General features: G+C 62.1%; 52 protein-coding genes (1 of these 52 only partly in view). 29 read left to right on the top strand and 23 right to left on the bottom strand.

Going from position 1 to position 56541, the window contains the following annotated elements:
* The 3 genes in view from O6760_RS00260 to O6760_RS00250 are tightly spaced (each overlapping or abutting the next) and all read left to right on the top strand, a layout consistent with a single transcriptional unit that may run on beyond the window.
* Positions 1 to 518, top strand: partial view of a FecCD family ABC transporter permease gene (locus O6760_RS00260; RefSeq protein ID WP_269583493.1) — the end only. 541 nt of this gene lie to the left of the window's left edge; only the last 518 of its 1059 coding nucleotides appear in the window; the start codon falls outside the window, past its left edge; the stop codon is at positions 516 to 518.
* On the top strand, positions 515 to 1294 hold the full coding sequence (locus O6760_RS00255) for an ABC transporter ATP-binding protein (RefSeq protein WP_269583492.1): 780 nt from the start codon (positions 515 to 517) through the stop codon (positions 1292 to 1294). The genes O6760_RS00260 and O6760_RS00255 overlap by 4 nt, the downstream gene beginning before the upstream one ends.
* Positions 1291 to 2103 carry a class I SAM-dependent methyltransferase gene (locus O6760_RS00250; protein ID WP_269583491.1) on the top strand — a complete coding sequence of 271 codons (813 nt, stop codon included), beginning with the start codon at positions 1291 to 1293 and terminating at the stop codon, positions 2101 to 2103. The genes O6760_RS00255 and O6760_RS00250 overlap by 4 nt, the downstream gene beginning before the upstream one ends.
* A 21-nt stretch (positions 2104 to 2124) precedes the next feature.
* On the opposite strand, the gene O6760_RS00245 is transcribed toward O6760_RS00250, so the two are convergent.
* Complete coding sequence (locus tag O6760_RS00245; RefSeq protein ID WP_269583490.1) at positions 2125 to 2643, bottom strand: TetR/AcrR family transcriptional regulator; 519 nt, start codon at positions 2641 to 2643, stop codon at positions 2125 to 2127.
* A gap of 135 nt (positions 2644 to 2778) precedes the next feature.
* Between O6760_RS00245 and O6760_RS00240 the strand changes: the two genes are divergently transcribed.
* Entirely contained in the window at positions 2779 to 3408 is a 630-nt protein-coding gene (locus O6760_RS00240) for a hypothetical protein (RefSeq protein ID WP_269583489.1), read from the top strand.
* A 12-nt stretch (positions 3409 to 3420) separates the two neighbouring features.
* Here the strand turns inward: O6760_RS00240 and O6760_RS00235 are convergent, their stop codons facing one another.
* Positions 3421 to 4077 carry a GntR family transcriptional regulator gene (locus tag O6760_RS00235; protein WP_269583488.1) on the bottom strand — a complete coding sequence of 219 codons (657 nt, stop codon included), beginning with the start codon at positions 4075 to 4077 and terminating at the stop codon, positions 3421 to 3423.
* Positions 4078 to 4210: 133 nt separating this feature from the next.
* Between O6760_RS00235 and dctP the strand changes: the two genes are divergently transcribed.
* The 6 genes from dctP (at position 4211) to O6760_RS00205 (ending at position 10515) form a co-directional block, all read left to right on the top strand.
* A complete protein-coding gene (gene dctP / locus O6760_RS00230) occupies positions 4211 to 5200 on the top strand; it encodes a TRAP transporter substrate-binding protein DctP (protein ID WP_269583487.1) in 990 nt (329 codons plus the stop codon).
* Between the two features lie 67 nt (positions 5201 to 5267).
* Positions 5268 to 5816 carry a TRAP transporter small permease gene (locus O6760_RS00225; RefSeq protein WP_269583486.1) on the top strand — a complete coding sequence of 183 codons (549 nt, stop codon included), beginning with the start codon at positions 5268 to 5270 and terminating at the stop codon, positions 5814 to 5816.
* Positions 5816 to 7132, top strand: coding sequence for a TRAP transporter large permease (locus O6760_RS00220; RefSeq protein WP_269583485.1), 1317 nt, complete (start codon positions 5816 to 5818; stop codon positions 7130 to 7132). Before O6760_RS00225 ends, O6760_RS00220 begins: the two co-directional genes overlap by 1 nt.
* The gene (locus O6760_RS00215) at positions 7129 to 8388 is read left to right on the top strand and encodes a malonyl-CoA decarboxylase (RefSeq protein ID WP_269583484.1); all 1260 of its coding nucleotides are present in this window, start codon (positions 7129 to 7131) and stop codon (positions 8386 to 8388) included. The genes O6760_RS00220 and O6760_RS00215 overlap by 4 nt, the downstream gene beginning before the upstream one ends.
* Before the next feature lie 3 nt (positions 8389 to 8391).
* Entirely contained in the window at positions 8392 to 9909 is a 1518-nt protein-coding gene (locus O6760_RS00210; protein ID WP_269583483.1) for a malonate--CoA ligase, read from the top strand.
* 102 nt (positions 9910 to 10011) lie between these two features.
* Positions 10012 to 10515: a YqhA family protein gene (locus O6760_RS00205; RefSeq protein WP_269583482.1), complete on the top strand. Its 504-nt coding sequence runs from the start codon at positions 10012 to 10014 to the stop codon at positions 10513 to 10515.
* Between the two features lie 22 nt (positions 10516 to 10537).
* On the opposite strand, the gene O6760_RS00200 is transcribed toward O6760_RS00205, so the two are convergent.
* The 5 genes from O6760_RS00200 to ygfZ form a co-directional block, all read right to left on the bottom strand.
* Positions 10538 to 11707, bottom strand: coding sequence for a cell wall hydrolase (locus tag O6760_RS00200; RefSeq protein WP_269583481.1), 1170 nt, complete (start codon positions 11705 to 11707; stop codon positions 10538 to 10540).
* Between the two features lie 289 nt (positions 11708 to 11996).
* Positions 11997 to 12980 carry an NUDIX hydrolase gene (locus O6760_RS00195; RefSeq protein WP_269583480.1) on the bottom strand — a complete coding sequence of 328 codons (984 nt, stop codon included), beginning with the start codon at positions 12978 to 12980 and terminating at the stop codon, positions 11997 to 11999.
* A 17-nt stretch (positions 12981 to 12997) separates the two neighbouring features.
* On the bottom strand, positions 12998 to 13504 hold the full coding sequence (locus tag O6760_RS00190; RefSeq protein ID WP_269583479.1) for a tyrosine phosphatase family protein: 507 nt from the start codon (positions 13502 to 13504) through the stop codon (positions 12998 to 13000).
* A 53-nt stretch (positions 13505 to 13557) separates the two neighbouring features.
* A complete protein-coding gene (locus tag O6760_RS00185; protein ID WP_269583478.1) occupies positions 13558 to 14220 on the bottom strand; it encodes an HD family hydrolase in 663 nt (220 codons plus the stop codon).
* A 25-nt stretch (positions 14221 to 14245) separates the two neighbouring features.
* Positions 14246 to 15136, bottom strand: a complete 891-nt coding sequence (ygfZ, locus tag O6760_RS00180; RefSeq protein WP_269583477.1) for a CAF17-like 4Fe-4S cluster assembly/insertion protein YgfZ — start codon at positions 15134 to 15136, stop codon at positions 14246 to 14248.
* Positions 15137 to 15320: 184 nt separating this feature from the next.
* On the opposite strand from ygfZ, the gene O6760_RS00175 reads away from it, so the two are divergent.
* From O6760_RS00175 to O6760_RS00160, 4 genes are all read left to right on the top strand, one after another.
* Positions 15321 to 16652 carry a dihydroorotase gene (locus O6760_RS00175; RefSeq protein WP_269583476.1) on the top strand — a complete coding sequence of 444 codons (1332 nt, stop codon included), beginning with the start codon at positions 15321 to 15323 and terminating at the stop codon, positions 16650 to 16652.
* Positions 16653 to 16912: 260 nt separating this feature from the next.
* Positions 16913 to 18073: a L,D-transpeptidase gene (locus O6760_RS00170; protein ID WP_269583475.1), complete on the top strand. Its 1161-nt coding sequence runs from the start codon at positions 16913 to 16915 to the stop codon at positions 18071 to 18073.
* Between the two features lie 180 nt (positions 18074 to 18253).
* Positions 18254 to 19516: a DUF3419 family protein gene (locus O6760_RS00165; RefSeq protein ID WP_269583474.1), complete on the top strand. Its 1263-nt coding sequence runs from the start codon at positions 18254 to 18256 to the stop codon at positions 19514 to 19516.
* Between the two features lie 32 nt (positions 19517 to 19548).
* Positions 19549 to 20232 carry a class I SAM-dependent methyltransferase gene (locus O6760_RS00160; RefSeq protein ID WP_269583473.1) on the top strand — a complete coding sequence of 228 codons (684 nt, stop codon included), beginning with the start codon at positions 19549 to 19551 and terminating at the stop codon, positions 20230 to 20232.
* 19 nt (positions 20233 to 20251) lie between these two features.
* Here O6760_RS00160 and O6760_RS00155 read toward each other — a convergent pair whose 3' ends face one another.
* The 3 genes from O6760_RS00155 to O6760_RS00145 form a co-directional block, all read right to left on the bottom strand.
* Positions 20252 to 21772, bottom strand: a complete 1521-nt coding sequence (locus O6760_RS00155) for a caspase family protein (RefSeq protein ID WP_269583472.1) — start codon at positions 21770 to 21772, stop codon at positions 20252 to 20254.
* Positions 21762 to 22829, bottom strand: coding sequence for an OmpA family protein (locus O6760_RS00150; RefSeq protein ID WP_269583471.1), 1068 nt, complete (start codon positions 22827 to 22829; stop codon positions 21762 to 21764). Before O6760_RS00150 ends, O6760_RS00155 begins: the two co-directional genes overlap by 11 nt.
* A 132-nt stretch (positions 22830 to 22961) precedes the next feature.
* Complete coding sequence (locus O6760_RS00145) at positions 22962 to 23930, bottom strand: LysR family transcriptional regulator (protein WP_269583470.1); 969 nt, start codon at positions 23928 to 23930, stop codon at positions 22962 to 22964.
* Positions 23931 to 24037: 107 nt separating this feature from the next.
* On the opposite strand from O6760_RS00145, the gene O6760_RS00140 reads away from it, so the two are divergent.
* The 10 genes from O6760_RS00140 to O6760_RS00095 all read left to right on the top strand — a co-directional run bounded on the left by O6760_RS00140 (position 24038) and on the right by O6760_RS00095 (position 33448).
* Positions 24038 to 24904, top strand: a complete 867-nt coding sequence (locus O6760_RS00140; RefSeq protein ID WP_269583469.1) for an ABC transporter permease — start codon at positions 24038 to 24040, stop codon at positions 24902 to 24904.
* The gene (locus O6760_RS00135) at positions 24904 to 25689 is read left to right on the top strand and encodes an ABC transporter permease (protein ID WP_269583468.1); all 786 of its coding nucleotides are present in this window, start codon (positions 24904 to 24906) and stop codon (positions 25687 to 25689) included. Before O6760_RS00140 ends, O6760_RS00135 begins: the two co-directional genes overlap by 1 nt.
* Before the next feature lie 52 nt (positions 25690 to 25741).
* Entirely contained in the window at positions 25742 to 26881 is a 1140-nt protein-coding gene (locus O6760_RS00130; RefSeq protein WP_269583467.1) for an extracellular solute-binding protein, read from the top strand.
* A 206-nt stretch (positions 26882 to 27087) separates the two neighbouring features.
* Positions 27088 to 28173, top strand: a complete 1086-nt coding sequence (locus O6760_RS00125; RefSeq protein WP_269583466.1) for an ABC transporter ATP-binding protein — start codon at positions 27088 to 27090, stop codon at positions 28171 to 28173.
* Positions 28170 to 29525, top strand: a complete 1356-nt coding sequence (locus tag O6760_RS00120; protein WP_269583465.1) for an aminotransferase family protein — start codon at positions 28170 to 28172, stop codon at positions 29523 to 29525. The genes O6760_RS00125 and O6760_RS00120 overlap by 4 nt, the downstream gene beginning before the upstream one ends.
* Before the next feature lie 9 nt (positions 29526 to 29534).
* Positions 29535 to 30464: a 3-keto-5-aminohexanoate cleavage protein gene (locus O6760_RS00115; protein WP_269583464.1), complete on the top strand. Its 930-nt coding sequence runs from the start codon at positions 29535 to 29537 to the stop codon at positions 30462 to 30464.
* A gap of 2 nt (positions 30465 to 30466) precedes the next feature.
* Positions 30467 to 30949 (top strand): GNAT family N-acetyltransferase, encoded by a 483-nt coding sequence (locus O6760_RS00110; RefSeq protein WP_269583463.1) that lies wholly within the window; start codon positions 30467 to 30469, stop codon positions 30947 to 30949.
* Entirely contained in the window at positions 30946 to 31968 is a 1023-nt protein-coding gene (locus O6760_RS00105; RefSeq protein WP_269583462.1) for a histone deacetylase family protein, read from the top strand. The genes O6760_RS00110 and O6760_RS00105 overlap by 4 nt, the downstream gene beginning before the upstream one ends.
* Positions 31965 to 33065 carry an NAD(P)/FAD-dependent oxidoreductase gene (locus tag O6760_RS00100; protein ID WP_269583461.1) on the top strand — a complete coding sequence of 367 codons (1101 nt, stop codon included), beginning with the start codon at positions 31965 to 31967 and terminating at the stop codon, positions 33063 to 33065. The genes O6760_RS00105 and O6760_RS00100 overlap by 4 nt, the downstream gene beginning before the upstream one ends.
* A gap of 32 nt (positions 33066 to 33097) precedes the next feature.
* Complete coding sequence (locus tag O6760_RS00095; protein WP_269583460.1) at positions 33098 to 33448, top strand: RidA family protein; 351 nt, start codon at positions 33098 to 33100, stop codon at positions 33446 to 33448.
* 43 nt (positions 33449 to 33491) lie between these two features.
* On the opposite strand, the gene O6760_RS00090 is transcribed toward O6760_RS00095, so the two are convergent.
* Both O6760_RS00090 and O6760_RS00085 read right to left on the bottom strand, forming a co-directional pair.
* Entirely contained in the window at positions 33492 to 33674 is a 183-nt protein-coding gene (locus O6760_RS00090; protein ID WP_269583459.1) for a hypothetical protein, read from the bottom strand.
* Positions 33671 to 35278, bottom strand: a complete 1608-nt coding sequence (locus O6760_RS00085) for an FAD-dependent monooxygenase (RefSeq protein WP_269583458.1) — start codon at positions 35276 to 35278, stop codon at positions 33671 to 33673. The genes O6760_RS00090 and O6760_RS00085 overlap by 4 nt, the downstream gene beginning before the upstream one ends.
* Positions 35279 to 35352: 74 nt before the next feature.
* Here O6760_RS00085 and O6760_RS00080 point away from each other — a divergent pair, with 74 nt between their 5' ends.
* Entirely contained in the window at positions 35353 to 36063 is a 711-nt protein-coding gene (locus tag O6760_RS00080) for a helix-turn-helix transcriptional regulator (RefSeq protein ID WP_269583457.1), read from the top strand.
* A gap of 22 nt (positions 36064 to 36085) precedes the next feature.
* Here O6760_RS00080 and O6760_RS00075 read toward each other — a convergent pair whose 3' ends face one another.
* The 3 genes from O6760_RS00075 to O6760_RS00065 form a co-directional block, all read right to left on the bottom strand.
* Positions 36086 to 38041, bottom strand: coding sequence for a multiheme c-type cytochrome (locus O6760_RS00075; RefSeq protein WP_269583456.1), 1956 nt, complete (start codon positions 38039 to 38041; stop codon positions 36086 to 36088).
* A gap of 50 nt (positions 38042 to 38091) precedes the next feature.
* The gene (locus O6760_RS00070) at positions 38092 to 39081 is read right to left on the bottom strand and encodes an HAD family hydrolase (RefSeq protein WP_269586387.1); all 990 of its coding nucleotides are present in this window, start codon (positions 39079 to 39081) and stop codon (positions 38092 to 38094) included.
* A 213-nt stretch (positions 39082 to 39294) separates the two neighbouring features.
* Positions 39295 to 39510, bottom strand: a complete 216-nt coding sequence (locus O6760_RS00065) for a hypothetical protein (RefSeq protein WP_269583455.1) — start codon at positions 39508 to 39510, stop codon at positions 39295 to 39297.
* 710 nt (positions 39511 to 40220) lie between these two features.
* Between O6760_RS00065 and O6760_RS00060 the strand changes: the two genes are divergently transcribed.
* Positions 40221 to 46589: an SIR2 family protein gene (locus O6760_RS00060; protein ID WP_269583454.1), complete on the top strand. Its 6369-nt coding sequence runs from the start codon at positions 40221 to 40223 to the stop codon at positions 46587 to 46589.
* Between the two features lie 164 nt (positions 46590 to 46753).
* On the opposite strand, the gene O6760_RS00055 is transcribed toward O6760_RS00060, so the two are convergent.
* On the bottom strand, positions 46754 to 47407 hold the full coding sequence (locus O6760_RS00055; RefSeq protein ID WP_269583453.1) for a hypothetical protein: 654 nt from the start codon (positions 47405 to 47407) through the stop codon (positions 46754 to 46756).
* A gap of 209 nt (positions 47408 to 47616) precedes the next feature.
* Between O6760_RS00055 and O6760_RS00050 the strand changes: the two genes are divergently transcribed.
* Positions 47617 to 48255 carry a LysE family translocator gene (locus O6760_RS00050; RefSeq protein WP_269583452.1) on the top strand — a complete coding sequence of 213 codons (639 nt, stop codon included), beginning with the start codon at positions 47617 to 47619 and terminating at the stop codon, positions 48253 to 48255.
* An 85-nt stretch (positions 48256 to 48340) separates the two neighbouring features.
* On the opposite strand, the gene O6760_RS00045 is transcribed toward O6760_RS00050, so the two are convergent.
* The 4 genes from O6760_RS00045 to O6760_RS00030 all read right to left on the bottom strand — a co-directional run bounded on the left by O6760_RS00045 (position 48341) and on the right by O6760_RS00030 (position 50356).
* The gene (locus O6760_RS00045) at positions 48341 to 48613 is read right to left on the bottom strand and encodes a hypothetical protein (RefSeq protein ID WP_006933467.1); all 273 of its coding nucleotides are present in this window, start codon (positions 48611 to 48613) and stop codon (positions 48341 to 48343) included.
* Positions 48614 to 48804: 191 nt separating this feature from the next.
* Positions 48805 to 49257 carry a TIGR02301 family protein gene (locus tag O6760_RS00040; protein WP_269583451.1) on the bottom strand — a complete coding sequence of 151 codons (453 nt, stop codon included), beginning with the start codon at positions 49255 to 49257 and terminating at the stop codon, positions 48805 to 48807.
* 95 nt (positions 49258 to 49352) lie between these two features.
* Positions 49353 to 49784, bottom strand: coding sequence for an NUDIX hydrolase (locus O6760_RS00035; protein ID WP_269583450.1), 432 nt, complete (start codon positions 49782 to 49784; stop codon positions 49353 to 49355).
* 59 nt (positions 49785 to 49843) lie between these two features.
* Positions 49844 to 50356 (bottom strand): hypothetical protein, encoded by a 513-nt coding sequence (locus tag O6760_RS00030; RefSeq protein ID WP_269583449.1) that lies wholly within the window; start codon positions 50354 to 50356, stop codon positions 49844 to 49846.
* Between the two features lie 116 nt (positions 50357 to 50472).
* On the opposite strand from O6760_RS00030, the gene O6760_RS00025 reads away from it, so the two are divergent.
* Both O6760_RS00025 and O6760_RS00020 read left to right on the top strand, forming a co-directional pair.
* On the top strand, positions 50473 to 51231 hold the full coding sequence (locus O6760_RS00025; protein ID WP_269583448.1) for an SOS response-associated peptidase: 759 nt from the start codon (positions 50473 to 50475) through the stop codon (positions 51229 to 51231).
* Between the two features lie 144 nt (positions 51232 to 51375).
* On the top strand, positions 51376 to 52254 hold the full coding sequence (locus tag O6760_RS00020; RefSeq protein ID WP_269583447.1) for a methyltransferase: 879 nt from the start codon (positions 51376 to 51378) through the stop codon (positions 52252 to 52254).
* A gap of 13 nt (positions 52255 to 52267) precedes the next feature.
* On the opposite strand, the gene O6760_RS00015 is transcribed toward O6760_RS00020, so the two are convergent.
* The 3 genes from O6760_RS00015 to dnaA form a co-directional block, all read right to left on the bottom strand.
* A complete protein-coding gene (locus O6760_RS00015; RefSeq protein WP_269583446.1) occupies positions 52268 to 54073 on the bottom strand; it encodes a caspase family protein in 1806 nt (601 codons plus the stop codon).
* 169 nt (positions 54074 to 54242) lie between these two features.
* Positions 54243 to 54674, bottom strand: coding sequence for a glyoxalase superfamily protein (locus tag O6760_RS00010; RefSeq protein WP_269583445.1), 432 nt, complete (start codon positions 54672 to 54674; stop codon positions 54243 to 54245).
* Positions 54675 to 55077: 403 nt separating this feature from the next.
* Positions 55078 to 56541 (bottom strand): chromosomal replication initiator protein DnaA, encoded by a 1464-nt coding sequence (gene dnaA, locus O6760_RS00005; protein WP_269583444.1) that lies wholly within the window; start codon positions 56539 to 56541, stop codon positions 55078 to 55080.

Genomic DNA, 56541 nt, shown 5'->3' with positions numbered 1-56541 from the left:
TGTCGCTGATGCAATACATGGCAAGCGAGGACCAGCTCGCCCGGATCGTTTTCTGGATGATGGGCTCGCTCAGCCGGGCGAGCTGGGAGAAGATCGGCCTGGGCGCGGCGTTGCTCGCCGTTGCCGTCCCCTTCGGGCTGATGCGGACCTGGTCCATGACCGCGTTGCGCATGGGCGAGGCGACGGCCGAGAGCATGGGGGTCGATGTTGCCCGGCTGCGCATCGAGATGCTGATCTCCATCTCCCTTTTGGCAGCCACGGCAGTGTCCTTCGTCGGTGCCGTCGGCTTCGTCGGCCTTGTCGGGCCGCATATTGCCCGGCTTCTGGTTGGCGAGGATCAGCGTTTCTTCCTGCCGCTCTCGGCGCTGGTGGGAGCCCTCGTGCTCTCGCTGACCTCGATCATTTCCAAGTCGATCACGCCCGGTGTCATCTATCCGATCGGCATCATCACGGCGCTGATCGGTGTGCCGGTGTTCATCTCGATCATCCTGACCACCCGCCGGGAGCGGCTGTCATGACGCTTGAAATCAGGAAACTCACGGCCGGATACGGCCGGAAAATCGTCCTTAAAAATGTCTCGGTCCCGGCAATTGCACCCGGATCCTTCGTCGGTGTCATCGGACCGAACGCGGCCGGAAAGTCGACGCTGTTCAGAACCATCGCCGGGTTGATCAAGCCGTTGGCCGGAGCGGTCCATCTCGACAGCGGGCCGCTCACGCATTTGTCGCGCCGGGATCGGGCACGGGCAATTGCCTATATGCCCCAGGCCTATGGCTGCAACGCCTTGCTGACGGTGTTCGAAAGCGTGCTGCTGGCGCTCAAGCAGACTTCGGGCTGGCGGGTCAAGGCGGACAACCTGCACCAGGTGTCGGCCACGCTGTCCGCCCTGCGGCTGTCTCACCTTGCCGACAGGGGGATCTCGGATCTTTCGGGCGGGCAGGCCCAGATGGTGGCCGTCGCCCAGACCCTTGTACGCGCGCCGCGCATGGTGCTGCTCGACGAGCCGACCAGCGCCCTCGACCTGCATCACCAGCTGTCGATCCTGGGGTCGGTGCGCGCGCAGATGAAGGCGCGCGGCACCATTGTCATGGCCGCACTGCACGACCTCAATCTCGCGGCGAAGTTCTGCGACCGGCTGATCCTGATCAATCAGGGTCGCATCCTGGCCGACGGGACACCGGGAGAGGTGCTCGGCCTTCGGGAGATCGGTGAAACCTATCGGGTCAACACCTCGCTGGAGACGACACGCAAGGGCTCCCTTTTCGTAGACGCTACACTGGACACACACGAATGACACTCGACATTGCCGGCGCTTCTTCTCCCGCGCCGAACTACAATCTGAAGGACGAGATCTGCGACTACTGGTCGGGACGGGCCGCCACCTTCGACCAGTCGGTTTCCCATTGGATCGAACCCCGCCATGGCTTGCCCGAATGGCAGCGTCTGGTCCGCGGAGCCTGCGCCTTGCCGCCGGGAGGCGATCTGGCCGGCTGGCAGGTTCTCGACATTGCCTGCGGCACGGGTGAGATCAGCCAGGTCCTGACCAGCCTGGGAGCCAGCGTGACCGGCCTCGACTTTTCAGAAACCATGCTGGGACTGGCGCGCCGGAAACTCGCCGGCAAGGACTGGCGTTATGTGCTGAGTGATGCGGAAGCCATGGTCCTGATCGAAGAGAATACCTTCGACTTCGCGATCACGCGACATCTCGCCTGGACCCTGACGAACCCGCAAACGGCCTACGGCGAATGGTTCCGCGTTCTCAAACCCGGTGGCCGGCTGCTCGTAGTCGACGGTAATTTCCGCGCACCGAAGGGCTTTTATCAACGCTTGCGGAACTGGCTGGCCGATCGGCTTTCGGCTCCGCGGCCGGCGCAGGGCGACCGGGCGCGCCACGAGGCGATCCTGGACCGGCTTCCCTATGGCGACGGTCTGGATGCGGGGCGTCTGGCCTCGGACCTGCAGGCGGCCGGTTTCGATATTGCCGGTCAACTGCCTGTGCGTCCGCTCTATGGCAAGGGCATGCGCGGTCACGGCCTGGCAGACCGCCTGCGCCAGAGCTCTGCCAACCGGTTCGCGCTGGTGGCGGTGAAACCGGCGGCGTGACCGGCGGAAATGATCGCGGTTTTACCGCGCTCCCGTTAGGGCAACTGATATTCGGCACAGGTTCTGCGCCAGGTCCGAAGGCGGGCAGGACGCTTCCGCGCGAAGCCAGGACCGCAAGCTTGAGAAGACGACCGCCGCCACCTGGTTGGCCGTGAAGATCGCCGGAATCTCGGCAGCGGATGTGGTCCCGTTCGTCTGGAAAACGGCGTCGGCAAGAGCGCTTTCAAGTTTCTCGCCCGTCGCGCCGAAAAGGATGTGGCGGGCCTGCGCCCGGTGATCCCAGATGTGATCGAGGACCTCCTGGACGACCGCGTGACCGGCCGGGCCGCGTGTTGCCTGGAGCAGGCCATGCAGGACCCAGTTCATGTTTGCAATGAGGATGGAGTCCTTGTCGGGGTAGTGCTGATAGAGCGTCGAACGCCCGACATTTGCCGCCGACGCGATATCCGTCATGCGGATTTCGTCGTAACGCCTTGAAAACACCAGGCCGTTGAAAGCCTGGCTGATGGCCGCGCGTGTCTTCGCTGTCTGTCGGTTCATGCGCCGCGCCTCCAATGAATTCTTCCGGACAATTGCCCTGTTCTGTCCAGTCCCGGACAACCTTCCCCGGTCGTCCCGGATCTTCGCCGCGCCGATACTGTAGCTTTCCCGCGACACGAACAACAGGAAAGAGCCATGACGACACTCAATGCACGCGTTGGTGCCTGCGCACTGGTTGCCGGACCCCTTGGACAGGTCCTGCTCGGGACAGTCTCAACGGATCTGGCCGCGCTGAACCTCCTGGCGCTTGGAATAACCGCCTTTGGCGCATGGTGCCTGGCGGACGAAATGGGCTCCCGAAAGCCTCTCAACAGGGCCGGACTTCTGGCGTTGGCGCTTGCGGTTTTTGCGAAGTTGCAGGCAAGCCTCGGGCCGGAAGGTGCCAGCCAGTCCGCCTTTGTGCTTCTTTATGTCTTTTCGATCCTTCTGGCGGTTCTGTTCTGGTCGATCGCCTTTCTGCACCGAAACGGCACGGTGCGCAGAATCGGCGCCATCGGGGCCCTGGGGGCTTTTGTGCCCCTCCTCGTGCTGGTTGCCGGCCATGTCTTTGTCGGGCTGGGGGCATTCTTCGGGGTTGCCGTGCTCTACCGCGCATCCGGTGGAGGCGCATCCGCCGATGCCTCGGTTCTCACGGTTCTCCATGTCCTGATAGCGGTCTGGAGCCTGCTGGCGGCCTGGCTTCTCTGGAGCGGGCTGATCGGCAGCAGCGGGACACCTAAAACCGGTGCATCCAGGCCGGAAAGCCTGTCCTTGCAGGCTCGGTAGGACGGGAACAAATTACTCGGCGGCCGGCCGGAGGTTGGCCATCAGGTGGTGGAATTTCTCTCCCTGGACGGAGACATGCTGACGGATGGCGTTGGCGGCCTTGTCGCCGTCGCCTTCCTCGACGGCCGCAACGATGGCCTCGTGTTCGGACATCGACTGTTTCATGCGGCCGCGCACACGCAGCTGAACGCGCCGGAACGGTTGCAGCCGCCGCTGCAGACGCAGGCATTCCTGCTCCAGGAAGCCGTTGCCGGACTGCCGGTACAAAATGGCGTGGAACTGCTCGTTCTCGCGGTAATACCCGTCCGTGTCCAGCGCCTCGACGGCAAGCTTGCAGCGCTCGTTGGCGGCGTGGAGGTCGGCAAGGGCCTTGTCGGAGATACGCGAGGCAGCCAGCCTTGCACTGACGGCCTCCAGTTCGGCCATGACCTCGAACATCTCGATCAGTTCCACCGGCCCCGGCTGGCGGACAAACACGCCCCTGCGCGGGATCTGCTCGACAAGACCGGATTGGGCAAGCCTTTGAAGGGCCTCGCGAACCGGTGTTCTCGAGACTGAAAAACGGCTTGCCAGCTGAACTTCGTCCAGCCTGTCGCCATCGGCGAACGTGCCGTCGAAAATCAAACCTTCAAGGGCATCCGCAATGCGGTCGGAACGTTTTCTCTCCATGTTTCGCCTTTAGCACAAGGGTATTTTGCGCGCAATATTTTCGTTCTTGTATACAAAAACGCTTGACAAAAAAACATATCTTGAGCGTAAGATCGGGTTCCGGGCTCAAACCGGACTTTCCAGGGAGGAAAACATGAACATCAAACAATCCGTTTCCGCCGCGGCCACCGCGCTGCTGCTTGCCGGCACCATGTCTGCGGGCGCCGCCGAACTTCGCCTGTCGCATCAGTGGTCCACCAGCGACGTGCGTCACAAGGTGGCGCAGATGGTCGCCGACGAAGTCGCCGCGGCCGACGTCGACCTCGAAATCAAGATCTTTCCGTCAAAATCCCTGCTGAAGCCGCGGGAGCAGTACAAGCCGCTCAGCCGCGGCCTCTTGGACATGACGGTTCTGCCGCTCAGCTATGCCGGCGGCCAGCAGCCGGCCTACAACCTGACCCTGATGCCGGGCCTGGTGAAGAACCACGATCACGCCGCGCGTCTCAACGAGAGCCCCTTCATGGAGTCGATCGAGGAGATCATGGCCGGTGACGACGTCATGGTGCTGGTGCATGGCTACCTGGCCGGCGGCTTTGCCGGAAAGGACAAGTGCATCACGTCGCCGGACGACATGGAAGGCCTGCAGACGCGCGCCGCCGGCAAGGCGTTTGAGCAGATGCTGGCCGGAGCAGGGGCGTCGATCGCTTCCATGGCGTCTTCCGAAATCTACAATGCGATGCAGTCCGGCGTGCTCGATGCCGCAAACACCTCGTCCTCGTCCTTCGTCAGCTACCGCATCTACGAGCAGGTGTCCTGCTATACACCGGCCGGCGAATACGCGCTCTGGTTCATGTACCAGCCGCTCCTGATGAACAAGTCCACTTTCGAGGGATTGAACGAAGCCCAGCAGCAGGCGTTGCGCGACGGCGCGGCGAAAGCCCAGGCCTACTATCTCGAAGAGGCCAAGAAGCAGGACGCGGCCTCGGCGAAAGTCTTCCGCGAGAACGGCGTAGAGATTGCCGAGATGACCCAGGCCGAATTCGATGCCTGGCGGGAGCTGGCAAAGAAGACGTCCTACAAGGCGTTTGTCGACGAGACCCCCAACGGGCAGGAACTGCTCGACCAGGCCCTGTCGGTCGACTGATCAGCTTGAGTGCGGGGTGGCTTCGGCCGCCCCGGCTTTGTTCCCCAGGTTTTCTAAGGAGTGACCCATGGCGGGCCACAGTTCGGCTGCCGTTGCGCATGCCGGTAACAACCCCTTCTTACGCACCGTCGCGGCGATCTCCACGCTGGCGGGCTGGTGTTCTGCGGCCATGATCGTCATCGCGGTCGCCATTACCTGCCAGATGATCTTCGTCCGGTTCGTGCTCAACGAATCCACCATCTGGCAGACCGAGGCGGTCATCTACCTGGTGATCGCGGCAACGCTGGTCGGACTGCCTTACGTGCAGCGCCTGCGTGGCCATGTGAATGTCGACCTGTTTCCCCTGTCCTTGTCGCCGCGCGCGCGCTGGGGATTGGCAGTCCTGACACTCACCGCCTCGATTGCGATCATCGCGGTGATGCTCTTCTACGGCTTTGAATACTGGCACTTCGCCTTCTCGCGCGGCTGGACCTCGGACACCGTCTGGGGTGTCCGGCTGTGGATCCCCTACCTCTCGATCCCGATCGGCTTCGGATTGCTGCTGCTGCAGCTGGTCGCCGATTTCATCGCGGTCCTGACGGGCGTCGACAAACCCTTTGGCCTGGAGGACCTGTAATGGATCCGCTTCTTCTCGGTCTCCTGGTGGCCGTCGCCACCATCCTGGTCCTGTTTTCCGGCATCTCGGTTGCCATCGGACTGCTGATCGTCTCCGCCGGCTTCCTGATCATCTTCGACGGCGCCCGTTCCCTTGAGCTGATGCCGGAAATCCTGTTCGGCAAGCTCGACAACTTCGCACTTCTGTCGATCCCCATGTTCATCATCATGGGCGCGTCGATTGCCTCGACACGGGCCGGGGCGGACCTTTACGAGGCGCTGGAACGCTGGCTGACCCGGGTGCCCGGCGGTCTGGTGGTTTCCAATCTCGGCGCCTGCGCGCTGTTTGCCGCCATGTCCGGCTCGTCACCCGCGACCTGCGCCGCCATCGGCAAGATGGGCATTCCCGAGATGCGCAAGCGCGGCTATCCGGACGGTGTTGCCGCCGGATCGATCGCCGCCGGCGGAACGCTCGGCATCCTGATCCCGCCCTCCGTCACCATGATCGTCTACGGCATTTCCACTGAGACCTCGATCGGCCGGCTGTTCCTGGCCGGCGTGATCCCGGGCTTCATGCTGATGGGCCTGTTCATGGCCTGGTCGCTCTATTCGACCTGGAAAAGCGGCAATGCCGGCGTTCTGAGCGCGGGCAGCTATTCCTGGGCGGAAAAATTCGAGATCCTGCCGCGGGTGCTTCCGTTCCTGGCGATCATCCTGGGCGTGCTCTACGCCATGTATGGCGGCATCGCGACCCCGTCGGAAACGGCCGCTGTCGGTGCGCTTCTGTGTCTGCTCATCGCCATTGTCATCTACAAGCTGTGGAATCCCTCGGCGCTCTGGGTCGTCCTGCGCGACAGCACCAAGGAAAGCGTGATGATCCTGTTCATCATCGCTGCTGCCGGGGTGTTCTCCTACATGTTGTCGTCGCTGTTCATCACCCAGGCGATTGCCGAATGGATCGGAACGCTCGACGTCAATCGCTGGGTGCTGATGGTGGCCGTGAATGTCTTCCTGCTGATCGCCGGCTTCTTCCTGCCGCCGGTCGCCGTGATCCTGATGGCCGCGCCGATCCTGCTGCCGATCATCACGACCGCGGGTTTCGATCCGATCTGGTTCGCGGTTGTGCTGACCATCAACATGGAAATCGGCCTGATCTCGCCGCCTGTCGGCCTCAACCTCTACGTCATCAACGGCATTGCCCCGGACATTTCGCTGAAGACCATTCTGACAGGGTCGTTGCCGTTCGTTGCCTGCATGGTTTTGGCGATCGTCCTTTTGTGCCTCTTTCCGGAGCTTGCGACCTGGCTGCCGGATGTCGTCATGGGAGAACGCGTGTGATGTTTCTGGCAGACCTGCTGACGACCGTCTTCGAGCGCAGGTACCGTTCGAAAGCTTCAGACAGTGTCGACGGGCGGCCGATCGAGGCCCTCGTCACCGACCTGATCGGGGCAACCGGGGAAGTCTCGGGCGTGACCATGGCACGGCAGATCCTGAGCCGCTACGAGGCGATGACGGATGCGGAGAAACTGGACTTTTTCCGCTATCTGGCCACCGGCCTGGCCGTCTCCGCCAAGGACGTCCGGTCCGCTCTTGAGCTTTACGAACAGGGCCAGTCAAAGGCCAGCTACCGGAGCTTCCTGGCGGCGGTGGAGCCACCTCGCCAGGAACTGATCCGGCGGCTCAACCAGGTGCCCGACGCCACCAGAGTCCTGGTCGGCATGCGGGAGGACCTCCTGCGTCTCAGCGGGGGAGAGGACGCGTTGCAGGCGCTTGACCTGGATTTCCGGCACCTGTTTGCCAGCTGGTTCAACCGCGGTTTTCTTGTGCTCAGGCCAATCAGCTGGGAAAGCCCGGCCCGGCTTCTGGAAAAGATTACCGTCTACGAGGCCGTTCACGCCATCGACAGCTGGGACGACCTCAGGAGACGGCTGGAGCCTGCGGACCGGCGCTGCTTCGCGTTCCTGCATCCGGTCATGCCGGACGAGCCGCTGATCTTTGTCGAAGTCGCCCTGACCAAGGGGGTGCCCGGATCGGTGCAGGCGCTCCTGGCCGAAAACAGGGAGATGATCGAGGCGGAAACCGCCGACACCGCCGTCTTCTATTCCATCTCGAATTGCCAGGCCGGCCTTGCGGGCATTTCCTTCGGCAATTCGCTGATCAAGCAGGTGGCCGCCGATCTCGCCCTCGAGCTGCCGGGCCTGAAGACCTTCGTCACGCTGTCGCCGATCCCCGGACTGACGCGCTGGCTGGCGGCTGAAGGCATCGACTACGACCCGGCCGACAACGACACGATGCGCGGGCTGGCCGCGCGTTACCTGATGACCGCCAAGCGAAGGGACGGCCTGCCCCTTGACCCGGTTGCCCGCTTCCATCTCGGCAATGGTGCCCTGGTCCATCAGGTCCATGCCGGGGCCGACCTTTCCGACAAGGGACAGGAACAGTCCGCGGGCGTGATGGTCAACTACCTCTACGACCTGGAAAAGGTGACGCAGAACCACGAAGGTTTCGCCTCCAACCGGTCCATCGCCTCTTCCCCCGAAATCCGGTCGCTGTCTGCGGCCGTCGCCGACAACGCTCTTGCTGTGGGAGCCTGACTGATGAGCAATCCTCTTTACGACCAGCTGTTCGGACAGCATGCGGGCAAGGACACGCCCTTTCTGATCTTTCAGGATGGGTCGGTCCTCACCCACGCGGCCTTCCTGGAAAGAGCCGCACAGATCGCCCATGTCCTGACACGGAACGGGATGAAGCCGGGTGACCGGCTGGCGGCACAGGTGCAGAAATCTGCGACCGCACTGGCGCTCTACGCGGCCTGCGCGCAGGCCGGCATCGTGTTCCTGCCGCTCAACACGGCCTATACGGTCGACGAGCTGAGCTACTTCATCGAGAACAGCGGCGCGAAGACCGTGGTCTGCGACGCCGGCAGCGAGGCCCTGCTGACACCTGTTGCGGACGCTCTCGGCGCAAGGATCGAGACGCTGAACGCCGATGAAACCGGCAGCTTGACGGAACAGGCGGCGGCCATGCCAACGCAGTATCCGACCGTCGAGCGCGCGCCGGACGATCTCGCCGCGTTTCTCTACACCTCCGGAACGACGGGCCGCTCCAAGGGGGCGATGCTGACCCAGGCGAACCTGCTTTCGAACGCCACAACGCTGGCGGAGCTGTGGCGGTTCACCGACGGCGACGTGCTGCTGCATGCGCTGCCGATCTTCCATACGCACGGGCTGTTCGTCGCCACCAACGTGACGCTCGCGGCGGGCGGAGCGATGCTGTTCCTGCCGAAATTCGACCTGGACGCGATGATCGAACTGATGCCGAAGGCAACGACGATGATGGGCGTGCCGACCTTCTACACACGTCTGCTTTCGGATGACCGGTTCACCGCCGAGCTGACACGCGGCATGCGGCTGTTCATTTCGGGCAGTGCGCCGCTGCTCGCCGACACCCACAAGGAGTTCGAGGCGCGCACCGGCCACCGTATCCTGGAACGCTACGGCATGACCGAAACCAACATGAACACATCCAACCCCTATGAGGGGGAACGCCGCGCCGGGACCGTCGGTTTCCCGCTGCCGGGCGTGGAACTCAAGATCACCGATCCCGATACGGGGGCGGCGCTGCCGGCGGAAACCGTCGGTCAGATCGAGGTCCGCGGCCCGAATGTCTTCACGGGCTACTGGCAGATGCCGGAAAAGACCGCGGCGGAGCTGCGGGAGGACGGATTCTTCATCACCGGTGACCTCGGCAAGATCGATGCGGACGGCTATGTCCATATTGTCGGCCGCAACAAGGACCTGATCATCTCCGGCGGCTACAACATCTATCCGAAGGAAATCGAGCTGGTCCTGGATGCCCAGCCGGGCGTCCGGGAAAGCGCCGTGGTCGGGGTGCCGCATGCCGATTTCGGGGAAACGGTCCTCGGCCTTGTCGTGCCGGAAGCCGGGGAAGAGCCGGATCTTGCAGCGGTTCTTCAGGTTGCGGGGGCGTCGCTCGCCCGCTTCAAGCACCCCAGAAAACTCATCCTGGTCGACAGCCTGCCGCGCAATACCATGGGCAAGGTGCAGAAGAATGTCCTGCGCGAGCAGTTCAAGGATGTGTTTGAAACGGCCTGAGATCCGCCGATCCCTCTCGCGACGCTGCGGCGCGAGAGGTTTCGGTTGGTTTCGGTTCCATGCTCATGCTAGCTCTGGGATATCAGGTTCAGAGGCGGTGTGATGAGCGAACAGCAAAACGGGCCGGACAAGGCCCAGTCGTCCGACATGGTCATCAGGCTGACACGTTATGCGCAGGTGCCGATGCTGGTCGGCCTTGCCATCGCGATGGTGCTGTTCCTCTTCACTTTCTTTCTGGACATTTTTGATGCCATGCGGACCTTCGAGTTCCTGGACCGCAAGAAAACCATCCTGCTGATCCTCAACCTGCTCGACATGGTCTTTATCGCCAACCTGCTGATCATGGTGGCGACCAACACCTACAACACATTCCTTCTGAAGAAATCGGTGCATGGGGACGACTATATCCAGCAGGGGGAACAGGCCTACCGGCGGATGAAACACAGGATCGTGTCGACGATCATCATCATCTCGTCGATCCATGTGCTGAGCGAGCTTCTGGAATTTTCGCAGACGTCGCCGCTTCAGGTCGCGGCGCTCTTCGGTTTTCACCTGATCCTCTTGGCGACCTACGTGGTCACCAACGTGTTCAGGTCCAGCGATTGACCGGGAGACCAGGGCGTCCCGGTCAGTTCCAGCCGCCCGCATAGGTCTTGTAGAAGATGTGCAGCCCGACCTGGCCACGCTTGGCCATGGCCTTTGCCCACCGCGGATTGACATAGGTCGCGTGGTAGTGGGTCGAGGCGTCGACCATCTTGGAGAAACGCTTGCCGTCGGTGACGTCCTTTGCAAGACGCTGAGCGGTTTTCCAGGCGGCGGGGCTGGAAATCCGGTCCTTGATACCGTCACAGGCGAAGGAGAACTGGCACCGGTTGCGCCGGTGCTTGTTCTGGTAGACGACGCCACAGATCGAATCCGGATAGGACGGGTTCTTGACCCGGTTCAGTACCACCTGGGCAACGGCAACCTGGCCGTCCTCGCTTTCTCCGCGGGCTTCGAAATAGATCGCCTCGGCAAGACAGCGCTGTTCCTTCTTGGTGCCGACGGAGAGCGGCAGGGGCACCTGCGCCCACCAGTGCGGGTTCTCCGGGTCTTCCGGAGGCGGCATCTCCTGTTCGTACTTGGCTGCCCCGAACAGGGCGTCGAACGGCTCCTTCGTCTCCTTGACGCTGTCGGGCGCATAGGCGGAGACAAGGGAGAAACTGGCGGCCGCCGCGTTGCGGGCCATCATCACCTTCTGCAGGTCGAGCGGCCCATCCTCGAGCAGGCCGTCCTTGCGGGCCTTGGCCAGCTGGGACGTTTCCTTGGCATTGAGCGGCTCGGCCTTGACGAAGGCGACGCGGGGCAGGTCCTCGTGTTTCTTTTCCGTCGAGATCAGGCTCGACATGGCGTAGAGATTGCCCGAGGCGCGGTCGACCATCTGGCGGTCCGGCGCCATGGTGATCAGCCGGTCGCCCTTGGCGCTCGTGTTCGTGGCGATCTCGTCCGGTATCTCGGTTGGCCGTGAGCTGCGCACGACCTCTTCAAGTCCGACAACCGGCCGGGCCTCGAAATTCCTGTCGGAAGAGTTCAGCGTCAGAACCGGTGCCGTGTTGGGGTCCGGAACCGGCGTCGATCCGAGCGCCAGGTTCGGCGTGAGCGTCGAGGTGTAGCTCGCATGCGCGAGTGTCATCATCCAGCGCGGCGTTTCCTGCGAACGCGCGTTCACAAGATCGACGACATCCTGGTTGCCGACCGAACCGCCGAGACCGAGCCAGGCCAGCGGACAGGCGATGAGAACATATCTGATCCGGCGCATGCGCGCGCGGACCGGGCCGTAATCCTGAGTCACTTTTGAAGAAAACCGCTTTCTGTTGCGGGACTTAGGGCCAGACATACGCAGCCAACTCCAACTCGGTACACACCTGCCCGGACACACGGGAGGATCAGAGTGAACGTCGTGTAAACGACAACGTCGAAATTGAAGATGTCCGCTTAACCTTGAAAGAGCGTTAATAAGAATAGAAATCGCGGAATTTCGTGCAGCATTCCGATGTTGTGATGCTGATTATGGTTACTAATACGAAGGAGTTGCCGCGCTGGCCGGGTCAGCGGCCGCCGACTCGCAGGCCGGGAGCCGGGCGCTCGCTCATCAGCTGGTGGCGGAATCGAAACAGGGCGGCGGGACGGCCGCCCGTGGCCGTCGACGTGGCCCCGGTCGGTTCGACGAGATCCGCGTTTTCCACCAGGCGGCGGAAATTCTGCTTGTGCAGGTGGCGTCCGGAAATGGCCTCTACGGAGGTCTGAAGCTCTGTCAGGGTAAATTCTTCCGGCATCAATTCGAAGATGACCGGCCGGTATTTCAGTTTTCCTCTCAATCGGGAAATCGCCGTCGCCAGCACACGGCGGTGATCGAACCCCATCGGCACGCCAAGGGCGGGAAGGGCGCCGCGATCCAGCGCCGCGGGCCGGCCGTCTGTGCGGGCCTCGGCAACCAGCCCGGCTTCGTAGAGCAGTTCATAGCGCTCCAGCGCACGTTCCTCGTCCCAGCTGGCAGCCTCGGTGCCGAACGCCAGCCGGATCCGTTCCTGGCGGCTGAGCGGCCGGGGCGGTTCCCCCGCTTGCGGCGGTTCCCCGGCCCACCGGTCGAGCGCGGGCAGGATCTCCCTGTCCAGAAGGCCGGGCCGGCCGGTCCGCCAGTCCTCCCAGGGAAAGTAGTCATACCAGGACCGCCAGGCGGAGTTGTGCCGGGCGAGCATGTTTTCCGAGTCCGCCGTCTGCCGGGTCAGGGCAAGGTAGCCGACCGAGACCACGTGCGGCCCCTCGTCTCCCGTAACCCGGTGCCGGCCCCTGTCGCCGAATGTGTAAAGCTGTTCGACATAGCCCAGTCTCAGTGCGGTCTGGTCTTCCACCCAGGTCCGCAGCCCGATTTCAAAAGTGCGGTGCCGGATGGGATCGAAAGGGCCGAATGGCAGGCTGTCGAGTGTGCCGTCGCCGGTGTCGTTCACATGCACGATCTGGGGCAAGCCATCGGCCACGGACACAATGACCGCGTTCAGTCCGATTTCGATACTGGCTTGCCTGTGGGGCATGGTCGCTCCGCGTCTCCCTATTCGATCGGCATGACAAATGGCGTGCCTTCATAGGCATTCGCTCCGCGGCCGATTTCGCGGATGGCATCGATCATGCGGCCGTCCCTGGCCAGCATCTTGTCCGCCATGGCGACAATGCGGGCATTGGGGGTCGCAGAGGGCGAGCGCTCGCGCAGCAGGGCCGCCAGTTGGTACTCGTCGGCATCCGGGTTTAGGGCACAGGCAGCGACATAGGCCCCGGCCGTCGACCGGCTGATGCCCGCCCAGCAGTGAATGATCAGCGGTGCCTTCCGGTCCCAGTCCCGGATGAAGGCAAGAAAGGCCTCGATATGCTGCTCGCTGGCCGGAATCAGTCCTTCCACGGGGTCGACAATATCGTTGAAGGAGAGGTTCAGGTGCCGCTCGGGAGCGATGCCGTCCGGGGTCGGCACGTTCAATTCCGCATTGATCAGGGTGACAAGGGACTTTGCGCCGGTCGTAGCGACCGTCTCGGGCAGTTTGGACAGGGAGCAGACGTGCAGCATGACAGAACCGGTTATTGTATCTGCCAGTAAACTAGGGTTATTCGCCGTCAACGTCACCCGTTTGCGGAACGGCTTTTTGCTTTGTTCCCAGCTTCACGCAGCGCCTCGATGGCCTCGAAGCGTTCCATGAACCTGTCCTGGGCGATTTTGACGGGCAGGGGTTCCAGTCCGTACCGCAATTTGCCTTCGCTGTTGAGCGGGAAGCCGCGCGGGCGGCCGAAGATCTTTCCGGCCTCGTTATCATCGAATCCCGCCAGTTCGACGGCTTCGAAATAGGCGCAGATGATATCGGCGCGCTTGGCCAGCTTCTTGACCGTGAGTGGGATTTCCGCCGGCAGGCCGAAGCGCAGGTGGATCGCACCCTGCAGTCGTGCCTCGACCGCCTTGTAGGCCTCGCCGATCACCGCCTTGAAGGGGGAGATCATGTCGCCGATGACATATTCAGGAGCATCGTGCAGCAGCACCGCCAGGCGCCAGTGTGGCGGCAGGTCGGGTTTCAGCATCAGGGCGATGTCTTCCACGACCAGCGAGTGCTCCGCCACCGAGAAGGCATGGTCGCCATAGGTCTGGCCGTTCCAGCGCGCGACACGGGCCAGGCCATGGGCGATATCGGAGATCTCCACGTCCAGCGGCGAGGGATCCAGAAGATTGAGGCGTCTTCCGGACAACATGCGCTGCCAGGCGCGCGGCGGCTGGTCGGAACGGGCGGCGGGCATCGGGCCTCGGTTCAAAAACGCGGTTTCAGTTCGCGGTGTCCGGCTCCGGCCATGTGAAGGTCGCCCAGTCGGGCAGCCTGACCAGAATCTCCGCGTCACCGCATTGAAGAAGGCTGCCGTTTTCCTTGGCTTGTGCGGCCTTGTCAAGACGCAGCAAGGCAAGTCCGAAGGTCCGGTCGCCAACGCTTGTGGAGGATCCCAGGACACCGACCGATTTGCCCGCGGCTGTGATGTCGCTGCCCTGAGCCGGCAGGGGGCCCGTGCTTTCCACCTGGAGAAAACGCTTGCGCGCCGTGCCCCGGTGCTGGACCCGCGACACCACCTCCTGGCCGACATAGCAGCCCTTGGTGAAGGAGACGCCACCAAGCTGGTCGAGATCGGCGTCATGGGGAAAGATGTCGGAATAGTCGAAGTCCTTGAGGCCTTCCGGCACGCCGAGCCGGATTCGATGCGCGTCATAGGCGTCGAGCCCCGCATCCGGTCCGCCAAGGCCTTCCCGAATTGCGGAGACGGATCCGGCCAGCCGTTGTCCGAGAGCCGCAAGGCGCGGGTCGTGCACGCTGGCAAGCGTGTCCGGCAGGTCGGCGCTGCCGCCCCACACGGCAACCACGCCGGTGTCGTCACCCAGCAGCTCCAGCTCCACCTTCGCCCGCAGCCGGTAGAAGGTCAGCCGTTTCAGGAGATCGGGGGCGGTTGCGGCGGGCGTGTCCAGCAGATAGCCGTCACTGCTCCTGTAGAGAAGAAAGTCGAACAGGATCTTGCCCTGGGGCGTGAGGAGGGCGCCCGCGCGTGCGCCCTCCCGGTCGACTTCGTCGATATCCGCCGTCACCAGGTTCTGCAGGAAATGCTGCGCTTCGGGGCCGCCGACGCGGATCAGCGCGCGGTCGCTCAGGTGGGCAAAGAATGGTGACGGCACGGAAGACTCCTTGAAAGCTGATGGCGGGCGCCAGGTTTCCCCTGTGCCACATAGGGGCTTTGGCGACGGCGGGCAAGAAGCCTGATCCTTTGAGGTCTAAACGATCTGGCCCTTTGCCCGGGGGGCGCGTATAAGCGCGTTCGAAACAATCAGTCCCCTGTCCCAATCCGAGTGGAGGAGCCCCATGAGCGAGACCTATGACCTGATCCTGAAAGGCGGAACCGTGGTCAATCAGGACGGGGAGGGGCTTCGCGACGTTGCCATCCGCAACGGACGCATTGCCGGCATCGGCTCTTTCGATGCCTCGCAGGCGGGCGAGGTGATCGACTGCACGGGCCTGCATGTCCTGCCCGGTGTCATGGACACCCAGGTCCATTTCCGGGAGCCGGGCCTCGATCACAAGGAAGACCTTGAATCGGGATCGCGCGCCGCGGTGATGGGCGGCGTGACCGCGGTCTTCGAGATGCCCAACACCAATCCGCTGACCACCTCGGAGGCCGCGCTCGCCGACAAGGTCAGGCGCGGTCATCACCGCATGCATTGCGATTTTGCCTTCTGGGTCGGCGGCACGCGCGACAACGTCAAGGACATTCCGGAGCTTGAGCGCCTGCCGGCCGCCGCGGGCATCAAGGTGTTCATGGGGTCGTCCACCGGCGATCTCCTGGTCGAGGACGACCAGGGCGTGAGGGAGATCCTCTCCGTCACCCGCCGCCGCGCAGCATTCCACTCCGAGGACGAGTTCCGCCTGCGCGAACGCCAGGGGGAACGGGTCGAGGGCGATCCGAGCTCGCACCCGATCTGGCGCGACGAGATCGCGGCGCTCACCTGTACGCAGCGTCTCGTCTCAATCGCCCGCGAAACCGGTGCCAAGATCCATATCCTGCACCTGTCGACGGCCGAGGAAGTCGACTTCCTGATCGATCACAAGGACGTGGCCTCGATCGAGGTGACCCCGCACCATCTGACCCTGACCGATGAGGCCTATCACCGGCTCGGTACCCTGGTGCAGATGAATCCGCCCGTGCGTGCGCCGCGGCATTCCGAGCGTCTGTGGTGGGGCCTGAGCCAGGGCATTCTCGACATTTTCGGCTCCGACCACGCGCCGCACCTTCTTGAGGAAAAGCAGAAACCCTATCCCGCGTCTCCGTCCGGCATGACCGGCGTGCAGACGCTGGTGCCGATCATGCTGGATCATGTCAATGCCGGGCGCCTCAGCCTGGCGCGGTTCGTCGACATGACCAGCGCCGGTCCGGCGCGCCTGTTCCAGACCGCGCGCAAGGGCCGGATCGCGGTCGGTTATGACGCCGACTTCACGATCGTCGACCTGAAGCGCACCGAGACCATCCGCAACGAGTGGATCGCCTCCAAATGCGGCTGGACGCCCTATGACGGCAAGGAAGTCACAGGCTGGCCGGTCGGCACCATGGTTCGCGGCCGGCGCGTCATGTGGGACGGTGAACTGTCGACGCCGTCACGGGGGGAAGCGGTGCTGTTTCAGGATGGATTGAAACGCTGAACGGGTCACGGACCGGTACCGTAGCGTACAATTTGTGATGTGAATAACATCCCGAAGCTGGCTAATGTGCGATGACATTTGAGAAAGGGTGAAGGAAACCAATGAGTAACCGTGTTTCCTAACCCGATCTACACAGGTCTCGGTTAGATTTTGAGTAGAGCTTATTGGGTTATGCGTTGGGGAGCTCAGGGATGTTCTCGGTAAGAAATATTGGACGTAACAGGCGCGCGCGGGCTTTCACGAGCCTTGCCGGTGCCGCCATGCTTTCGGTCGCAACGATGTCGGGCGCCGCAGCGAATGATACGGCTTCGGAGACTTTGGAAAGTCCGGAAAGCGAAGCGCCGCTGCATATGCTCGTGTCGCTGAATGAACAGCAGATACAGGTCTATCGCGGCACGGAGCTGCTTGAAACCTCGCCGATTTCCTCCGGAATGCGAGGCTACAGCACGCCGACCGGTGTCTTTTCGATCCTCGAAAAACGCCGCAAGCACTTTTCCAATTTGTACAACAATGCGCCGATGCCGTTCATGCAGCGGCTGACCTGGTCGGGCATTGCGCTGCATGTGGGCAAGTTGCCGGGTTATCCGGCCTCTCATGGCTGCATCCGCCTGCCGCGCCCGTTCGCCAAGTCGCTTTACGGCATGACGGACCGGGGCATGCACGTGGTCGTCACCAGGGACGCGGCCGTTCCGGTCGGCGTGCGTCATGCGGTGCTGCCGCAGCCCTATCTGCCGGAAACGGAAGTTGCCAGCCTCTCGAGCGAGACGATTGCCGCCGACCCGGCGCTTCGTGGAGCGATCCAGGATGCCGCGCTTCCGGCCGGCGTCGCGGCAGTACAGCCGGAAAACCCGCATTTCGACCGGCCGCTGCGCATGATCATCACGCCGCAGCAGGCACCGAACCGCATCATGGTGCTGCAGCGTCTGCTCAACCAGATGGGCTTCGAAGCAGGCCCGGTGGACGGTGTTCCCGGCCGCAAGACCCGTGCGGCAATCAGCCTTTACCAGGAAGGCGCGGACCTTCCGGTCACCGGCAGGATGACCGACAGCCTGGAAGCGCGCATCTATGCCGAGGCGGGTTATGAAAAGCCGCAGAACGCCATGCTGCGCATCCGCCGCAAGTTCCGCGACATCTATTCCGCTCCGGTCACCATCAAGGATCTGGACCGGGAGATCGGCACGCATGTCTTCACGGCCCTGGATTTCGAACAGGGCGACGAGGCCGTCGACTGGATCGCGGTTTCGGCGGAAGGCGAGCGCGGCGGCGCGCCGCGCGACGTGCTCGACCGGATCGAAATCCCGGAAAAGGTTGCTCTCGAGGTCTCCAAGATGCTGACGCCGGGCACGTCGCTGACGGTCACCGACCGCAGTTTCAAACGCAACACCGGCCTTGGCACCGACTTCGTGGTGATCACCCGCTGATCCTTCCCAAGATCGGCCAAGATCAGAAGCCCCCGCTCCGGCGGGGGCTTTTTTTGTTTTCGGCTCCTGGAGGGAAATTGTTCCGGACAAGCGCGCAATCAGCTCCGAACGTCACCAAACTGTCGTGTCTCTCACGTATCGGAAGGCAGTTTATTCGCGCAGGTGACTCGGGAGAACGACATGGCGCAGAGCACGCTGACGGCTTCGAAGACACGGCTCAGGAACGCCGTCCACCGATCGGACGCCTCTTCCCGCGAGGGTATCCTGGAGCGCCTGTTCACCTTCGCCTTCAAGGGGCTGGTCTACCCGCAGATCTGGGAAGATCCGGATGTCGACATGAAGGCCCTGCGCCTGACCTCGGACAGCCGGATGATCACCATCGCCTCGGGCGGCTGCAACGTCATGTCCTACCTGACGGCCAACCCGGCGGAGATCACTGCCGTCGACCTGAACCGCGCCCATGTCGCCCTCGGCCGGCTGAAACTGGCGGCCGCCCGGCATCTCCCCAACTACGAGACCTTTTACCGCTTCTTCGGCGAGGCGGACGAAAAGGCCAATGTCGCCGCCTACAAGCGCTTCCTGAAGGACAATCTGGATCCGGAGACCGTTGCCTATTGGGAAGGCCGGGACCTCGCCAACTGGGGCCGCAAGCGCATCACCCTGTTCTCCCGCGATCTCTATCACCACGGCCTGCTGGGTTATTTCATCGGCATCGGCCACCTTGTGGCAAAGTTCTATGGCATCGACCCGAAATACATGGTCAAGACGAGGTCGCTGGAGGAGCAGCGAAGCTTCTTCGACACGGCCCTGTCGCCGCTGTTCGACAAGCGCCTGGTCCGGTGGGCGACGTCGAAGAAAATGTCGCTCTACGGCCTCGGCATTCCGCCCGCGCAATACGACGCGCTGGTCTCCGCCAATGCCGATGGCGACATGTCCGCCGTGCTGCGCCAGCGGCTGGAAAAGCTCGCCTGCGACTTCTCCATGCAGGACAACTATTTCGCCTGGCAGGCCTTCGGACGCGGCTACGCACCGGGCTCCGTCGGCTCGACCGGGGAATCCGGTCCGCTGCCGCCCTATCTGAAACGGGACCATTTCGAGGAGATCCGGGCCCGGGCCGGCCGGGTGCGCGTGCTCAACCGGAATTTCACGGAGCACCTGCAGACCCTGGGCGAAGGCACGCTCGACGCCTATGTGCTGCTCGATGCCCAGGACTGGATGACCGACCACCAGCTCAATGCGCTGTGGAGCGAGATCACCCGCACCGCGCGCCCCGGCGCCCGCGTGATTTTCCGAACGGCTGCCGAGCCGACCCTTTTGCCGGGCCGCGTCGCCAACGAGATCCTGGACCGCTGGACCTATGAGGAAGAAGAAAGCCTGGACCTTGGACGGCAGGACCGGTCCTCCATCTATGGCGGCTTCCACCTTTACGTCTTCAACGGCTGATCGGGCAGGAAAGGCATGGGGCGGATCAGACAATGAGCGAAGCTGTCGAAACGGCCCGGCTGATGGATGCCGTCTATCGCCACCAGCGGCATTTTTATGACCTGACCCGGAAATACTACCTGCTCGGCCGCGATCACCTGATCGATGAGCTGCAGCCGCCGGACGGGGGCGCGGTGCTTGAGCTCGGCTGCGGCACCGGCCGCAACCTGATCCAGGCGGCTCGCCGATACCCGGACGCGCGCTTCCTGGGCCTCGACATCTCCCGCGAAATGCTGGCGACGGCGCAAAAGAACATCGACAAGGCGTGCCTGTCCGGCCGGATCACCCTGATTGAGGGCGATGCCGCCAATCCGTCGGCGACCGAAGGCCTTGACGTGCCCGTCTTCGACCGGGTGTTTTATTCCTACACGCTTTCCATGATCCCGATCTGGCGGGAGGCGCTTGCCGCCGGCGCGGCCCGTCTGAAGGACGGCGGACGGATTCATGTGGTCGATTTCGGTCAGCAGCAAGGGCTGCCCGGATGGTTCCGCAAGCTTCTGTTCAGATGGCTCGCGTCCTTCCACGTTTCACCGCGCGCAGAGCTTGCAGCCGAACTGGAACACCTTGCGAAACAGACGGGTATGAAACTTACCTTCAGGCCGCTTTACCGTGGCTATGCGGAGTATGCGGTCCTGTCGTCCTCACCAGCGCTGGAAACTCAGGAAAGCCGTCCCTGATCCGGAAGGGTTCCCTGGATCAGGGACACCCCTTTTCGGCCCAAAGGCGCAGCGCATCCTTGAAGGCTCCGCCGTAGGGATGTTGCTTGGCCGCGGCAGGCGCATCGTCGGAGATATAGGTCCGGGCCTGTTCGCACAGATTGGCCTGTTCCCATTGATGGCAGGCCGCACAGGTCTTGTCCTTCCAGACCGCTTCGGGGAGGCCGTCAATCGGTGCGAAACGGGGAGATCCCCTGATCAGTTCCGAGATGCTGCGGGTGGCGAGCTGCGGATCTCCCATGCCAAGAGGGGCATTGAACGCGACCGTGTCCGGCAGTGCGCTGTTCCCTGCCGAAGGTGCGGTCTGCTCGCCGGCGACCGGTGGTTCCGGCGGGCGCTCATCGGCGTCGGGATCTGTCCGCTGTTGATTGTTCACGATTGTGGTCAGCTCGAGCCGGGCCAGTTCTGCAAAGGCACCGTCCGGATATGTGGCGAGATAGGCCTCGTAGGCTTCCGCGGTGCCTTCCTGGCGGGCGTGCTCGATCATTTCGCGCTCGTTGTCCCGTGGCGAGACCCGCTCCGTTTTCGGCGTCTCGGGTGACGTCGTGTCGGACGCCGGCTGCATTTCTTTCGCCAGAAGCACCTGCATCAGTTCCCGGGCTTCGGAAGCATAGGCACTGTCCGGGTGCGCACGCAGGAACAACAGCAGTTGCAGGGGATCGTTGCTGAGCTTGACGGATTCCCAGAGCTGCCGGACCTGCAATTCCTCCGCCGAGGGCTGCGTGAGGGGGTTGAACTGGAAATCGACGGTCAGCGAAGACGTGTCCCAGGGGGTTTGAATGTTTCCGGTTGCCTTCAGGACATCATTGCGGACTGTCTTGAACAGGGTCTCGATGGGCAGGCCGGGGGTCTGCAGGTGGCTTGCGAGTGCCTGCGTGAACGGGCTGTTGCCTGTGTCGCCGTCAACGGCGACCTCGCCCGGTGCGGTTGAATAGGCAAGGAACGTCCCGCGCGGCGCCTTCATCTCGGCAAGGCCGTTGTCGCCGAGATCGGGGACAGAGGTGAACGGGTTGTTCCGGCAGGCATCCAGGATGACGATATTGGTGCGGTTGCGGGCGGAGAACATCTGACGCAGTACGGCTTGCGCCGGAACGCCTACAAGGCTGAGGTCGGCCGCGTCCTGAAGCTCGATGTCGACCGGGAGGAGAAAATTTGTGCCGAAGGACTGGACGCCGTGACCGGCATAATAGAACAGCCCCGTGGCATCCGCACCGGCCGCGCGCAATCGGCTGCCGAAACGCGAGATGGCAAGGATCAAATCGTTCTGGTTCGTATCAAGGACAAGTGTGACGTCGAAACCTGTCTTGCGCAGTGCGTCAGCCATCCGCTCCGCGTCATTCACGGGATTGTCCAGCGGCGTCACGGTGCTGTACGCACTGTTGCCGACCACAAGGGCGAGCCGGGTTTCGGCACTGGCCTGCCCGGGGTGCAATCCGGCAGCCAACATGCACCAGAGGAAATAACCGATCGCGAAGCGGTACATGGTGGTCCTATTCGACAACGACAAATTCAATCCTGCGATTGCGCTGCTTTCCCTCGGCCGATGTGTTCGGGGCCACAGGCCTGCTCTCGCCGTAACCGACGCTTCGAATCCTGCCATCCGGTATCTTTTTCCCGATCAGGTATTGCTTGACCGCCTGGGCGCGGCGTTCCGAAAGACGCTGGTTCGAGGCGTCGCTGCCGTCGCTGTCGGTGTGACCGCCCACCTCGATGATCAATTCCGGGCAGCGCGAAATGATGTCCACGAGACTGTTCAGCAACGGCTCGCTGCGCTTGTCGAGCCGCGCACTGCCGCTCGGGAAGTAGATATTGTCGGTACGCGAAAGTATCTCGAACCGGCCTTCGCAGGCTTCTTCATCGAAGTTGCCTTCAGGTTCCAGCGCGGTGCTCTTGGCGGATTGTGTCGCCGGTTCGTCATCACCGTCAGCTTCCTGCAACGCCGAATTGCGTGCGAACACGAAGTCCAGAGAGACTGTTGCCGACGGGATGATGACGACACCGGCGGCCTCTTCCAGCTTCTTGATGCCGCCGTCCAGCCCAAAATCCGACGCGGCAACCGAGATCGGCGCGGTCGTCGAAACGGAGACAAGATCCTCGCTAAGGTAGATAACGGCAACGTCCGCCTGGATCTGTTTCGACACGCCATGAAGCTCGAGATTGAACGTGAGTGGAATGATCTTCCGCTTGACCTGTCGCAGGTCCGCAAGTTTCCGACCGTCGATCTGGGCCGAAATGACGGCTTCGGGAAACTCGAACGTTTCGAAAAAGAGGAAACGCATGCGCACGTTTCTGAGATCGATCTTGGTGTCGATCGAATCCAGAAAGACGCGGACAATTGCTGATCCGGTTTCGTCGATCGTGCCCTCGAACTCGGCAAAGCCGCTGGATTCCACCTTGGTAACGTTCTTGACCGACTGGAACCTCAGGGAGGACGCATCGCGCTGAAGCGTCCAGCCGCCTTCGAAGAAGTTTTCCTGCGCCACTGCATTCGGGGCGAGCAGGGTCGCGATCCACAGGCCGAAAAACAGCGTTTTCCAGATGGGCCGTAAAGCAGTCATCGTCCAGTCCTCTCAGCCCAAGCACTATCGCCGCAGGATTCCCTAACGTCATGAAAGTTTTACAAAGTTGCTGATCGAATGCAACTTGGCAATGCGCGGCGTGCGATTTGGTTGCTCGTCGGGGTCAGCCTGTCACCGGTACGTCCGCTCCTCGATCGGCGTATTGCGGATCTTTGTCAGCAGCATCTCCAGCAGTGCCTTTTCGGCCCGGTTGAGCTTGGCCTTCGGATTCCAGACCACGTGCACGTCGATCTGCGGTAGGGTGTCATAGGGCGGCAACTGCCACAGGAGGCCTTCGGCAACGTCCCGCTTGACCACGTGAACCGGCAGGGGGCCGACACCGAGACCGGCGATGATCATGCGCCGGACTTCCTCCAGGTTTGCCGACGTGCCGACGACCCGGTCCTCCAGGTCGGCTTCCGCACGCATCAGCGTCACCGGTCTGAGCGCGTCTTCCAGCCGGTCGGTGACGAAGCTGACCGCTGACTGGCCGGCGAGATCCGCCTTGGTCAGGTCGCTCTTGCCGAAGAGCGCGTGGGGCGGGCCACAGAACAGGCCGAAGAATTCCCGGAAGAGGCGCAGATATTCCAGCTTGGGATTGCGGTCCCGGACCAGGCAGACGGCAAGAGAGGCCCGGCGCGAGGTCACCGCTTCCAGCGCGTCCTTGCTGGCCGAGACGTTGATGGAAAGCGTTGCCGCCGGGTGGCGCTCGTGAAATTCGCGCAAGGTGTCGTCGAACAGAGGGCTGACCACGTGACTGGCCATGGCGATCTCGACATGACCGCGCACCTCGTCGGTGACGTCGCGCATCAGGGTGCCGAGCCTGAGGATCGATCCCTGGATCTCGACCGCTTCCTTGAAGAGCAGGCCTCCGGCTTCGGTCAGCTCGAACTGACCCGGCTTGCGGTGGATCAGCTTGCGGCCCAGTCGGTCTTCCAACCGTTTCAGGGCACTTGAAACGGTCGGCTGTTTCAGCCTCAGCCGGTCGGCCGCCCGGGTCACGCTGCCCGACTGGGCGAGCACGATGAAGGTCCTGAGCAGGTTCCAGTCCAGTTCTCGGGCAAGGCGTTCTGCCTGGATGGGGCGTAATTCCTCGGTCATTGATCAGATCTATAGTTGAAATTTCAATTATCTATTTGATCAATGAAGGCCTGCCTGCAACGCTGAAGTCAAGCAGTTTTGACAGGGGATCGGGTAGGGATGAGCGCATGAGCGTCGAAGCGCGGGAACGACGGCAACCATGGATCCTCCTGTCACCGGCGCTGACAGCGGTCGGATTGCTGCTGTTCGTGCCGCTCCTCTTTATCGTCGTCTATTCCTTCTGGCTGCGCACGGCCACCGGCGCCGACCAGGCCGGGTTCTATCTCGACAACTGGAACGAGGCGCTGACCGATCCTTTCTATCGGGACATTCTTCTCGGCACGCTCCGGATCGCGGCAATCACCACGATCGCCTGCGCCGTCATGGGCTATCCGGCCGCCTATTTCATCGCTCGTGCGCGCAGCAACAAGGTGCTGCTGCTCCTGCTTCTGATGCTGCCCTTCTGGATCAGCTACATCATCCGGACCATGTCCTGGATCAACATTCTCGGGGTGTCCGGCGCGGTCAACTGGCTGCTCCTCAACCTCGGCATCGTCGATGAGCCGATCCAGATGCTCTACAACGAGCCGACGGTGATCCTCGGCCTCGTGCACTTCCTGCTGCCCTTCATGGTGCTCAATGTCTATGTCGCGCTCGAAGGCATCGACATCTCGCTGGAAGACGCGGCCTGTTCGCTCGGCTCGACCCGCTGGCAGGCCTTCCGGGAAGTGACCCTGCCGCTGTCCCTGCCGGGGCTTGCCGCCGGCGGTCTGCTCTGCTTCGTCCTGAGTGCGGGCACCTATATCACGCCGCTGGTGCTGGGTGGTCCGACCGACGCGATGTTCGCCAATCTCGTCTTCGAGGCGATCATCACCCAGCTCAACTGGCCGCTCGGCTCCGCCCTGTCGCTGATGCTGCTCGCCGTGCTTGGCGCCCTGGTGCTGGTCTACAACCACTATCTGGGCATGGCGCAACTGATGAAGGGGCTTGGCTGATGGGCTGGAACCTGATCCGCATCTACACGCTGCTCGTCTACCTGTTCATGTTCCTGCCGGTGGCCGTGGTCGTGCTCCTGAGCTTCAACGCGAGCCAGTTCGGCAGCTTCCCGATGACCGGCTTCTCCTTCCGCTGGTTCGTCGAACTGGCCCAGAACGAGGCGATCCTCAGGGCCTTCCAGACCTCGATCGTGCTCGGCGCGCTGACGGCGGTGATCTCGACGACCCTCGGCGTTCTCGCCAGCCTTGCCCTGGTGCGCTACGAGGTCCCCGGCCGCAACCTGATCTCGACACTGCTGATCGCCCCGATCCTGGTGCCCGAAGTGGTGCTTGCGGTGGCCCTGCTGCTGTTCCTCAATTTCCTGGCCATCAACAAGAGTTTCTTCCTGCTCCTGATGGGCCACGTCATCTTCACGCTGCCCTTCGTGATCCTGGTGGTGCAGGCGCGTCTCGTCGGCATCCGCAAGGACTACGAGGAAGCGGCCCTCAGCCTCGGTGCAAGCCCGGTGCAGGCCTTCTTCCAGATCACCCTGCCGCTGTTGGCCCCGGCCGTCTTCGCCGGCATGCTCTTCGCCTTCACCATCAGCTTCGACGACATCACCGGCACGCTCTTCTGGAAGCCGGGCGGGGTGGAAACCGTGCCGACCCAGATCTTCGCCATGCTGCGCAATTCGATCTCCCCGGAGATCAACGCGCTTGGCACCGTGATGATCTTCCTCACCGTCGGATTGCCGCTCCTGGGGCTGGCAATCGCCCGGCGGATGGCCATGCAGCGCGGCGGTTAGAACCGCGCGACCAAACCAAAAACCTGAACAAGAAACCAGAGTGGACAGAAAAATGGACAGCACCAAACGTTACGAACGCTTGCGCGAACGTTATCTCAACGGCGATCTCGACCGCCGCAAATTCCTCGGCCTCATCGGTGCCGCCGGGCTGGCCTATGGCGTGCAGACACCTTTCGCGCGCCACGCCATGGCGGCCGCGGACGAGGTTCGTTTCGACGGCTGGGGCGGCGTCGTTTCCGAAGCCTTCCGCAAATACGCCTTTGACCCTTATACGGAAAAGACCGGCGTCAAGGTTGTCGACGGCACCTTTGGCGGCGGCGACGAGTATCTCTCGCGCGTCAAGGCCAGCCAGGAAGGCGAATACAACATTGCGCACCTTTCCGGCGTCTTCGACTACGCGCGCTATGTCAATCTCGGTCTGAACTCGACCCTCAACGAAGACAACATCCCGAACCTGAAATACGTCATCCCGAAGCTGACCGACGTCTTCCGCGGTGTCACGGACGGCAAGCTCTCCTGCGTGCCCTATGACTACGGCACCACCGGCATTGCCTATAACCGGAAATACATCTCCGACGAGGAAGCCAAGGAAAAGGGCGCCAAGCTGCTGATCGACGCCACCTACAAGGGCAAGATCGGCGGCTGGTCGGACTGGCGCACACGCGTCTGGTACGCCTCGCTCCAGACCGGTCAGGACCCGAACAACGCCACCGACATGGATGCCGTCTGGGACGCCGTGCGCACAAACCGCGACCTGCTCCTGAAATACTGGCAGTCCGGCGCCGAGCTGATGAGCCTGCTCGCCGAAGAGGAAATCTACGTTACGGAAGGCTGGTCCGGCCGCATCTACGCGCTGCAGGAGCAGGGCCACGACATCGGCTACATCGATCCGCCCAACGGCTTCGGCTGGCAGGAGTGCCTGTTCGTGATCAAGGGCTCGCCGATGGCCGAGGTCGAGGAGCTGCTCAACTTCATGCTGGCACCGGAAACCTCCATCGCGGTGGCCGAGGGCCAGAACTACCCGCCGGCGCTCGACCCGCAGAAGGTCGATCTCGGCAAGAAGATCCCGACCCTGCCGGCCTTCGACCCGACCGGAACCCTGGACGGCCTGACCTTCGCCAATCCGGACTACTGGAACGGTCACGAGGCGGACTGGTCCAAGGCCTTCGGCCGGATCCAGAAGGGCTACTGAGCCCGTCTTAAGGCAAAGTCTCGCTCCCTCTCCCATTGGGAGAGGGCTGGGGTGAGGGGGCTGGAGGTCTTGTATAGACCGAGAGGTCCGATCCCCTCACCCGGAGCGTTGCTCCGACCTCTCCCTGAAGGAGAGGTGACATTGAGCCTCCACGGATGGTCTCGCTCGTTTCGAGGTCATCAGGTCCAGATATTCGGAGAATTGGCGTGAGCGCAGTCACCCTCACCAACATCGTCAAGAAGTTCGGCGGCTTCACTGCCGTTCACCGGATGAGCATGGAGATACCCGACGGCAGCTTCGTCACGCTGCTGGGCCCCTCCGGATGCGGAAAGACAACCACCTTGCGGATGATCGCCGGCCTCATCGACCCTTCAGAAGGCGACATCACCATCAAGGGACAACGCATCAACGACGTGCCGATCCACAAGCGCAATCTCGGACTGGTGTTCCAGAATTACGCGCTTTTCCCGCACAAGACGATTGCCGAAAACGTGGCTTTCGGGCTCAAGTACAGGGACATGTCAAAGGCGGATGCGGAGAAGAAGGTGAAGGACGCCCTGGAGCTTGTGCAGCTCCCCCATGTCAGCGACCGGTACCCGAAACAGCTCTCGGGCGGGCAGCAGCAGCGCATAGCGCTCGCCCGTGCCATCGTGATCGAGCCGGACGTGCTGCTGCTCGACGAACCCCTCTCGGCATTGGACGCCAATCTGCGTGAGGACATGCGGGTCGAGCTGAAGCGCATCCAGCACCGGATCGGCATCACCACCGTCTTCGTCACCCACGACCAGTCCGAGGCGCTCGCCATGTCGGACCGGATCGTCGTCATGTCCAATGGCCGCGTGGAACAGATCGGTTCGCCGGAAGAGGTCTACAACACGCCCGCCAGCGAATTCGTGTCGCGGTTCCTGGGCATCTCAAATATCCTGCCGGCCACCTGCAAGGACGTGAACGGCAGCGGTCTGGAACTGGAACTGGCCGACTTCGGGCAGATCAACGTTCCCAGGGACCGGGCGCCCAATGTCGGCGAGGCCGGTCCGGCCCAACTGGTCATCCGCGCGGAGAAACTGCTACTGACGGACAAGACCGCACCGCAGGACGATCGCTTTACGTTCGACGGGGTGGTCGAGGCGGTCGATTACCAGGGCCAGGCGGCACGTTATTTCGTCCGGGTCGGCGAGCACCAGCTCCAGGCGGTCAACATGATCGACCAGCATCCGTTCCAGGAAGGTACGGCGGTTTCGGTGCGGTTTCGTCCGCGCGACTGTGCGGCCCTGCCGGGAGCCACCGCATGAGCCGCCCGGAAACCTCGCATCTCTTTTACCAGTCCCGGCAACGGCGGCCGGTGCTCGACCAGGCCCGCGGCGTCTACATGTGGGATGTCGACGGCAAGCGCTATCTCGACGGCTCCTCCGGCGCCATGGTCTGCAATATCGGCCATTCCAATCCACGCGTTCTGGAGGCCATGCGCAAGCAGATGGACAAGTCGACATTCGGCTACCGGCTGCATTTCGAGACGGAGCCCGCCGAACAGCTTGCCGCCAAGACCTCCAGCCTGGCACCGGAAGGCCTCGACAAGGTCTTCTTCGTGTCCGGCGGTTCGGAAGCTGTGGAAAGTGCCATCAAGCTGGCGCGCCAGAACGCGATTGCCATTGGCGAGGCACAGCGCACGAAGGTCATCTCGCGTGAACCGTCCTATCATGGCTGCACGCTCGGTGCGCTGGCGCTGACGGGCTACGCTCCGCTGACCGCGCCGTTCGAGCCGATGATGCGGCCGATGCCGAAGATCCCGGCACCGCGCGCCTATCTCGACGGGCTCGACCCGGACGATCTGGCAACCGGGCAGCACTATGCCAACATGCTGGAAGAGAAGATTCTCGCCGAAGGGCCGGAAACGGTGCTGGCCTTCATCGTCGAACCGATCGGCGGCGCGTCCACCGGCGCTCTGGTGCCCCCGAAAGGCTACATGAAGCGCATCCGCGAGATTTGCAGCCAATACGGCGTGCTGCTGATCCATGACGAGGTCATGTCCGGCGGTGGCCGCACCGGCAAGTTCTTTGCCGCCGAACACTGGGACGTCGAGCCGGACATCCTGGTGATCTCGAAGGGGTTCGCCGCCGGCTATGCACCGCTTGGCGCCATGGTGGCACACCGGGACATCGTTGCAAACGTGCTCGACGCCGGCGGTTTCCTGCACGGGTTCACCTATGCCGGCAACCCGCTCGCCTGTGCCGCCGGGCTGGCCGTTCTGAACGAGATCGAGCGTGAAAACCTGTGCAGGAAGGCCGCCACCACGGGAGCGCTTCTCAAAAGCGAACTGCAGAAGCTGATGGACCGCTACGCGATCATCGGCGACGTTCGCGGCGAGGGGCTGCTGCTGGCCTTCGAGCTGGTCGACGACCGCACGACGATGCAGCCATTGCCTCGCGAACTCAATGCCTTCAACCTTCTGGTCGACATTGCCTATGACAACGGCCTGATCATCTATTCCCGCCGCACCCGGGGCGGCTACAGCGGTGATCATTTCCTGATCGCGCCGCCGATGATATCGAACGCCGACCATGTGGCCGAGATCATCGACGGACTCGATACCTCGCTCCGCCAGCTTCTCGACCGGATTTCGCAGCAGCGCGCTCAAGCCAGTTAAACACTGAAAATGACAGACAAGATCATCATAACCTGTGCGATCACGGGCTCCATTCACACACCCACCATGTCGCCGCACCTTCCGGTCACGGCCGCGGAGATCACCGGCCAGTCGATCGGTGCGGCCGAGGCCGGGGCCGCGATCCTGCATCTGCACGCCCGCAACCCTGAGACCGGCCAGCCGTCCGCCAGCGCGAGGGACTTCATGGCCTTCCTGCCGCAGGTCAAGGCCGGCTGCGATGCGGTGCTGAACCTGACCACCGGCGGCAGCGCTGTGATGAGCCTGGAGCAGCGCCTGGAGGGACCGCTCGCGGCCGAGCCGGAAATGTGTTCGCTCAACATGGGCACGATGAATTTCGCGCTCTACCCGCTGGCGAGCCGCTATGACACCTGGCAGCACGCCTGGGAAAAGCCGTTCCTGGAAAATTCCGACGATCTTGTCTTCAAGAACACACCCCGGGACATCGCCCGGGTACTCGTCAGTCTGGGCCAGGAGCGCGGCGCGCGGTTCGAATTCGAATGCTATGACGTCAGCCATCTCTACATGCTGCGCCATTTTGCCGACCGGAGCCTCATCAAGCCGCCCTTCTTCATCCAGTTCGTCTTCGGTGTCCTGGGCGGCATCGGCGCCGATCCGGAAAACCTCCAGCACATGAAGCGCATCGCCGACAAGCTGTTCGGCGATGACTACATCTTTTCCGTCCTGGCCGCCGGGCGTCAGCAGATCCCCTTCGCCACCATGGCGGCCGGCATGGGCGGCCATGTCCGCGTCGGACTGGAGGACAACCTCTTCATTGCCAGGGGGGAGCTTGCCCGTTCGAATGCGGAGCAGGTCTCCAAGATCAGGCGGATCGTCGAGGAACTCGGCCGAACCGTCGCGTCTCCCCGGGAGGCCCGGGAGATGCTGGGTCTCAAAGGTGCTGAAAAGACGGCGTTCTGACCATGGGCGACATTCTGATCAAACAGGCGGAGCGCCAGGATGCGGACCGGCTTCACCTTGCGCTGAAGCGGCTGTCCGCGGACATGGGCGACGTGCATGCCACAGGTTCTGACAGCCTGATCCGGCACGGGTTTTCGCAAACACCGGCGTTCTTCGGCCTGCTGGCGTTGCGGGACGAGCAGACCGTCGGCGCGTTGATTGCCTCGCCGGTGTTTTCCACGACACGCGGCGGTGCGGGGCTTTATGTCTCGGATCTCTGGGTGGCGGAGGAGGCGCGCGGGGCCGGGCTCGGACCGAAGCTTCTGGCGGCAGCCCTGGACCATGCACCGGAAAGCTGGACCGTCACCTTCCTGAAACTCGCCGTCTATCACGACAATCCGGACGCGCGCCGGTTCTACGAGCGCCTGGGCTTCGAGCCCCGGGAGGACGAAACCGTCCTGGATCTCAAGGGGCCGGCGCTGGACAAATTGAGGAAACGCCCATGAGAGCGGTATTCGACGAGCGCCAATGGGCGCATGACCCAAAACATTTCATGGCCAATGGAACGCGTCTGGCGAACCCGGAACAGCCGCGCCGCATCGAGGTTCTGAAAGCGGGAGCCGAGGCGGCCGGAGCCCGTTTCGAGGCTCCGGAAGATCATGGCCTCGGTCCGATCGCGGCGCTGCATTCGGCGGAGTATCTGGTCTTCCTGCAGACGATCCACGAACGCTGGTCGCGCATCGAAGGGGCATCGGACGAGGTCATTCCCAACATCCATCCCGACCGGCGCACGGCGAGCTACCCGCGCTCGGCGGTCGGCCAGGCCGGGTTTCACCAGGCCGATACCAGCTGCCCGATCGCGGCCGGCACCTGGGAGGCCGCCTACTGGTCCGCCCAGAGCGCGGTCCATGGCGCAGACCTGTTGGCTGCCGGCGAGCAGGCGGCCTATGTGCTCTCGCGCCCGCCGGGCCACCATGCCTTCGGCGATCTCGCCGGCGGCTTCTGTTTCCTGAACAATTCGGGGCTCGCGGCCGAAAGGCTCCTGAAGGCCGGAAAACGGCCCGCGATCCTGGATGTCGACGTCCATCACGGCAACGGCACGCAGGGCATCTTCTATGAGCGCGGCGATGTGCTGACCGTGTCGCTCCATGCCGATCCGGTGCGGTTCTATCCGTTCTTCTGGGGCCATGGCCACGAGCGCGGCGAGGGTGCCGGGCGCGGCTGCAATCTCAACCTGCCGCTCGTGCGCGGCACCGGCGACGACGATTACCTGAAGACGCTTCAGACGGCCTTTGATCACATTCGCGCCTTCGGTACCGATGTTCTGATTGTCGCGCTCGGCCTGGACGCCTATGAAAAGGATCCGCTCAAGGGCCTGGCGATCACGACACCCGGGTTCGGCCGCATCGGCGCGGCGATTGCCGGGCTGGGTCTGCCGACACTCATGGTGCAGGAAGGTGGCTATCTCTCCGAAGAGCTCGGCCAGAATCTCACCAGCTTCCTGAAAGGGTTCCAGGACGCATGACCGAAACCTCCGACTTCCTGGTCATCGGTGGCGGCATCGCCGGCGCGGGAGCCGCAGCGCGTCTTGCCCCGGATGCCTCCGTGACCGTTCTGGAGATGGAAGATGCGCTCGGCCGCCATGCCACGGGCCGCTCGGCGGCGATCTTTATCCGCAACTACGGCAACCAGACCCTGCGCGCGCTGAACATAGCTTCCGAGCCGGTCCTGGAAACCCCGGAGGGCATTGCCGAGGACAGCCTGCTGTCGCCGCGCGGTGAAATGCTGATTGCCACGGAAGACGAACTCGAGGCCTTCGAGAGCTACCTGAACGGTGCCGAGGGCATGGAGACCTTGAGCGCGGACGAAGCGGTCGACCTGTTTCCGCTCCTACGCAAGGAAGGCATCGCCGCGGCCGCGATCGAGCGAGACGCCCGTGACATCGATGTCGACCGGCTGCTGCAGGGATTTGCGCGTCTTGCCCGGCGGCACAGCACGCAATTCGTCATGGATGCGCCGGCGCAACGCATTAGCCGGACGGGTGGTGTCTGGCGGGTGGAAACGCCTAAGGGCGCGTTCGAGGCGCCGGTCCTGATCAACGCCGCCGGGGCCTGGGCCGACGAAATTGCCGTTCTGGCACGGGTCAGGAAAGTCGGCCTCGTGCCGATGCGAAGATCGGCGGCCATCGTGCCGCCTCCCGAGGGTATCGACATTACCGGCTGGCCTCTGGTCGCCAGTGCTTCGGAAAGCTGGTACGCCAAGCCGGACGCCGGCAAATTCATGGTCTCGCCCGCCGACGAGGACCCGGTCGACCCGCACGACGCCTGGGCCGACGACATGGTGCTGGCCGAAGGGCTCTACCGGTTCGAGCAGGCGGTCACCATGCCGGTGACCCGGGTCGAGCGGAACTGGGCGGGACTTCGGAGCTTCGTCTCCGACCGGACCCCGGTTGCCGGTTTTGCACCTGACACGGAAGGTTTTTTCTGGCTGGCCGGGCAGGGCGGTTACGGGGTACAAACGGCGCCCGCCCTCTCGCGGCTTGTCGCCGATCTTTGCCTGAAGCGTCCGTCCGAACTGTCGGACGAAGTCGTCAAGGCACTCAATCCGGCGCGTCTCGCCTGAGCCGCCGCCCTTCCCAACCAAAGGAAATATGCATGTCCGATATCAAACGGCTCGACAGTGGCCCGCGCATGAGCCAGGCCGTCATTCATGGTGGTCTGGTCTGGCTTGCCGGCCAGGTCGGCAATCCCGGTGACAGCGTCACGGATCAGACAATAACCATCCTGGAGCGCGTCGAAGCCCTGCTGGAGCGGTCCGGCAGCGACAAGTCGCGCATCTTGCAGGCGACGATCTGGCTCGCTTCGATGGACGATTTTGCGGAAATGAACGCGGTCTGGGATGCCTGGGTCGATCCGGCCAACCCGCCGACGCGCGCCTGCGGCGAAAGCAGGCTGGCAACGCCCGACTACACGGTCGAGATCATCATCGTTGCGGCGGCCGGCTGATCCGGCGGCCCTCATTCGTGCCGACGGAAAACCACGCGCCGCCTCAGGCATCGAGGTTTTCCGCCGCCTCCCTGATCAGGCTGCGGACCCTGGCCGCGTCGGCGAGATCGTGTGACAGCAGCAGGACAAGCTTGGCCATGAACAGCTCCCGCTTGTCGGGAGCGATTGCGTCGAGCTGTTCGGCCATCGTCTCATAGACAGTTTCGAGACCGGCAGGTGTCATCATTCTGCGCCTCCTGCGAGCGAATGGGTCAGCGCCTGCCGGATACCCTCGGGTCTGGCGTCGTACCATCTGGCCGCGATATGCAGGTCGGGACGCACGAGATAGGCGGTTGTCGGTTTGGCCGCCAGCACTTCTGCGGCTTCCGATCCTGGTTGAAGGTCCACATGGGTGATGTCGAGATCCTCAAGAGTGGCCGCGAGGTCTGACCCGAAGGTGATCAGCGTGAAACCGGGGCCAAGCAGGTCGGACAGAAAGCCGTCGCCTGCGCGAGCCTCGGGCAGCGCTGCGCCCGGACTGGGGCCGCCATCGAATTCCGGATCATCGCCGGCGACGATTGGGCTGTCGGCATAGGTATAGGGTGTCATTTGCCGCGGGTTGGCGAGCGCGCCCGCAAACGGGTGGCTGAGTGCCAGGTTCAGTGCGGCATCGCGCATGAGCTGCCATCCGGCCGTCGGCGGGGTCATGAAGCGGGCCGATCTGGAAGCGTTTGTGAAGACATCCAGGGTCGCCCCGCGCCGCTCCGGCGTGTAACTGTCCAGAAGCGCTTCTCCTGCCTTGCCCTGCAGCACCCGCGCCAGTTTCCAGGCGATGTTGTGGGCGTCCGCAAGGCCGTTGTTCAGTCCGCGCACGCCGAAAATCGGAACGATATGGGCGCTGTCGCCGATGAAGAAAACCCGGCCGTCACGATAATCGTCCAATGCCAGCGTGTTCGCCGAATAGACGCTCCACCATTCCAGCTCCCAGGGACCGGAATAGCCGATCTCGTCCAGCACCGCGGCAACGGAGGCCCGGACGGTTTCTTCCCGGACGGCCTCCTTCTCGTCCTCGCCGTCCCGCAGCTGATAGTCGATCCGCCAGATATTGTCCGGCTGCCGGTGCACCAGGATCGTGCCGCCCCGGCGGCAGTCCGGGTCGAACAGGGCGCGGCGGATGGTGGGGTAGTCATGCGCCATCTGCACGTCGGCGATCACGTAGCGGCCTTCGAAGTTCTCGCCCTTCAGGCGCAGGCCGCGCAATCCCCGGATCGTGCTGCGCGCGCCGTCGGCGGCCAGCAGCCAGTCAGCCTTCAGGTGATAGGAACCGAACGGATCTTCCACTGTCAGCGAGACGCCGTCCGCGAGGTCTTCAAGCCCCGTCACCCGGCTTTGCCACCGGGCATCTATCAGCGGTTCGCGCGCCACGGCGTCCCACAGGAACTGCTCGATATATTGCTGCTCGATATTGTACATCGGGCGGAACTTTTCGCGCGGACTGTCCGGCATCCGGAATTCCAGGATCTGCCGGCCGCGGTAGAAACTGCGCCCGGTGGTCCAGCCGAGCGACTTCTCAAGGAAAGGTGCAACGGCACCGAGACGGTCCAGGATGTGATAGCTCTGCCGTGCGACGCAGATGGCGCGGCTGCCGTCGTTGAAGGTGGCCTTGGCATCCAGAAGGACCGAAGGGACCCCCTCGCGCGCCAGGGCCAGTGCCGCCGTCAGGCCGACGGGCCCGGCGCCGACGATGGCAACGGGTACCGGGGCCGACAGCTTCGACCTGTCCGCTGGCGGGTCGAAATGCGGGTAAGTGAAATAGAGCGAGTCCGTATCTGCCCGTCCGGCTGGTCTCATCTGCGTTACCTCCTTATTTTGAAAAAGAGGTTACGCAAAGCTGCGCGGCCCGTCTGTCCCCTTTGTGGGAGGACATGCTATCTGGAGGCATGGGATCCATCGCCTCTCATCTCGATGCCTGCCTGGCACAGCTGGGCAAGGACGCCTTCCTGCCCCTTTTCGCCGATTTCGCCGAGACGCTGGGTGTCGACCAGATCATGGTTTTCTCGATAGAGAGAGACTCGGCAAGGTGCCTGATGTCCCGGCATTTCGGCAACGCCGCCATGGCCGGAAAACTTGCCGCCGAATATCTGGATGGCTGGTACCGGCGGGACCCGCTACTTCCGGAGCTGCTTTCCGCACCTGACAACACGGTGTCCCTGCGCCGGCTCGACGACATCAACGCCGGCATGAACGAGGACTACAGGCGCATCTTCTTCGAAACGCCGGGCATGGCCGCCAAGACCACCGCCCTGGCGGCGGGGGAGAGCCTGCGTCTGTTCGTAAGCCTCTACCAGACGCAAGCGGACGCAGTGCCGGTGGACGCGGATCTTGCCAGGCTGGCCGGACGGCTTGCGCTCCTGCATTTCGAGCGCGCGGAAGAAACGGATATACCTTCGCCGCTTGCCGCGCTCAGCGAACGTGAACAATCCGTTTGCCTCGGCATCCTGTCCGGCCGCAAGGCGGAGGCCATCGCCGCCGATCTGGGTGTGGCCACTTCCACGGCGATCACCTATCGCAAGCGGGCCTATGCCAAGCTCGGGGTGACCTCGCGGGCGGGCCTGTTCGCGATTTGCGGGAAGTAGCATCGCTTCTGGATCACAATGATCATTGCGCGAATTGTTGCCTGTACTGTTCAAGGGTCGGATCGCCCGGATTTGCCAGCAAGGCCTTCTGCAGGGAAAGCTGAGCGCCGGCAATGTCCCGGATCGCCAGCTTGATGCGCACCTGCATGACCCAGGCGTTGACCATCTGCGGATCCAGCCTTGTGACTTCCTCGAAAGCGGCGACGGCAGCCTGCGCGTTGCGCATGACCAGGGCTGTCCCGCCGAGCACAAGATGGATTTCGGGAAAGTCGGCCTTGTTGGCCAGCGACTGCTGCCATTCGCCGGTCGCCCTGGCTGCCGCCTGCGACAGCGCGTCCGGCATGTGGGAAATCCTGGCAGTGGCCACCAGGCGGGCTGCCGCGAGCCTGACAGCCTTGGCGGGATCGCTCAAGGCAGGGCTTATCCGTTGTATTCTTTCCGGCGTCGGTGCGTGCTGCTGCAAGGCGACGGCTGCGGCCCGCACCAGGGGATCCGGATCCTGAATGAGCGCGGCCGCGTCTCCGGCGAGAGCGGGCGTGGCGGAGGGCAGAAGCAGTTCCAGCGCAGACGCGCGCACGATACCCGGCAGGGACGTCTGTTGTGCGATCGCCAGCAGATCGTCGGACCTCACTCCGGTGTTCTGCCGCGCTTCGGCAAGGACCTCGCCGAAGTGAGATCCCCGGTGCGGGCTGTCCGGGAAGCGCTTCTCGAGTTCGGCCTCCGCCCAGGAGGCGGATTTGTCCGCGTGGCAGTCGTTGCAGGCGTTCGGCGTGTCGAGCCTTGCCGAAAGATCCGGGCGCGGCACGCGGAAGGAATGATCGCGCCGCCCGTCGATGCCCATATAGGTCCGCTCGATCATGTGACAGGACTTGCACTCGGCACCGGCCGTGCCGGTCTCGTGGAAATGGTGGGACGGGTTGTCATAAGGCTTCTTTGACAGGGTTGGAAACGCGTCGTTGCCGGCCGGGGAATGGCACTGGGTGCAAATGGCGTTGCCTTCCGCCTTGAGCTGACCGCTGTGTGGCTCGTGGCAATTCGTGCAGCGCACGCCTTTCGCATACATTTTCGACTGCAGGAACGAGCCGTAGACATAGACCTCGTCCTGGATCTGGCCGTCGGCGTGATAGAGCCCGTTGCGCAACAGGGAGAGCCGGTAGGCATCGTGAAAGGGCGTTCCAGGCAACGGATTGCCGTCCTCGAACGCTTCGCGCCTGGAATGACAGCCGGCGCATTGCTGGATTTCGGTCTCGGGAAGCGCTTTTGTGAAGCCGATCAGGAGACCGCTCTCGCCCGTGCCGGGAAAAGGACTAGCCGCGTAGGTTTCCCTGTCCCGGGCCCAGGCCACATGCGCCTCGCCGGGACCGTGACAGGCCTCGCAGCCGACACCGATTTCCGCCTGCCTGCTGGAATAATTCCGTTCTCTCTGGCTGTAATTCTTCTGAAATCCGGTCGCATGGCATTCGGCGCAGCGGGCGTTCCAGTTCTTGTAGGGACCCGACCAGTGCAACCCGTCCGACGGTTTCAGCTCCTGGTCCGGGTAAAGGTGATACCAGCGCTTTTCTTCCTGGTCCCAGACCACGTCAAAGGACTGGATCCGGCCGGGTTCGGTCTCGACCAGGTATTGCTGCAGCGGCGCGATGCCGGCGACACCGATGACCTTGAAGGTCCTGGATCCGTCCGGCGCGTCCTCCGTTTCGATGAAATAATCGCCGTTCTCGGTAAAGAACCGCGTGGTGCGGCCGCGGGCGGTGAAGTCCGCGTTGCCGAAGTCGCCGTCCACCGTGTCCGGCCCCGGCTCCATCCAGGCCTGTGCGTGGTGGGAGGTTTTCCAGGCGGCTGTTTCGTTTACATGGCAGCCGGAACAGGTTGCGGTTCCCACGTAGTCGGGACTGCTGGTCCCGGTGGAGGGGGCTTGCGCTACGGCGATGCCTGCCCAAAGGCAAAGAAGGGCGGGGAGCAGGCATCTGGGCAACAGCATGTGGCGTGTCCGGTTGGTAAGCGGTCGATGGGGACGTGGCTTTCGAGAGCTTATTCGTTGGGAAAGACCTGCTTCCAGTCCTTTTTCATGCTGATGATGTGCCAGCCTTCCTTGGAAGCGTCATCCAGCCCCTTGTCCAGCTTGCCGAAATGGGTGTCCCGGTCATAGGCATATTCCCTGTCGGCGTCATCGTGATGAACGAACATGCCAAGCCGTTTGCCGTCGCCCGCGGTCGAGTACTCGATCATCTGGTAGTCACCGTCGGAATTGCCGAAGGCGGCGAGGGGGCGCTTGCCGATATGGGTGAGGATGCCGACCGGCTTGCCTTCCTTGTCGTCGATGAAGGCGATCCTGGCGGAGCGCTGCAGGGTCGGGACCCCGTCGATGACCTTGTAGTCCGTCTGGATGGACGAGCCGACGACCTGTTCCGGCGGGATGCCGTAGATCTCTTCTGTCCAGGGGCGCATGAACTCGATGCCGCCGCCGGACACGATGAAGGTCTTGAAGCCGTTTGCCCGGAGATAGGCCAAAAGCTCGAGCATCGGCTGGTAGACGAGATCGGTGTAGGGCTTGTCGAACGTCGGGTGTTTGGCCGTTGCGATCCACTCGCTGACGATTTTTTCGAATTCTGCTGCACTCATGCCGGCATGGGTGGCGCCGACGATTTCCATCAGCCCCTTTTCGCCGGCCTCGCCGAGGGTTTCAAGGTCATTGTCCAGAACCGCCTTGAACGGTTGGGTGGTCTTCCATTCCGGATGGTCCGGGGCCATCGCCTTGACCCTGTCGAGGGCGAAGGCGAGCTGGGTGTACATCGGGTGCTCGACCCAGAGCGTGCCGTCATTGTCGAAGGTCGCGATGCGATCGCCGGGAGCCACATAGTCTGCCCCGCCTTCCGTGGTGACGGCTTCGACGAATTCGACAATGGCCTGCTTGCTGGCACCGTCGTTCCAGGAGGGCAGCGGGTCCGATTGGGCAACCGCGAGGGAGCTTAGGAACACAAGTGCTGTGATAGCGGCTCCAAGCCGGTGGGCAAAAGTCATGGAACGCATGGCACAGGCCTTTCGCGTCTTGGCTTCAGGGCTGTCCGTCCCGCACCTGTTCGGGACGAACCATTCGCTCGACGTACCCAATGCAACCTCACCATTTCCCGGATGGTTCGTCATTTGGTCAAGCGGGCTGTCGAGGCCTCCATGTCCAAGCCGGGAAAGGGCAGGGCGGTCGGAACAGGTGAGGCAGAGACCATCCGCTTGCCATCAAGGACAGTCGAGCGTCGTCGATGTGCCTTCGGACATTGCATCACATTCGTCGGGTGGCCCGTCCGGTCCCTGATTGGCGACGACCAGATCCGTGCCCGGTGCGGCGCTGCCGTCTTCCAGGCCGGCCCCCGATGAATTGTTCGATTGGCATCCCCCCAGGGTGAAAAGTGCTAGCAAAAGTGTAGGAAATGCATGTTTGACGATCATTTTCATTGCCGAAAACCTTTCGCAGACCGTGCACGGACAAATGCGGTTTCTGAACAAACAAGGGTTGAAGTTTCAGGTTGGCACACTTCAATAATCATGATTTTCCCGGACGCTGCAATAGTCGGTATGCGGCCGGTCAGGTTTCATTCGCAATTGGACAGGCCGCAAGCCGGTTGACATCCCATCCTGCCGCGCGGCAGCCCGCCTCAGTCCCCCGCCACGAAATAATGCAGCGTGCCGTCCGGGCCGATGCCGAGGCGGTAGAATTTCCAGGCGCCGAAGGCCTGCGCAAGGTTGACGGTGTTCGACCCGTCTACTGCGAAAAGTATTTTCGAAGGTAACGTTTCTTCCCATGCGGTTGGCTGATGATGGAACTTTCGTGGTGGAATGCCTTAGCCCGCTCAATGAAACAGTGATTTCGAATCTTCGGCGATTTCGAAATCTGGTGCCTGTCAGCAGTCAAAGGGGACGAAGAACAGTCGCTGTAAGCAGGTGTCTTGAGGCGGGCCGTAGGTTGTCGGGCTGGCAGCGTCGGCGGTTCGCTTCTCTGGTGTGAAAACGCCTCAAAGCCCACCATGGCTTGTACCGTCGGGCATTATAGGCTTCACTCAAAGAATTAATCCGGCTTCGCAGGGGGCAGCTGCCAAGCGTGTTTCAGGCTGATTTTTTAGACGGCTCCGAGATCTGCGCGAGGGCCGTTCATGGATTGAATATTTATGATGAGCAGCGACCCAACCAATCGCCATAAGGACAACTTGAAGAATATTACCGAGGAACTACGCTACTGGCCGTACACCATCCATCAGATAGACGATACGCTCGACAGCACGCTGATAGAGGGCCGCGCCAAGCAGCTCCTGTTCCAGGCGCTGAATTCACGTTCGCTGACGGCATTTATCGGCTCGGGCATCTCAGCGGCTTATGGCCGGATGGACTGGAACACCTGGAAGGATGCGCAACTCGAATATGTCCGGGATCTGTCGAAGTCTTTCCTTGAGGTCGCCAATTTCTCGATAAAACATATCGATGAACTTACCGAGATTGATACCGAACTGACGGATTGCGAAAACACGAAAACGGCCGTTCGCCTGTCTCAAAGATGGCTGCGGCACCGCCGCCAGATCATCACGCGCGCGCGGTGGGATATAGAAAACCTTAAACGCACATTTGACGCCGCCAACAGCAAGAACGGGAACTTCCCTGGTGGCGAAGATCTCCCCATCCTGTTCGAGATCGGCAAGAAACTGCATGATCTCCTGGTGCGCCACAGGCACCTTTTTGAAGGTGAAGACGATTTTTTGGGGAACTCAAAAAAAACAAGGCACAGGAAGCCAAAGCTGTTTTTCGGCACCAGAGTTTGCGCGTCTGAAGGAGCGCCTCTGGCTGAACTGGCACAGTGCTTTGATTTTGCCATTGCACAAAAAAAGATAGATGCGAAGTTAAAAAAAACCTTCATTGAATTCCGCAATGCGCTTGCCGCATACAGCAGCAAGGCGAGCCGTCCGGAGGCGGGCTACGATTTCGATCAACTCGCCAAAAACCTGTTGGTGGACGAGTGCGCTCACGCGGAGAGCCTGCTTCTGTCCGGGTTTGAGTGCGACCAGGGATCGGGTCGGCACAGCGTCGCCAAACAAACAGACGTGAGAACCGAAAAGCTTCGGAAAACTGTTTCTTACACCAATGAAAACAACCTCAAGCGTGACATTGACGGAATTCGTGAAAACAAGAACCGTTACAAGGTGTTGACACCTTTCAAGATTGAACGGCTGCTAAATCTTATACACCGTACCGAAAGCCGCGTTCCGGAAAACTGGAAGAAATTGCTGAAAACGGTTGAAACGAACCTTGACGAAGAAAAGGACAGTTCGGCGCCGCTGGAAACCAGGCGAGTGTTCCTCACCCCGACGTCGCGGTTTCTGGTTCCGGTCATCTACAAGCTGCTGGAGCGGCCATTCGACTCATTTGACGAAGAACAAGACCTGCACCCGCCGGGTTCCTCTGATTTCACATCCCGGCGGTCGATTATGGCCCGGCGGTTTGATCCGCTTGAAAAGGTCAGTGAACGGCTCCGGATCAGCCGGTATCTGACAACCAATTACGATTTCGAGATTGAGCGCCTGTTTCAGGACAAGGGCTACCGGCGGTTTGATCCCCACAAGGCGTCGGTCGACAACGTCGATGATCCGGCGTCGGATCCGAAGAGTTTCCGGACCGACGGTCTGGGCGGCGTCATGCACGACATGACGTTCAAGAGCAGCACCGCAACGGACCTTGTCGCGTTTTCGGCCGGTGGCACAGGTGCGGACGTGTCGGTGTTCCATCTTCACGGCCGGGCGACGGAAACCGACGACATCGTCGCGACCGAACGCGACTATATGGATCTCTATTTACGCAACGATCCGGACAGGGCAGTCGTCGACGAGAGCATTCTGATGGCTTTCGCGGCTACGCCGATCCTGTTTCTCGGCCTCGGCATGGAGGAATCGGATGTTTTACGCCCGCTCCGGCAGTTCATGTCGGATCAGGATCGGTCGGTCGGCTACCGCTCGATCGTGCTTCTGCCCGGAAGCAAGGATTTCGAATCCCGGGCCAAAATGGCGGCCGGGCTCTACCTGCGTTACGGCGCTCACACGATCTTTTACGGCGGCGGCGAAATCGACGTGCCTGCCGAAGGCGGCGAAAAACGTTCAACGCCGCAATCCATCGATTGGTTGCATCGCATGAGTTTGCTGATCAGCACGCTTTCGGAGGCGGCAGACGAACGCCTGGAACTTTTCAAAAAGGACGTGGGAGAGCTGAACGAAAGTGAGATTGCGGATCGGGCAAAGGCCATCATCGACCTGAAGACCCTGCGGGAGAAGGTCGGCAAGCTGGGCAATGACCTCCTGTTACATGAGCAGAAGGAAAAAGATACCTATGCCCTGCCTATCCTTCTCGGGAGGACGCAGGAGGATTTTCGCGACGAGAATTTGGGGAAAATCGAACTTAATGAACTCACGCTCAGGAGTTGTTCCTACACGAGCTACCGGCACCAGAATATCGAGCAAAGCAGTGCCCACCGCCGCATTGACATCGACGGTGAAAAGTACACAGGATTTTATGTTGAGCTTCTGACCCACCTGATGCGATTGGCCCTTGGCGAAAAAATTCGGGATGGAGATCTGGAGCGCATGCGGCGTAGCCTCAATGCGCTCAAAACGGCTCTCAACGGTGTCAAGGGTGCCTTGCTGACTGCAAACCTCAACGCGGCGCTTGATGGCCTTGAGCAGGAATGGCACGCGTGGTGGCAGGATTGGCAGGCCAGACCGCCCGAACGAGAGCCGCGATTCGAAAAGCTGCCCGCACCTGCGGCATTGCCCAAATTTGACAAACGCCAGATCCCGGCAGATCCGCTCGTGGCTGAAGAAGAACAGCGCGCGGCGTTCGTGCTGCCGCGGCGCGTGGTCCGCCACCGGGTTGAAAGCGTCATAACGGACTTGCGAAAGTGCGGCGGGCTGACGGCGCCCGAGCCTGATATAGCTCACGATGAGCAGGCCGCGTTTTCCAAAAAGTTTCTGACCGGCGTACGTGTGTTCGACAAGTTCATTTACGACATCGCCGTATTCAGCCGTTCGCCCGCGGTTGCACGCGGGCGGCTGGTTCATACGGTGGCGGCGGAAAGAGGCCAGGGAAAAGGCATTTTCTTTTCCACTCTCAGCACCTTGCTGGGTCTCTCAAGTTATATCCAGGCAGCGCATAACCCGTCCTTTTGGGGCAAGGGACAAGCGAAGTCGAAACCGCCCTGTTTCACGTCCTGCATTTACATCAATCTCAGCTTCGCAACCGAAATTGCGTCGGTCTTTGACATGCTGGTACGGGAGTTGAAGATTGCGGTCGCCCACCTGGAAATCGCCATCTGCGACAAATACCGCTTCACGGTGTCCAGCAACCCGGCCCGGCAGTTCGAAGACTTCTTGAACGGCCGGTTGGAAGTGTCACCGAAATGCCCCGATTTTCAAGACGCGGTCACGGAACATATACGTAAAAAAATCGAGCCTCGGATTGACAAGCTTCAGCGAACGGAAAAATTCCGCAACCTGATGAGGCGATACAAGCTTGCGGCGGACAAATTCGCGCAGCGCAACAAATTCGGGCTGGAGGTCCGCCCGCGCCTTCTCTTCTGCATCAACGCGGTGGAACTGCTCTTCGACGATCTTAAGCGGCCAAAAAACCTCGAAATCCTGGACTATCTGGAGTTCTTCTCCTCAAAGGAAGCGGCGGTTATGCCGTTCGATCTCATCGCCATTGGCGCGCTCGACCAGATGGGGGCCTTTTGGAAGGATGATGAGCGTTTGGAGCGCATAAGCTGCGTTCCGGACAGACTCGCCGAGGACGAACGGGCTCTTGCCTGGAAGAAGGCAAGCGACCGGAAAATACAATATTGCGAGAACCGCCCGTCGAATTTGTTGAATGCAGTCAACCATGTTCACTTTGCCCGGGACATCGATCCGCTCCAGTTTCTGGTCGACAATTTTCCGATCTTGGCCCTGGCCCTCCTGGTGTCCCGCAAGTCGCGCTCGCAGCGCAATCAGGTCTTGTCCGATGACCTTAACGACACAATACGGCACGCCTATGAAACGCTCTGGAAGACGAGAGACAGGCTTTGGAAAGGTGATATGCCTCCCGACGTCAGTGAGGCCTATCTGAAGTCCCGTCAGGAATTCCATGTCGCCGTTGCCGAGGCTTTTCGAGCGAAGGCGGGTGATCTCTGGGCAATGTCTATCTCAGAGACGATTGACACGGAAAACTATCATAACTTTCAGGGCGAACTCTCAGAAATAGCAAAGCCCGAGGGCGACTCCGAGGACGACCGCGACTGGACGGATCTCAAGCAATTGCTCGCCGGAAACAGATTCTGTCTGACGATCCTGCTGGCGGCCGCGGAACACCTAATTTTTTTGAGCCAGAAATTTGTAGACGGCGGTACCGCCGCCGATCGGCTGCTCAAGAACGTGGTCACCGATCTGCGCAATACGAGTGTCAGCCAACGCGAGAATGTCGTCCTTCAGGCCGTGATGTCGGTTTACCGCCGGACATCGATCATTGGTGATCCGGACAATGATCGCGAACTGCACATGCTCTTGTTGCGGAATGTCAGCGTTCTGGGGTGTCCGGTCAGCCCGAATGTGCTGGTTCGGCTTCCCGATATCCGCGACTATTTCAACAAGGTGCAATTCGACGGACGGTTGAGCCGCCGGCGGATGGTCGCCCGCGCCCTGGCAGCCCTCAGTGAACGTGGCCTGATCTTTCGCCTGAGCCCGCATCCCAAACTGTTGTGGCTTGATCGTGAATCAAGGTTGCCTGAGATCGGCGTACCACCAGCGATTTACGACTGGCTCAGCAAGCTGAAAGAGGAAATCCCTCAACCCGAAATGCTCAATTTCCCGAGTGACTGGTATGGAAGGGTGTCGGCACGCTCTCAAGCGCCCATGCCGTCCGAGGTTCGCGCTTGGTTGGTAATAAATGACTTTGTGAACAAGGCCAACACGCCTGATGAGGTCTGCGATTGGCTCGAGGAAGTGGAAGCCCTTCCTGTTCCCGAAATGCCTGACGAGGTTCGGGAAAAACTCCGGAAATCCTTCGACGAGTGGCCTGCTGAACGCGAATGCCGCTACGCCCTGCATCGGCAGATCCAGGGCTATTGCTTCGAGCGATTGGGTCATTTGACCGCGCCGCCGATATCAGCGAACAGTTTTTCACCAACACTCTTTGCGTCTATGCCTTCACGCGTTGTGCGGTTGTCCGCGGAAGGCTACCTGTTTCTCAGGCGTCTGTTGCTGGGTCTGAGCCAGTACCCGGATATCCGGCACGAGGACGCCGCCCGGGCCATGCCGATCTTCAACGACGACGACGTCGTGACTCGGGTTCAGGCGCTGCGTGCCGGCCTGTCGCTAGCGCGGACCTGCTTTTCCATCGCCGCCGTATCCCGGTTTGACGATGAATCGACCGGCATCGATTTCATTCGCAAGCGCGGATACTTCGAGACATATCGTGTTCGATTGCGGTGGATCCTGCGCAAGGCATGGGAGGTACACGAGCCGCGTAGCGACAACGACAACGACATCGAGGCCGAGACCTACGGCACCGGGCCGGACAAATACCGCGTCAACGCGCTCTATCTCGACGAGATTGTCTGGCTCTATAATGAGGTCGCGGTGACATGCCTGGTCCAGGGCGCGTTGATCGAGGCAATTGGCCATCAACGCCAGGCGATCTTTCTCAATCGGCAGATCGAGGGGCTGGCGGATAGCGGACGCATGCACAACATGCTTTCGCTCAATCTTGCCATCATTCAGATAGAACGGGGGCGTCTGAAAAGCGCCGAGAAACGCTTGCGCACCATTCTGGACAGCGAACCCGAACCCTTCAAACGCGTCGGGTGGCTGGCCAAAGGTTATCTGGCGGTTCTCGAGCAACTTCAGGGCCGCCGGAAGGAAGCCAGACAAACCCTCAAGGAGGTTGTTGGTTTTCTCGAAAAGGACAATGAAGACCGCGCGCTGGCAATCATGATCGAGCACCTCGCCCTGATCGTCGCGCATGACGATGCCAAGGAAGCCAGGAAGCACTTGTTGCGCGCGCGTGACTATGCCGAAAAAGGCGGGCATGAAGACGTTCGCCACCGAATTCTGGTCAGCGAAGTCTGGGTGTCCCAGACATATGAAGATGAACCTTGGAAGCAGATGCTCTCCGACCGGGTCAAGCTGCGCGAGGCTCAGCACTATGCGGACATGATGGGGCTGTACTCGCTCAAGGTGGACACGCTGCATGCCCAGGGCATGATGCTTTTGGCGGCGGGCGATTTTTCCAGTTCAGGGCGCTTGATGACGAAGGCTATGGCGATTGCGCGGCGGAACGACATGACCCTGAGGCTCAACACCATCATGACGGATTATGCGCACGTCCTGCTTGCCCGCCGCAGGGTTGCGTCCGCGAAGCGCCTCCTGATGTCGGCGCTGACCATGGCAAAGCGCAACGGTCACAGCGTTGAGGTCGTGCGCATCCGCGATGTGCAGGACGAGGCGGAACGTCAAAGCGTGGAGGATTGAGACGGTCTGCCAGAGCGGGAGTGGCTAAGGTCATGGGACATGATGCGCGCGCTGGCCCCGCGATGAAGGCTAAAGATGCGGACAGGGGACGAAGTGGTCCTTCGGACCCGTCAGCTCCGGCTGGGAAGAGCGCGCTTCCGGTGGTCCCGGCAGTTTTCTCCGCCTCAGTCCCCCGCCACGAAATAATGCAGCGTGCCGTCCGGGCCGATGCCGAGGCGGTAGAAATTCCAGGCGCCGAAGGCCTGCATCTCGGCAAAGTCGCCGGCGGTGACGATGCGGTAGAGCTCGACCTTCTGGTCCGGGGTCAGGCCGTCCATCGGATAGCGGGCGAAATAGGGCCAGACATACATTTCCTGGGGCGTGCCGGCATCCACATGCACGAAGCCCGCATCCAGGATGTCGGCAAGGATCGCGAGGATCTCGTAGCCTTCGCCGTCGCCGGAGCTTTGGCGGATGAAGTCGATCGGGTCGCCAACCTCGCCGAAGGACAGGGTGGGCGGCATCTCGTTGCTTTCCAGCACCATGCGCAGCCGCTTCAGGTCACCGTTGAGGGCAGCTTCCTTAAGCTGGGCATGCATGCGCGCGACCGGTTTCGGCAGCACCGCGGTGTTGTAAAGCACCTGTGGCCGGTCCTGCGTCTGCAGCGCCGGAGGTGTTTCCGCAGCATCCGTCACGGGAAGAACCGTCTCCTCGTCCGGAAGAACGGGGCTTTCCTGCACAGGCGTGACCGGGATGGTTTCGATTTCAACCGTCTTGGCCGTCCCCGCCGCTGGCAGGAGACACGCAATCGCGATTGCGGCAGCACCTATCCGTCCCATCAAGACATTCTCCAGACTTGCGCCCCCTCGCGCTGGGTCTTTCCTTAAACAATTCATGGGAAGGTGAAAACAGCCGCCGGGAGAATTTCTCGTTCTTGTCAGGAAACCTCCGGGCCGCTATCGAATGGCGGATGCCCACTTCAAGGATTTCAGTGGCCCGGCGCCTGTTGAAATGGCGGTTTTGACAGGGCCGGCGAGAAGGACCCGTTGTGACATTTCTTGAATATGTGCTGATCGGATATGTCGTGGGCATTCTCACCACGGCGCCTGTCGGCCCGGTGAACATCATGGCCATACAGCATGCGGTGCGCGGCGGCTTCCGCCAGGGTGTCTATGTGGGCCTCGGGGCTGTCGTCGCCGACACGATCTACGCAGCCGTCGCGATTTTCGGCGTGTCAGCGGTGACAACGTTTGTCGAAGGCCAGTTCGACCTGATCGAGATCGTCGGCGGCGCCCTGCTGATCGTCTTCGGCATCAAGATCTGGAACACCCATCCCCACCTGACATCGGACGGCAACGGCCGGGACCACGGCTTCATCGGTGATGCCACGGCCGCCTTTTTCATGGCCATCACCAATCCGGGCGCGGTGCTGGCCTTCATTGCCATTTTCGGCGGTCTGGGCGAGTTCAGGCCGGCGCATGGCGATCATCTCGGGGCTTTGGTCATGGTGGCGGGGGTTGCCGGCGGTGCGACCAGCTGGTGGGTGATCGTTTCCGCGGCGGTGTCGCACTTCAGGGCGCGGATCGATGACCGTTGGCTGGACCGGGCAAACCACATTGCCGGGTTTCTGCTGACCGCATTCGGGGTGCTGATCTATCTGAAACTGGCGCTGGAACTGCTCCTCTGACCGGCGGCCGCATTCGCAGGACGTTGAATCAAAAAAGGCCGGAAAACCGGCCTTTCACAAGTGTTCCACCGGGTTCCGCCACGCGTCACTGCAGAACGCGGTTCACCGTGTAGTCGCCCTGCAGGATACGGTCCGGAAGGCCTTCTGCCAGCTTGGCGACGGCATCTTCACCATAGGCGGCGACAAGGTCTGCCAGGGCGGTGAACATCGCGGCATGGGCCACGGCATCGGCATCGACGCCGTTGGCAATCGCTTCGGCCCAGGCATCGGAAATGAACCCGAGAGCGGCGCGCCTGATGTCCTCGTCCTCGGCAAATTCCGCTTCCATTGCCGCGTCAGCATAGTCGTCGTTGATCATTCGCTTCCTTACCGGTTCTTCCCGTACGCAAAGGAGACAACCTTCGCGTGTTCCTGCCCCGAATCTTGTTCCATGATCCTAGCACGGCGGACCGCGCTGAAAAGCAACCGTGAACGCAAACTTAACGGCCACCCACAAATTTGATGCAAAAGGTTAACCAACTCGTAACGAATTGAACAATTCTGCAGAAATCATCGGCCGTAGCGGCTGGTGACGTCGGTGATGATGGTCTCGCCTTCGCTCAGATACTGTCCCATTGCGAGACGCGCCGCATCCGTGCACTCTCTGTAAGCAACTGAGAATCCACGATAACCCTGGTTAAATCGCTCGATGAACCGCCGGCGGCGATTCTCGTCGAGCGTTTCGGCATCCAGAAAGTCTTCCATCTGGTCACGCCAGCTCGGGCTGTCCGTCTCCTTGCACAGCGGCCTGAGGAAATGCAGCGCGCCAAAGATCTCCGAGAGGCGCATCAACTGCTGCTCGTAAGGCGGTTCGTCCGATGAAACCTGCTGCGCGGATACAACCTGCGCCGGCCAGATCGAAACAAGTGCCAGGACGGTAACGGCCCGGAGTGCGGCGGATTGCAGACGGCGTTTGCTCATGGGCCGATCATGCTGATCCGCTGCTTCCTCTGCAAGCGCCATGGCAAGGTGATCCCAAGAATTGAGCGTTCGGCCGGCAAGCAAGACATGCCCGGGCTCGATGCCGGAACCAGGAGGCCTTCCGGCCGGCGCGGGGATCAGGCGCGGGCGGTTCCCAGCAGCCGCAGGATCCGCTCCGGTGTTCCCGGCGTTGTCTGCCGATCGGCCAGGTCTTCCGGCCGGACCCAGTCCAGGGCTGCCGCGTCGTCTGCGGCAAGCGGCGTGCCGGACACATAGGCGCCGCAGAAGACCGTCAGGATGAAGTGGGTCGCCACCGTGCCGTCGTCGTCGCGCTGGATGGAATCGAAGGTTTCAACGGGCAGATCGAGCGCGGCCGTCACGCCGGTTTCTTCAAGGAGTTCGCGCATGGCGGCCTCCCGCAGCGTTTCGCCGAGTTCGATCAGCCCGCCCGGCAGGCTCCAATGGTCCTTGTAGGGCGGCTTGCCGCGCTTGATCAAAAGGGCATGCCCGTCCCGGTGACAAAGCACGCTGACGCCGGCGCGCGGCAAATCTGGGTAGAACCTGGACATTCAGGCCTCGGCAGCTGGAATGGGGGCTGTGCGATGGATCGATATTATGCCGGAAGGTTTCAGGCGAAAAGCGCGTCGATTTCCGCCTGAGCGCCTTCGCCCTCGTGCTGGGTTGCTTCCGGTTCGACGTGACCGTGAATGACGGCACCGGCAATGGCGATCAGCGGCTTGATTTCGTGGGTTGCCTTGTCGGCAATGACCGCGGCGACCTCGGCCGGGTTGGCCGCCTGTCGCAACTGATCCTGGATTTCCCCGACAAGTGCGTTGATGCCGGAAACCTGCGCTTCCAGATGCTCCCGCAGGAAATTCGGTGCCGCGTGATAGGCCTGGATGGCGAGGTTCTTGTCCTTGAAGCTCGAATTCTCGAAATGGCCCTCATAGTCCAGAGGAGCCCACTCCAGGACATCTTCGGCACAATCCGGCATGTCTGGCAGCATTTCGAGAAGCATCATGACTTCATTGAAATGATTGAGGTAATCGGTGGCAAGCCCGGTCTGGGGGTTGATGTTTGCCTCCTCCAGCCGATCGGCTGCCAGTTCTCCGGCGCCCAATACTGGATGCAAACATTCCATACCTGTCCCCCTGTTATTGACTCGTCTCCTAAGCTACTTCTTTTTTGTTTCCAATTGCCTAACTTCGCGGAATCCGATGTACGAAATTGGGCCGATCCGAAAGGGAGTGACACGCCATGTGCGGCCGCCTTGCCCTCACGACACCGCCCGACGCCGTGCGCAGCTTTTTCGACTATGTCGACCAGCCGAATTTTCCGCCGCGCTACAACATCGCGCCGACACAGCCGCTCGCGATCGTTCGCCAGACGCTCGACGGTACACGCCGGTTTCACCTGGTGCGCTGGGGGCTGATCCCCGCCTGGGTGAAGGATCCGTCGAGCTTCACGCTTCTGATCAATGCCCGTGCGGAGACCGCCTCCCAGAAACCGTCCTTTCGCACGGCCATGCGCCACCATCGCTGTCTCGTGCCTGCCTCCGGATTCTACGAGTGGCGGCGTACACCCGAGGGCAAGCAGCCGTTCTGGATCCGGCCACGGGAGGGCGACCTCATGGGATTGGCCGGCTTGTGGGAGACCTGGTCGGACCCGGATGGCGGTGACATGGACACCGGTGCGATCCTGACGATTGAATCGAACAGGATGATGTCCGCGATCCATCATCGCATGCCGGTGATCCTGAAGCCGGAAAATTTCGGGACCTGGCTGGATGTCGCCAATGTCGACCGGCGGGAGGCGGAAAAGCTGCTGGTCCCCGTAGAAGACGACTTCCTTGTGGCCTCTCCGGTCTCGACCCGTGTCAACAAGGTTGCCAATGACGATCCGGACGTGCAGCGGGAAATCTCCGAGGACGAGATGGCGGTGCCGCTCAAGAAGGTCGGTGACGCCGGCAAGACCCGGGAAACGGCGGCAAAGGACAACCAGCTCGATCTGTTCTAGGCTGCCGTGACAGTTGTCAGGCGGCGCTGCCAATCCCAGAAAACCCTGAATTGTCACCATGGCGAATGCCGTGCCGGATCAGATTTGGCGTGCAAATCATCGTTTGCCACTGTAGGGCAGGGGCATAACCGCCGGGACACGACCATGATCGAAGACGACAAGCATCCCCCAAAGCACGAACGGGAGCACGGGCACGAGGACGAGACGGAAGACGATGCCCTGGCCGAGGCCTATAACCGGGGTCTGGAGCTGCAGAAAGCCGGTGACCTGAAGGGCGCCGAGGTGGCTTTTCGCGAGGTGCTTGCGCTCGACCCGGACGATACGGGGGGAGCCAGCATCCGACTTGCAGCGATCGGGGCGGAGCAAGCCCCGGAGAAAATGCCCGATGCCTATGTCGCGACCCTGTTCGACCAGCATGCCGATGTGTTTGACGATATCCTTGTCGACGAGCTCGGCTATTGCGTGCCGCTGTTGCTGCGCGACATGATCCGGCACCTGGAGATCGGTCCGTTCAGCCGGTTTCTGGACCTGGGCTGCGGCACAGGCCTGACCGGCATGGCGCTCGCCGACTGCACGGTGCATCGCACGGGTGTCGACCTGTCGGAACGGATCGTGGAGCATGCCTATGACCGGGAGGTTTATGACGATCTTTATCTCGGTGAAGCGGTCGAATTCCTGACGGAATTCGAGGAAGACGATGGCACGCGGCCCTGTTGGGATCTTGTCGCGGCGACGGATGTCTTTCCGTATCTCGGTGCCGTCGAACCGCTGCTGGCGGGCGCGGTGGAGCGGCTCAATCCGAGAGGCTATCTCGCCTTTTCAACCGAGACCCTGCCCGAGGAGACACTGGGCGGGCGCTCCTACATGGTTGGACCGAACAATCGTTTTGCGCAAGGCGAGGGCTATATCCGCTCGGCACTCGATGCCGCCGGTTTCGATATTCTGGCCATGGATCCCATCACGGTGCGCCTGGAAGCCGGCGACCCGGTCCCGGGTCACCTGGTGATGGCGCAATTGCGCTGACCGTGTCTCCGGATCAGTTGACGAAATAGAACTCGCGCCTGAGGGCGGAGTTGTGCCAGGGCGACTGGGAGCCCCCGGTGGCGGCGTAGACATCCGCCTTGACGCGTTTCATCATGATCTCGATTTCCAGTCCGGGTGTCTCGATGTGTTTCAGGAGCGCGGTCGTGAACGGGCTGTTGTCGCCGTCACCATCCAGCGCGACCTCGCCGGGCGCCGTCGCGAAACCGATCAGGACGTTGCCGCCACCGGCCTCCGGGGCCGCAAGGCCCCTCCCGACAAATCCGCTCCGGCTGGTGCCCAGGCCGCGGAACCGGCGGGCAAGGGGATTGTCCCGGCAGGCATCCAGAAGCGCAATCGACAGGCGGCCGGGCGCGTTCATGTAGCTGAGGATGGTGCCGAGTTCGATGGTTTCGAAGTCGACGGCCGTGGCGTCCTCGAGCTTGGCGTCGACCGGGATCAGATAGTTCTTGCCACCCATCTGCATGGCATGACCGGCGTAGAAGAACAGGACCACGTCGGCATCCCGGCTAGCCCGCACAAAAGAGCGGACCGTGGCTTCCATGGCCACCTTGTCCTGGTCAAGTCCGTTGATGACCTCGAAGCCAAGCCGTTTCAGGGTTGCCGTCAGGCGGGAAGCGTCGTTTTTCGGGTTGGGCAGCAGTGGCGCATGCCGATAAGCCGAATTGCCCATGACAAGGGCAACCCGTTTGCCTTCCGGCAGGGTTGAAAGATCCGGCAGATCGGGTGCGCTTTCCGAAGGCGGTTCGGCGGATTGCGTCTCGTTCGGCCCGTCGGCCGACGCGGAAGGTCCGATGATCGGGACGTCGCCGGCGGAAGGTCGCTCGCCGTTTGTCCTTGAGGTGGCGGCCTGAAGATAGCGGCCGTAGGCCCAGCCGCGCATGCCGTTGCCCAGTTCCACCTCGATCCAGGCACCCTGTTGCGCCAGCATCGTCACCTCTGTGCCTTCCAGGAGACGCGCGATTTCCGTGTTCGCCGTGCCCGCGCCTGAGCGAAGCGCAAGAAAGGTGTCGCCGCTGGCGCTCAGGTCGCCAACCACACCCGCTCTCGGGGGCGAGATCGCCCGGCTGCTGACGCTCGGTGCGGGAGTGGTGGGAGGTGCGACCGTTGGCGGCGTGCCCGTGGACGGAACGGAGGCAATGTATCTGCTGTAGGCCCAGCCCGTGCGGCCGCCCCGCATCGCCACGTTCATCCAGGAGCCCTGCCGTCCCAGAACGGTCAGCGGTGTATTCGGCCCCATGCGGGCGATTTCCTGGTAACGCGAGCCCGGGCCGGTGCGCAGCGACAGATAGTTGTCTCCACCGGGATTGAGACCTGTCACATAGGCCTGGGCGGCCGGTCTGGAGCCGCCGGCCTGTCCGCCGGTGTCTCCGCGGATCGCGGTCGCGGAGAAGAGCGATTGCGACGCCCCGCCGGTAACCCCTGTCGCCGACCAGACGGCATATTGAAAACGCTGGCCGTCATGGATGTAGCTGTCGCCTGGGATGGCACCGCTGGCAACCAGTCTGTTCTTGTAGGCATTGCCGCCCGGCTGGCGCATCCAGCCGAGCGTGACGGCGTACCAGCCGTTGTTTGACTGAAACACCGTGGTCTGCGGGAACCGGCCGGCGAAACCGCGTGCGACCGAGATCGCCGTGTTCGCGTCCGCACGGCTCGCCACGACCAGCCAGCCGCTGTTTCCGCCGGGTTTCACCGCTGCGACGGCCTGGCTCACAGCCGAAAGCGCAAGGAAACACAGCACAAGGACCAGCACTACGGCGCGTACAGTGCCGTTTTCTGCTTTTGTAATTTGTTCGCTCATTCCCTTGACCTTTCCAGCGGACGCGGCCGTTCGACGAAGTATGCCACGGCACGCGCCAGATGAAACAGGGGAAGAGGCGCATGTCTGTCAAGCAGCCGCCCGGCGCGGGGCCCGGGCGGCGTTGGGTCGAGCGAAGGCAAGGCCTGAAACGGATCGCCGAAAGGGGCGATCAGTCGATCCGCTGCATACGCAGGTAGGGTTCTTTGTCGGACGTTCGTTTGACCGCGACCCCGTCCGCGTGGATGAGGCAGGTCACCCGGCTTCGGTAGGCGGAGAAGCTGTCGAACGTGACCACGTCCACCGCGTTGTCGAATTGCAGTGTGACTCGGTACTGTCCGGACGCGCCGATCCTTGCCAGGGCGAGGATTTCACCCTTGAAGGACTGTTTCATGTAGGTGCCGGAGACCCGGTCGCCGACGGCGAAGACCATCTGGTTCGGCCGGGACGCGGTCGCGCAGGCGGTGTTCCAGTCCTTGAAGCCGTATTGGGCCGACAGGAGTTCAAGGGCCTGACTGTGGCTGAGCTCCTGTCCTTTCGCGGCAAGCGCGGCCTTGAGCCGCTTGGCCTGGGACTTGAGCTGGGCAACGCTGGGAAGCGTCATGGTTTTACCTTTCCAAGAAAGGCAGGCGGTCGGGTGGATGCCCGTCATGGGGCCCGCATTACCATCATGCCTGCACTGTCTCGTGAAGGTCGATCAGGTCCGCGGGATGTCCCGCGGGAAGGAATTCACCATGGGCATTGCCCGCGGGCGGCCGGCTCCCTCGAACCGCGGACAGGCTTACGCCCGGCACGCGTTTCTGTCAACGCGGCAAAAAGAAAGCCGCGCGAGGCGGCTTCAAGGAGAGGGAGGTTAAGATGAAACACCCGGCGGCTGCCACCGCCTGATGCAAGCCGCGTCTTGTCGAGCGCGGTGGTGATTGCTCCATATGGGGGAGAGCAATCGCGGCAGCGGGCGTACCCGTTGCCGCAGGTTGCCGGGGGGAGGGGTGTCCCCGGGGAAATGGTCAGGCGTGGACCAGCCGTTTGAGAAGTTCAACTTCCTGGGCAAGGCTCTTGTCCTTGCTGACCATGTCATCGATCTTGCGGACCGCGTGCAGCACCGTGGTGTGGTCGCGGTTGCCGAAGCGTCTGCCGATTTCAGGCAGGGACCGTCCGGTCATCACCTTGGCGATATACATCGCGATCTGCCGCGGGCGGACCAGGGTCCGGGCCCGGCAGGACGACAGAAGGTCGGCCTTGGTCACGCTGAAATGCTTGCAGACAACCTGCTGGATTTCCTCGACCTTGATCGAGCGCGGTTCACCGATGCGCACCAGGTCGTGAAGCGTTTTCTCGGCCAGGTCCATCGTGACGGGCTGTTTGGTCAACTGGTTGTGGGCGAACAGCCGGTTGAGGGCGCCTTCCAGATCGCGTGCCGAGGAAATGACATAGCGGGCGATATAGTCCGCAACTTCCTCCGGCACGGAAAATCCCGGATGGGTGCGGCGGGCGGCCGAAACGCGCTTCTTGAGAATGTCGTGCCGAAGCGCGTAGTCCGTGGCCTGGATGCCGACGACCTCGCCTTTCTGGATACGCTGGCGCAGCCCGGTGCCGAGCGTGTCGAGCTCTTCCGGAGACCGGTCGGCGGCCATGATGATCTGCGACGGAGCTTCCATCAGCATCTCGAGGGATTTGGCGAACTCGTCCTGACCCTGCTTGCCGTGAAGGAATTGCAGGTCGTCCACCAGGAGAAGATCGATGGAGCGCATCGCCTGGCGCAGGACCGGGAAGGCCGGCGTGCGCAAAGCGGGGACCAGGTGGTACATGAAGAATTCTGCCGAGAGATAGGCAACCTGGCGCCCGGTCTTGCGGGCTTCCAGGGCCGCGGCCTGCAGCAGATGGGTCTTGCCGATGCCGGTGGCCGAATGGATATAAAGCATATCCAGCGTGCCTTCGTGGCCGGCGGCCATCTGGCGCACCGCGGCGCAGGCAAGGCTGTTCGACGCGCCTTCCGCAAAGGTGTCGAAGGTCAGTTTCGGGTTCAGGGCAGCGCCGTTCAGAAAATCCGCCGCGGCGTCCTCTCCAGTGTCCGCAAGACACGGAATGACGGATGCACCGGCGGTGGAACCGAATTGTGGGGTGCTGCTGAACGGGCCGGGCCGGCCGCTGATCCGCCGCGCGGTAATTGCCTTCGGGGCATGACCTGCATTGAGTTGACGGGGCCGCAACGCGCCGCGAACGGTCAGTTCGATACGGTTGATATCGTCCTGCTCGCGTTTCCACAGGCCAACGAGCTGTTTCTCGTAATGGCTCTTGATCCAGTTTTTCAGAAAACGGGTGGGAACGGACAGGCGGACTGCATCGCCTGTGGTTTCCTCATGATTGACTCTGCCGAACCAGTTGGAAAATACGTCGTCACCGAGTTCGCTTCTCAGTTCCTTTTTGACACGGTCCCATTGATCCGAACCGGCTAAGTTCTGAACCTGCAT

The sequence above is a fragment of the Roseibium sp. Sym1 genome (assembly GCF_027359675.1).
In the GTDB taxonomy this organism is placed as follows: Bacteria; Pseudomonadota; Alphaproteobacteria; order Rhizobiales; family Stappiaceae; genus Roseibium.
Note: the sequence above shows the minus strand (reverse complement) of the source record. Positions and strands in the feature narration are given on the sequence as shown.

What these genes read in the sequence shown, in the direction of transcription:
- O6760_RS00255 (WP_269583492.1), top strand. Translation starts at nt 515, where the DNA reads ATGACGCTTGAAATCAGGAAACTCACGGCCGGATACGGCCGGAAAATC.
- O6760_RS00250 (WP_269583491.1), top strand. Translation starts at nt 1,291, where the DNA reads ATGACACTCGACATTGCCGGCGCTTCTTCTCCCGCGCCGAACTACAAT.
- O6760_RS00245 (WP_269583490.1), bottom strand. Translation starts at nt 2,643, where the DNA reads ATGAACCGACAGACAGCGAAGACACGCGCGGCCATCAGCCAGGCTTTC.
- O6760_RS00240 (WP_269583489.1), top strand. Translation starts at nt 2,779, where the DNA reads ATGACGACACTCAATGCACGCGTTGGTGCCTGCGCACTGGTTGCCGGA.
- O6760_RS00235 (WP_269583488.1), bottom strand. Translation starts at nt 4,077, where the DNA reads ATGGAGAGAAAACGTTCCGACCGCATTGCGGATGCCCTTGAAGGTTTG.
- dctP (WP_269583487.1), top strand. Translation starts at nt 4,211, where the DNA reads ATGAACATCAAACAATCCGTTTCCGCCGCGGCCACCGCGCTGCTGCTT.
- O6760_RS00225 (WP_269583486.1), top strand. Translation starts at nt 5,268, where the DNA reads ATGGCGGGCCACAGTTCGGCTGCCGTTGCGCATGCCGGTAACAACCCC.
- O6760_RS00220 (WP_269583485.1), top strand. Translation starts at nt 5,816, where the DNA reads ATGGATCCGCTTCTTCTCGGTCTCCTGGTGGCCGTCGCCACCATCCTG.
- O6760_RS00210 (WP_269583483.1), top strand. Translation starts at nt 8,392, where the DNA reads ATGAGCAATCCTCTTTACGACCAGCTGTTCGGACAGCATGCGGGCAAG.
- O6760_RS00205 (WP_269583482.1), top strand. Translation starts at nt 10,012, where the DNA reads ATGAGCGAACAGCAAAACGGGCCGGACAAGGCCCAGTCGTCCGACATG.
- O6760_RS00200 (WP_269583481.1), bottom strand. Translation starts at nt 11,707, where the DNA reads ATGCGCCGGATCAGATATGTTCTCATCGCCTGTCCGCTGGCCTGGCTC.
- O6760_RS00195 (WP_269583480.1), bottom strand. Translation starts at nt 12,980, where the DNA reads ATGCCCCACAGGCAAGCCAGTATCGAAATCGGACTGAACGCGGTCATT.
- O6760_RS00190 (WP_269583479.1), bottom strand. Translation starts at nt 13,504, where the DNA reads ATGCTGCACGTCTGCTCCCTGTCCAAACTGCCCGAGACGGTCGCTACG.
- O6760_RS00185 (WP_269583478.1), bottom strand. Translation starts at nt 14,220, where the DNA reads ATGCCCGCCGCCCGTTCCGACCAGCCGCCGCGCGCCTGGCAGCGCATG.
- O6760_RS00175 (WP_269583476.1), top strand. Translation starts at nt 15,321, where the DNA reads ATGAGCGAGACCTATGACCTGATCCTGAAAGGCGGAACCGTGGTCAAT.
- O6760_RS00170 (WP_269583475.1), top strand. Translation starts at nt 16,913, where the DNA reads ATGCTTTCGGTCGCAACGATGTCGGGCGCCGCAGCGAATGATACGGCT.
- O6760_RS00165 (WP_269583474.1), top strand. Translation starts at nt 18,254, where the DNA reads ATGGCGCAGAGCACGCTGACGGCTTCGAAGACACGGCTCAGGAACGCC.
- O6760_RS00160 (WP_269583473.1), top strand. Translation starts at nt 19,549, where the DNA reads ATGAGCGAAGCTGTCGAAACGGCCCGGCTGATGGATGCCGTCTATCGC.
- O6760_RS00150 (WP_269583471.1), bottom strand. Translation starts at nt 22,829, where the DNA reads ATGACTGCTTTACGGCCCATCTGGAAAACGCTGTTTTTCGGCCTGTGG.
- O6760_RS00145 (WP_269583470.1), bottom strand. Translation starts at nt 23,930, where the DNA reads ATGACCGAGGAATTACGCCCCATCCAGGCAGAACGCCTTGCCCGAGAA.
- O6760_RS00140 (WP_269583469.1), top strand. Translation starts at nt 24,038, where the DNA reads ATGAGCGTCGAAGCGCGGGAACGACGGCAACCATGGATCCTCCTGTCA.
- O6760_RS00135 (WP_269583468.1), top strand. Translation starts at nt 24,904, where the DNA reads ATGGGCTGGAACCTGATCCGCATCTACACGCTGCTCGTCTACCTGTTC.
- O6760_RS00130 (WP_269583467.1), top strand. Translation starts at nt 25,742, where the DNA reads ATGGACAGCACCAAACGTTACGAACGCTTGCGCGAACGTTATCTCAAC.
- O6760_RS00120 (WP_269583465.1), top strand. Translation starts at nt 28,170, where the DNA reads ATGAGCCGCCCGGAAACCTCGCATCTCTTTTACCAGTCCCGGCAACGG.
- O6760_RS00115 (WP_269583464.1), top strand. Translation starts at nt 29,535, where the DNA reads ATGACAGACAAGATCATCATAACCTGTGCGATCACGGGCTCCATTCAC.
- O6760_RS00110 (WP_269583463.1), top strand. Translation starts at nt 30,467, where the DNA reads ATGGGCGACATTCTGATCAAACAGGCGGAGCGCCAGGATGCGGACCGG.
- O6760_RS00105 (WP_269583462.1), top strand. Translation starts at nt 30,946, where the DNA reads ATGAGAGCGGTATTCGACGAGCGCCAATGGGCGCATGACCCAAAACAT.
- O6760_RS00100 (WP_269583461.1), top strand. Translation starts at nt 31,965, where the DNA reads ATGACCGAAACCTCCGACTTCCTGGTCATCGGTGGCGGCATCGCCGGC.
- O6760_RS00095 (WP_269583460.1), top strand. Translation starts at nt 33,098, where the DNA reads ATGTCCGATATCAAACGGCTCGACAGTGGCCCGCGCATGAGCCAGGCC.
- O6760_RS00090 (WP_269583459.1), bottom strand. Translation starts at nt 33,674, where the DNA reads ATGATGACACCTGCCGGTCTCGAAACTGTCTATGAGACGATGGCCGAA.
- O6760_RS00085 (WP_269583458.1), bottom strand. Translation starts at nt 35,278, where the DNA reads ATGAGACCAGCCGGACGGGCAGATACGGACTCGCTCTATTTCACTTAC.
- O6760_RS00080 (WP_269583457.1), top strand. Translation starts at nt 35,353, where the DNA reads ATGCTATCTGGAGGCATGGGATCCATCGCCTCTCATCTCGATGCCTGC.
- O6760_RS00075 (WP_269583456.1), bottom strand. Translation starts at nt 38,041, where the DNA reads ATGCTGTTGCCCAGATGCCTGCTCCCCGCCCTTCTTTGCCTTTGGGCA.
- O6760_RS00070 (WP_269586387.1), bottom strand. Translation starts at nt 39,081, where the DNA reads ATGACTTTTGCCCACCGGCTTGGAGCCGCTATCACAGCACTTGTGTTC.
- O6760_RS00065 (WP_269583455.1), bottom strand. Translation starts at nt 39,510, where the DNA reads ATGAAAATGATCGTCAAACATGCATTTCCTACACTTTTGCTAGCACTT.
- O6760_RS00060 (WP_269583454.1), top strand. Translation starts at nt 40,221, where the DNA reads ATGATGAGCAGCGACCCAACCAATCGCCATAAGGACAACTTGAAGAAT.
- O6760_RS00055 (WP_269583453.1), bottom strand. Translation starts at nt 47,407, where the DNA reads ATGGGACGGATAGGTGCTGCCGCAATCGCGATTGCGTGTCTCCTGCCA.
- O6760_RS00045 (WP_006933467.1), bottom strand. Translation starts at nt 48,613, where the DNA reads ATGATCAACGACGACTATGCTGACGCGGCAATGGAAGCGGAATTTGCC.
- O6760_RS00040 (WP_269583451.1), bottom strand. Translation starts at nt 49,257, where the DNA reads ATGGCGCTTGCAGAGGAAGCAGCGGATCAGCATGATCGGCCCATGAGC.
- O6760_RS00035 (WP_269583450.1), bottom strand. Translation starts at nt 49,784, where the DNA reads ATGTCCAGGTTCTACCCAGATTTGCCGCGCGCCGGCGTCAGCGTGCTT.
- O6760_RS00030 (WP_269583449.1), bottom strand. Translation starts at nt 50,356, where the DNA reads ATGGAATGTTTGCATCCAGTATTGGGCGCCGGAGAACTGGCAGCCGAT.
- O6760_RS00025 (WP_269583448.1), top strand. Translation starts at nt 50,473, where the DNA reads ATGTGCGGCCGCCTTGCCCTCACGACACCGCCCGACGCCGTGCGCAGC.
- O6760_RS00020 (WP_269583447.1), top strand. Translation starts at nt 51,376, where the DNA reads ATGATCGAAGACGACAAGCATCCCCCAAAGCACGAACGGGAGCACGGG.
- O6760_RS00015 (WP_269583446.1), bottom strand. Translation starts at nt 54,073, where the DNA reads ATGAGCGAACAAATTACAAAAGCAGAAAACGGCACTGTACGCGCCGTA.
- O6760_RS00010 (WP_269583445.1), bottom strand. Translation starts at nt 54,674, where the DNA reads ATGACGCTTCCCAGCGTTGCCCAGCTCAAGTCCCAGGCCAAGCGGCTC.
- dnaA (WP_269583444.1), bottom strand. Translation starts at nt 56,541, where the DNA reads ATGCAGGTTCAGAACTTAGCCGGTTCGGATCAATGGGACCGTGTCAAA.